This is a genomic window from Alteromonas sp. Cnat3-28 (genome assembly GCF_022348265.1).
Classification (GTDB): domain Bacteria; phylum Pseudomonadota; class Gammaproteobacteria; order Enterobacterales; family Alteromonadaceae; genus Alteromonas; species Alteromonas macleodii.
Window position 1 is genome coordinate 1 of the sequence record NZ_JAKREY010000025.1, and the last position, 48090, is coordinate 48090.

Sequence of the window (48090 nt, forward strand, 5' to 3'; positions counted from 1 at the left end):
TTTCGAAAGAAGATTTTCAGTCCCCTTCGTCTAGAGGCCTAGGACACCGCCCTTTCACGGCGGTAACAGGGGTTCGAATCCCCTAGGGGACGCCATTTTATCGCGTCACAGTCGATTAAAACTGTGAGATAGGCTGGAGTTGATTGTTCAACTTCTGACTGAAAGTTTCGGTAAGGTAAGGTCGCTCAGTTCCCTGACTCACTTTTCCTAACTGAAATCTCGAAAGCGTTGCTTTCGAAAGAAAATTTTCAGTCCCCTTCGTCTAGAGGCCTAGGACACCGCCCTTTCACGGCGGTAACAGGGGTTCGAATCCCCTAGGGGACGCCATATCGAAAAAACCAGCCATTCGGCTGGTTTTTTTGTTTCTGGCTTAAAACTTTGTGGGCAGACACTGCAATTAAATCTGTAAGCAAATAAATGCAAAGCCATCTTAAGAAAGCTTCAGTGGACAGACACTCTTCTTTCCCTCTTTAAACCATCTACCTAGACATACACCGATCATTTTCATCGGAATTTGCAATTCTTACAAAAGAGGCGTCAACACCTTCGCGCAAGTACTTTTCAGAGGTTCAATGCGTAAAGAACTCATGTCACAACCCTTTAAGAAACTTTTGTGTGATAGATACGTGAGCTTGTTGAACTGTTATGATCTAAAAAATACAAAAGAGGTGTTATATGCAGAATTATCCAATTGGAACTCCTGGTGAGCCGTGGGGCGAAGAAGAAAAAGCCCAATGGAAAGCACAGCAGACTGTGAAAAGAAGTTATCAGGAAGAAGTACTTAATAAACTCTTCAACATTATCCCTGAAGGCTTTGAGTTAAAGCAGTATGGCGCACTTCCTTATGATACAGCGCGTTACCCACTATATGCTGTAGTTCCCAAGAGTTTTGACGCTGAAAAGCCGTCTGCACTCGTTACAGGCGGTGTTCACGGCTACGAAACTAGTGGTGTGCAAGGAGCGCTTCAATTTATTGAAACAAAGTTGGCTCAGTACGCAGAGCAAGTAAATATAGTTGTGGTGCCATGTGTAAGTCCCTGGGGATACGAGTCGATAAATCGATGGAACCCAATGGCATTAGATCCGAATCGCTCGTTTTACAGTGATTCTCCTGCATCAGAGTCTGCTCAGCTTATGCAATTAGTATCTGATTTAGCGTTATCTCTTACGCTTCATATTGATTTGCACGAAACGACAGACACGGACAATAGTGAGTTTAGACCAGCACTGGCTGCGCGGGATGGGGTGACCCATGATAACTGGAACATTCCAGATGGTTTCTATACGGTTGCTAATACTCCAAGCCCCCAAATAGAGTTTCAAAAAGCAGTTATTGAGGCTGTGAAAAAAGTAACGCATATCGCACCGGCCGATGAAAACGGAAAGATTATAGGTGCAGATGTGGTGAGTGAAGGTGTAATTTGCTATGACAAGAAGTCGTTGTACCTTTGTGGAGGTATGACAGATGCTAAGTACGTCACAACTACAGAAGTCTATCCCGATAGCGATAATGCGACACCCGAAAATTGCAATGATGCTCAGGTGGCCGCAATTTGCGCTGCACTCGATTATTTAAATTAGACGCTTGAACGTTTAGACGTCTAGATGTATATTTTAGCCTCTTTTTTAGGAGGCTCTTTGTGTTTACTTATTCTGCGGTTATTTACGACGGTAAAAAGCAAAATTTAGTGAGGTATGACTGTGGGACAGACACTGAGTTTTCCTCATATCTTGAATCGCGTTTTGGTTGTCATGTTTGTTTGTGGTCCAATAAAGAGCTATCAGAAACTACAATGGCAGCTATCGCAGCTTCGCGAGTACAGAGTAAAAAAGACGGTCTGGATAAAACAGAAGCTTTATGAACTTAATTTCCCCATGTGTAGCCTTGTGCAAATTAACCGAAGAAGACATTTGCATTGGGTGTAAACGTACGATTGAAGAAATCATTAATTGGCGGACATACACCGATAATCAAAAGAAGGCCGTATTCACTCGCCTTGAAAATTTAGAAAAGGAAGCCGCTACCCAGTCACAGCCTCGTAAATAGGCTAAGTGCGGACTTCTACCAAGAACTTTCTACGTATGGACAGACACACAAGTTTTCTCCATTCGTACAAAATTAGAAACCAGCATCATTCTCACATGAATTAAAGTGTTCAGCGGACAGACACTTACTAAATTTAAACAGCTGCAATTTAAAACCACCTTAAATAGACAGCCACAGAAGTTGAAAAACTAAGCATCAAAGCCTGGCTGATATAAGTGTTTTTTGCTAAACTCCCGCGCCAATTTTATGTTCTATTAATCTGAGACGTTTGCAATGAAAGTAATGCTTGCCCCTATGGAGGGCGTTGTCGACCACTTAATGAGAGATATGCTCACTCGCGTGGGTGGTTTCGATCAGTGCGTTACTGAATTTGTAAGAGTGGTCGATCAAAAGATACCAAAGAAAACGTTTTATAGACTTTGCCCTGAGCTTCACAATGGCGGCAAAACTCCGGCAGGTGTGCCTGTCCGAGTTCAATTATTAGGACAACATCCACAGTGGCTTGCAGAGAATGCACAAACAGCGATAGAGCTGGGCTCTCCTGGTGTTGACCTAAATTTTGGTTGCCCTGCCAAAACAGTTAATAAAAGTAAGGGTGGGGCGGTTTTGTTGAAAGAAACCCAAACCCTTTATGACATTGTGAAAGCTGTAAGGGACGCTGTTCCTGCAGAAATCCCAGTTTCAGCCAAAATCAGACTAGGTTTTGAAGACAAATCTTTAGCTATCGAGAATGCTATAGCTATCACTGAAGCGGGCGCTTCTGAGCTCGTTGTTCATGCGCGGACCAAAACGGAGGGGTATAAACCACCGGCGTATTGGGACTGGATAGCGAAGATAAAACAACACACCGATATTCCACTTGTCGCAAATGGTGAAATTTGGAACGCTGAAGACGCTCAGCGTTGTCAGAGCCAATCAGAGTGTACCAACCTTATGATTGGACGAGGTGCATTGGCAATGCCTAATTTGGCGATGAGTATTAAAGAGGGTGTAGCACCTATGCCATGGTCTGAACTGGCTGCTTTGCTGATTCAGTACTCTGGCTACGAGATTTTTGGTGATAAGGGCAAATATTACCCCAACCGAATTAAGCAATGGTGCGGCTATCTGAAAAGACAATACCCTGAAGCTGAAGTTCTGTTCAACGACATAAGGCGCCTAACGAAATCTCAGGACATTGTTGATGTGCTTGCACGCCAAGCCGATATTTAGCCAAGTACTTTTGCAATGGTGTTAGAGGTTCACGACAGATACCTTTGAGCATTTGCAACGTTTGGGCGACATGCCCTTTGGCAGCATCTGGCGAAATTCTCCATCATCTCTGGGCAACCGACAGGCCCAGTAAAAAGTGTTTCAAAATTACTAGTTACTATCTGCCAGTTCTCTTTTGTCATTCCAAGCTTACTTAGCAAGTGGTTGGGAAGCTTTGGGACTTTGCAGGTATCGTTATTACTCTCTGCATTCATCGTATCAGTGATAAGCTGCAAATAATCGGTTAATGCGAAGGGCAACGGCACGGTGTTCTTGTGGTGACTATCGCTAAAGGGCATCAAAAACTTAGGCGTTTTATTCGAGCGTTTGGCATTCAACCGATATTGGATACTAGTATGGTGAGAGTTGCTTAGCGTCGTCGCTATTTTTGCTCGAATGGGATTTAAATCGACGTAAGCCATTACACTGGCCAGTGCTTTCTCATCGAGTATAGCTTGTGACCTAAACCTTCTTTCCCAGAAATAGCCCTTACATTCATCTTCTTTGTTAGCTCTTCGAGCAATATATTCATTGAGCATACGCATAAACCAGCTGATGCTTTGAAGTCGCTCTCGATATAAAACAGATAATGATTTCAATTCAGCAAGTTCTTCTGACGTTACAGAATCAAAGTTTTCTAAATATCGCTGCACTACGGGCGGGCATTTATAAAACATCCTCCACCGAAGCAAGACCTCATCCATCGTCCAGCCTTCAGCTCTGCCTTTTGCTATATGTAATACCACATGAATGTGATTGTGCATAACAGCGTAGGCGCATAGGTCGATGGCAAAAGCTTGAGAAAGCTTATGGAGCCTGTCTTGAATCCACTTTCTTCTATGCTCATAGTTTATGCCAGTGCGGGCATCGCGACCACAAAGGTAAGATTGCCTCACGCAGCGAGAAATGCAGTGGTAATAAGGTGTAACATCAGTATTTATTTGCTTGTAACGAGGTAGAGGCATATCCGTATCCCATAGTTATTTATTGACATTATGAGATTTACGGCGTCAATTTTAAGTGGTCTTTGGGACAGTTTTAGGGACGGTTATTTTTCATGAGTGCTCTTTCGATCAAATCTCAGAACTGGCAATCGTGGACAGACACTCGAATTTCATAACGGATAGACGTCAATCGTTAAGTCTATTTGACCCAAAAGAAAAAGGACAGACACCCTTATTCGCCGGGTTTCTGTCCTTTCTAATTTCCTTATTGCAAAGCCGCCTCTACTAGCAAGAGGACTAAGCAAAAGTACCAACGAGTGTCTGTCCCTAACAATTTAATTTAAAGGGCAAGTTATACAAACACGTCAACCCTAGAACCCACACGTCCATCGTTAGCGCTTGAGGTCTGCTGTGTGCTCTGGGGCTGAGTCTCGCGACTTTCTTGCACATTACGGGGCTCAACCTGTTGAGTAGGTCGCTGTGGCGATTCTAAGACAGTGGAAACAGGAGACGAATTAACAGAAGAAACGTCCATAAACAAACCTCGCATTTAAAAAATCACCTGATAAGATTAGCACAATTATTGAGCGCTAAGAATTAAACTTCTTAAGTGTCTGTCCATAAAATTAGCGATCAAAGGCTGTGCCTCAGCATTGGGATGAATACCATCGTTTTGCATTAAGTCCTTATTTAGCGCTATTTCTTCAAGGAAAAATGGAATTTTTTGAACGTCCTGAGCTTCCGCTACTTTATTGAAGTTTTGAGTAAACATCTGCGTATAGCGCTTGCCATAATTAGAAGGAATCTGCATTTCTTGCAGAAACACTACGGCATTACTCTCCTTCGCAACACTTACCAGCGAATCTAAATTATCCCTAATCTTACCGATATTATGGCCCTGAAGGCCGTCATTACCGCCCAGTTCAATCAATACATGGGTAGGGTTGTGTTGCTCTAATAAACGGGGAAATCGCGCTAAACCACCGTCAGTGGTCTCTCCGCTTACCGCAGCATTTACAATATCAATCGGAATGTTGTCGTCTTGCCACATTTTTTGTAACAAACTGACCCAACCCTCATGTTGCTGTAATCCATAAGCCGCGGATAAACTGTCACCTAAGATAAGTAAAACCGCATTTTCGCTTGTGTCGCTCTGCTCGGCTTGATCTGATAGCGCTTGAAAGGGTATTAAAAGAATAAGTAAAAAAGCGAACAAATAACGAAATTTAACAAACACGAATTGATGACCTCTTATGATAAAAGCTAATGCTGTAACCAAAGTAGTGGATACGAGTGAAGGTTCACTGCAGATCCTTCGTCCTATTTCTTTTGAAGTCAAGTCTGGTGAGTCCGTTGCCATTATTGGCGCGTCAGGCTCGGGTAAGTCAACCCTTTTGGGCTTGTTAGCTGGACTTGACCAAGTTACAGAAGGGGAAATTTTCTTAGATGGCGAAGCACTTCACAGCATGAATGAAGAAGAGCGCGCGATTTTAAGAGGAAATAAAGTAGGCTTCATTTTTCAAAGCTTTATGTTAGTTCAAAGCTTAACAGCCTTAGAAAACGTGATGCTACCGGCAGAAATTGCAGGACTTGATAACCCAAAGGCACTAGCTTTGGATATTCTAGAGCAAGTCGGATTGAAACATCGCGCACATCACTTCCCTAATCAGTTGTCGGGGGGCGAGCAACAGCGTGTTGCCATAGCGCGAGCATTTATTACCTCTCCCAAAATACTTTTCGCCGATGAGCCTACCGGCAACCTAGACGCCAAAAATAGTGAAAAAATCGAAGCGCTGTTGTTCGAGATGAATAGAGAAAAAGGCACAACTCTCGTACTCGTAACTCATGATAACGAGCTTGCGGAACATTGTGACAGGCAACTCACTATGAATGCTGGCGAATTAGTTGAAACAACTGGCGCGAACACAATGAATAAGAAAAAGGCGGTTTAGATGTCGACGTCTTTTAATTTAGCTTGGCGGCTTTTCAAGCATGAAGCTAGACGTGGTGAACTGACCATCATATTGCTGGCCATTGTGCTTTCTGTGGCAGCCGTATTGTCGTTGTCACTTTTTAGCGAGCGTTTACAGGGCGCACTAAAGTCTCGCTCTGCGGCTTTCATTGCAGCAGATGCGCAACTTCGTTCAGACGACCCTATAAACGAGGAATGGTTGGCTAGAGCCCGAGAAGAGGGCCTTGCGACGGCAAAGCAGGTAGCAACACGTTCAATGGTATTTAAAGGCGACGAGATGTCGCTTGTTGATTTACGAGCCGTGAATGACGCTTATCCACTGAAAGGGACGGTCAATATTACTGACCAGCCTTTTGGAGAAAAACGCAATACTGCAGAGTTGCCACAATCTGGCGAAGCATGGGTACAGTCTCGGCTTTTTCAGAGCTTGGGGCTTTCTATTGGCGATAGCATCGATATTGGTGATGGCACTTTTACCGTTACGCATGTATTGGTAGATATTCCCGATGCTGGTTTTAGCGTGTTTAATACTGACCCTATTGCGCTAATTAACTTAAACGACTTGGAAAAAACTGCGATAACCGGGCCAGGGAGTCGCGCTCGTTATGTGGGCTTTTTTGCCGGTGATGCGGGTGATATAGAAAACTTCAATACTTGGTTATTGCCCCAATTAAATGACGACTTACACTCGTGGCGGACAGTCGAAGATGACGAGTCAGCGATAGGGCGCTCTGTCGCAAGTGCTGAGCGCTATTTTCTGTTAGCGAGTTTGTTAGCAATAGTACTAGCGGCCGTTTCCATTGCCGTTGCTGCTCAGCGTTATGCTCAACGTCACTTTGATCCCGTAGCAATAATGAAGACCTTGGGTGCAACAAGCAGCACTATCCGAAAAGTCTATTTATTCCAAATTTTATTCATTACTGGGCTTGGTATATTTATCGGCCTTGTTATTGGTTTTATCGGTCAGCAAGTGGTGGTTTCACTTGTAGCGGACAGAGTGGATGTATCTCTTGACGTGTGGCATTGGCGACCACTTTTAATTGCCGTTGCTACAGGCGCTACGTGTGCATTGCTCTTTTCCTTATATCCGCTTTTGCAGCTATTTTCAGTTCCCCCGCTTCGCGTATTAAGAAAGGACATATCAGCGAATTTACGTTCCAGAAGCATTCAGTTCGTGGCATCAGGTGGTGCGATATTTTTATTGATGTGGATGTATAGCCGCGATTTAAAAATTAGCGCTATTCTTTTCGTTTCCGGCGCTGCGTTGGTGCTTGGACTGCTTGGTGCTACGTATATCTTAATTGCAGTAGGTCGCAAGCTGGGCAGTGGAAGAATGGGGGCGTGGCAGTTGGCATGGGCACGTATTAAGCGACGTGCAATGGACAACAGCGTGCAGCTTATTAGCTTTTCCGTCACCATTATGTTGCTTTTAGTGGTGCTGGTAATGCGCAACGATATGGTTTCGCAATGGCGCTCGCAATTGCCAGAAGGTACACCGAATTACTTCTTAATTAACATTACGCCGGATATTCAACCCGAGTTGGACAGACACTTCGCTGACAATGGCGTAAAAATTGAAGAGTTTTATCCTGTCATTCGAGGCCGATTTGTTTCGGTAAATGGAGAAGGGGTAAACACCGAGGTTTCTAAAGAAGATGAGCCGAATCGAGAAGGCCGAAGAGGTTTAGGCAGAGAAGCAAACCTAACTTGGAGCAACGCGCTTCAAAAAGAAAACGAGGTCATTGACGGGAACTGGCATGGCGATGAGGATAAACAATACAGCGAAGGATGGTTCCCGGTTTCCGTTGAAGAAGGCGTTGCAGAAAGGTTGAACATTAAAATGGGCGATCGGCTTACTTTTAATGTGGGCAGCGAGATTGTCGAAACGAAAGTAACGAGTATTCGTACTGTGAATTGGCAGACTATGCAGCCTAACTTTTTCTTCGTTATTCACCCTGAGGCAATGGCCGCATTTAGCCCAACTTATATTACTAGTTTCTACCTTCCTACCGAGAGAAAGGCAGAGTTAACTAACCTACTTAAACCGTTTGCATCAATAACTATGTTCGACGTTGATGCTCGAATTAATCAGTTGCGAGAGATTGTGGATCAGGTGTCTGTTGCCGTTGAATTTATTTTGGTGCTGGTATTGTTAGCGGGCAGTCTGGTGTTGATTGCACAAGTACAGGCGAGTATGGATGAACGCAGACAAGAAATAGCCATACTTCGGACGCTCGGTGCAAAGGGGACGTTGATAAGAAAAAGTGTTATTTTTGAGTTTGTTATCATTGGTGTAGTAGCAGGCTTTATGGCAGCAATGGCCAATGAGTTGAGCCTTTATTTACTTCAAACCTCTGTATTCCAAATGGAAGCAAGCTTACACCCAGAATACTGGGCAATAGCGCCAAGCGTTGGCGCTGTCGTTGTAGGCATATTAGGTGCGTTTGGATGCTGGCGTTTGCTTACACTTAATACCAGTCAGATGCTGCGGAATATGGTTTAGGTATTGTTGCGTTAGTTTAAAATGCGCTTTAATACAAAACGGACAGACACTCGGTTAAGTGCCGTTTAGATTAAGGGCAGTGGACAATCACTCAATTCAAATGAGTGTCTGTCCACTGTGCATTTCACAGCAAAGTTCGCTAATTACGAAAGAATGGTTTTCGCGAAGAGTTTGAGAAGTGCTCTGGTTTGATAGTAAATAGATGTTTTTGAGGCCTGTGACTAAGCAAAGTGCCTCGCGATAATGTTGTGCAATAAATGTGGACACACACTTGCTTAGCAATTCAAGTGACTGTCCACAAGGCACGTAGCTAATTTCAGTAATTCATTTAAGCGCGATATATCTCTCTTAGCGCCTCGTCGATAGAACGGAAGTCAAAACTGAAGCCGGCGGTAGTAAGCTTTTGAGGAATGACTCTTTGCCCCTCAAGTATCATCGTCGACGATTCGCCCATTGCTACTTTCATAACAAAGCCCGGGACATTGAACAGGCAAGGCCGGTTAAGTGATTTTGCGAGCGCTTTAGAGAACATCTTGTTCGTGACAGGCTCCGGTGCCGTTAAGTTAAATGCACCAGAACATGCACTATTCTCGAGCAAGAACGAGATAGCACGCACCATATCTTGTAAGTGGATCCAGGCCAAATATTGACTACCACTACCAAGTGTACCTCCGGCCCCCAATTTAAACGGTAGTGCCATTTTCCCTAACGCTCCGCCTTTTTCGGTGAAAACTACACCAGTTCGAAGCGTTACGACACGTGTCTTAGCTTGATCTACACTTTGGGCAATAGTCTCCCATTTAGCGCACAGTTCATGGGTGAACTCGTTATGAGGAGGAGTTTCTTCAGTTACAAGCTTGTCTCCTTGATTGCCGTAGTAACCAATCGCGGAGCCCGATAAGAAAACAGACGGAGGTGCATCACAACTATTTATTTTTGAGACTAGCTCAGAAGTGATGTCCCAGCGGCTATTGCAAATTATTTTCTTTTGAGTGTCTGTCCAGCGCTTATCGGCGATAGGCTCACCAGCTAAATTAATTACTGCGTCGAAACTTTCAAAATTTTCTATCGAAGAAACGTTCTCGACGATTTTGACGTTATCCCCCAATTTGCTCTTTGCTTTTGTAAAGTCGCGAGAAATCACCGTAAATTCATGTTCTCGAGAATATTGACGAATAAATTCGCTTCCTATCAGCCCTGTTCCACCGGTCAAAAGAATGTTCACAATTAGCTCCTCGAGGTATGACCTTATCCCGTCTTATTGCAAGATAGTGTCAGGGACACGGAATCAGAAAATCTAAGGGCATGTGGCTTATCGACCTCAACCTCAGCGTAGCGCACCGAAGAATGTTCTGCGGCAATGCTTAGCACATCGGCGGTAAGTTTTTCCAGAAGAGAAAAACGGTTGTCTTCTACAAGCTTGATGATTGCCTTTGTAATCGTTTTATAGTTAAGCGCATCACTCATATCGTCGGTGTTCGTCGCTTTTTCAGCGTCGTAATCAATTTTCACGTTAACAACAACGTCCTGCTTGTTTTTTATTTCATCTTCATTGATGCCAATGTATGTGCGTAGTCTTAGGTTTTTAATTTTAATAGTGGCAAGATTAAAGTTCATTGAAGTCTCTTGTTTGTAGTTGTTTATAAGTCGTTGTAAAGTGTTGTCGTTTCAGTCAGGAATGTAGCACAAAATGTCAATGGAACTACGCTCGCCAACAGCAAAAATTTTAATCGTTTTAGCATGTTTAGTAGTGGTAATGGCTGGTATTAAAGCCGCCAGTACGATCATGGTACCGTTTTTTCTCTCTATTTTTATAGCGATCGCGTGTAGCCCAATAATACGTTGGACTTCGAAATTTGGCGTGCCTAAATGGCTCTCTATAACTTTTGTTATACTGCTTATCGTTGTTTTTGGTTTTCTTTTAGCTGGTTTAGTCGGCCAGTCTATGACCGAGTTTCGAGAAAATTTGCCTGAGTATAGAAGTAAGCTTGATACAGAGTTTGCCTGGATTGCGTCCAAATTGGCTGAATTTAATATTCACATCAATAGAGAGTTAATCGCTTCGCACCTTGACCCCGCAACGGCTATGTCTGTAGCAACAAATTTCATCAGCGGGATGGGCGGCGTACTTTCAAACCTTTTCCTTATTCTTCTTACTGTCATTTTCATGCTTTTTGAAGCAGACAGTATTCCACGCCGGTTGCATATTGCCCTTGCCGATCCTGGAATGAAACTAAAGCATATCGACAGATTTATTCGTTCTGTGAACAGTTACTTAGCGATAAAAACTGTGGTCAGTTTAGGAACAGGTCTGATTATTGGTATTTGGCTGTATGTGATGGGAGTAGATCATTTCATGCTTTGGGCTGTGTTGGCTTTCATGCTCAACTTTATTCCTAACATTGGCTCAATTATCGCTGCTGTGCCCGCAGTATTGATAGCCTTTGTTCAACTTGGCCCTGCCTCGGCAGGTTTCGCAGCGCTTGGCTTTGTGCTTGTTAATACCATCATGGGTAATATGGTGGAACCTCGATTGATGGGTAAGGGCATGGGGCTCTCTACGCTCGTAGTATTCCTTTCGTTAATATTTTGGGGGTGGCTGCTAGGCACAGTTGGAATGTTGCTATCAGTTCCGTTAACCATGGTGGTAAAAATAGCTCTAGAGTCTCGCGAGGAGAGCAAGTGGCTTGCAGTGCTGTTATCGAGTGAAGGTGAGAAGTCTGCGTCGTAACTTAGTGGAAGTAGAAAGTGGACAGACACTTGTTTGTGAAAGTCGATAGTGGACAGACACTCAATCGATTTAAAAAAATCTCTTATTGGTCTCTAGCTAAACAGTCAATTGAGAATGTGTCAGTCCCCCCAAACTTTTGTGTAAGATTAAGTGTCTGTCCACTTTCCATACGCACCAAATTTTTGTAGGAACTCAAGTGTCTGTTCACTCTCATATTTGAGCAATTGAAAGCTCAAGGGTTTAACGGTCATGCACAAACTTCGTTGTACTTTTTAAAGCACTATTCGTGATTGGGAAATTGAATAACGATACGAGCACCGCCAAGCGAACTGTCCTCGATGAGCATTCTACCTTCGTAGATTGAAACTAAATCGGCCGCCAACGCCATGCCTATTCCGTGGCCCTCGGTATAGGTATCAAGTCGAGTTCCTCGCTCTAACAAAAGCACCTTTTTGTCGTCAGGAATACCAGGGCCGTCGTCTTCTACTTTAATTGTTAGCCCACCATCACTTTTCGTCACTGATACGATAATTCTATTGTTCGCTGCCTTGCATGCATTGTCTAAAAGGTTGCCACAAAGTTCCATGAAGTCGGTCTCGTCCCCTTTAAACTGAGTGTCCTCATCCATTTCTAACTCAATGGTAAGGGCTTTATCTTGGTAGACCTTGTCCATTGCATCGGCAAGCTTGTGCAAAATGGGTAGTATATAGATAGCTTGTTGCCAGCTAGATTTTCCAGCACTCGCTCTTTTCAGCTGGCGTTTAATGATTCGGTCAATTTGCTGTAACGCTTCGTTTACCCCAGTAGGTAAATCGCTAGTGCCCGATGCTACTGCCAAAGGCGTTTTCAAACTATGTGCTAAGTCTCCTAAACTGTTTTTATATCTCGCCCTTTGGGCGGCCTCAGTTTGAAGCAAACCATTAATGGATTGTTTTAAGGAATCGAATTCAACGGGATAGCGTGATTCTAACTGGCGTTTATGTCCACTTGAGGCTTGTGAAATTTCGTCAATTAACTTCCTAACAGGAAGAAGTACTAGGCTAATCCCGATAATAATAAAAATTAGGAGCGCTATACAGAGCGTGAAAATCCACTGCCACGTCGTGTCTAAGAACGTATTCCGCTCTGCTTCAAAAAGTGCTTTATTGTTAAATATATAAAACCGAACAGGCTCGAAGTCTCTACTTGAAGCAAATTCTGCTGTGAAGGCATATACAAAAAACTGGGAATCTTCTTCAAACTTAGGTGTATGAGAATCCAGAAATAACTCGTTACCGACTGCAACGTCTATCTCAGGTGGTGAAAAGGTATATTCAAGAGCTGAGGCTGACTGCCAAATTACTTCGTCTCGAAACACAATCACGCCAAGATAACCTGATCCCGGAAGGTTTAACTGCTCTTCGTATAAAATTTCAGGCATATAGGGCAGGTCGCCATCTAACTCGAAAGCCGATAACAGACCTAAGTTCATCAACCTAAGCTCACTCATCTTGGCTTGCGTAAGGCTATCAGTATATGCCTCGTCTAAAATGACAACAGTAAACGGCGCAAATAACGCTAGAAGAACAATCGCTAGAAAGATACTCCGAAGACGTAGCGACAATTGCCTCATAAACTTCTATTTATCCTATAGCCTCTACCTCGAAGGGTTTCGATTGGCTTTAACTCACCGGTCGGGTCCAGCTTTTTCCGCAGTCTTCCAACGAAAACCTCTATGACATTACTATCTAAATCGAAATCTTGGTCATAAATGTGCTCGGTTAGCTCTGTTTTTGAGATGACCTTTTGCGGGTTAAGCATAAGGTACTCCATGACTTTGTATTCGTAAGCTGTTAGATCCAGAGCTTGACCGTTTAACGATAGTTCTTCACTAACGGTATCCAGTGAGATAGGGCCGAACTGAATGGTTGGGTTCGCTTGTCCTGAAGCTCGTCGAATTAGTGCTTTTGTTCGAGCAAGTAACTCTTCGTTATGAAAGGGTTTGGTGAGGTAGTCATCGGCTCCGGCATCAAGGCCTTCCACTTTCTCTTGCCACCTATCTCTAGCAGTTAAAATGAGTATAGGGCAGGAAATATCAGCTTGGCGGGCTTTTCGTATAACCTCAAATCCGTCTAGCTTTGGCATGCCGATGTCGACGATAGCCAGGTCATAGCTATATTCTTTAATGAGAAAAAGCGCGTGCTCACCATTATCTGCGAGGTCTACGCTATAGCCATTTTGCTGAAGGAGCGCATCAAGCTGGGTTAATAATCTGCTATCGTCTTCGGCTACGAGGATACGCATGTTAGTCCTTATCTTTATTTGTTTTTACCTTGCCTGAGCGTTTGTCTACATCTACTGATACTACTCGCCCTGACTTTTTAAGTACTTTTACCCGGTAGTTTTTTGAGGTCTGTTCAACTTTTAAGACGCGTCCATTTACAGCAACGCGAGCACGCTCAGCAGCTTCGCTTTTTGATATATCGCCGCCAGAGTCTTGAAACGCCAAAGCTGGCGCTGTGTTAGACAAAGCTAACACTAAACAAACTACTGCAACACGAAGCGATAATTTCATACAACCTCACAATTATTATCCCACTCAGGCCAAACTACAGATAAGTATAACTTGGTTAACTGAACCCATTCTGAACTAGGTTTAGTCTACCTTGCGGAGCAAAAGCTGTATATAAGCCTTAAGTAAATGGCATTTACGAATGAGCAATTATTGTGGACAGACACTTAATTGCTATGAGGCCACAAGTCAAAATGAGAGTGTCTGTCCACAACCCTATTTCTAAGCTTCAAAGTGACGTATATATTTAAGTGCTCTCGTTAGTAAGTCATATTGAGTAATCTTTACTCCTACTTTGAAAAAGTGTCTGTCCACTTTGTTGATTTGTTATTGAGGGAGATCAATGTTTATTGTGCAAACGAGTGACTGTCCACGGTTTTTGTAAAATAGTTCACAACGCTCATATGGATGTATGAGTGTGTGTCCAAAGCTGTACCTAACTAGTGTGTAGTGAAGAGCTTACGTTTCTCAATAACTCTTTTGGCAGCTGAGCGGGATGATATTGACTTTTTTGGCATGCCACGTGCGAGGCATAAGCTTCAGATGAATCAATAAAATGAAAATAAGGCGTTTAGTTCAACTGCTCCATTCAATAGTAACGTCGGACAGACACTTATTTTCAACAAGGAGGAGCTATGTCTAGCGATATTAAGAAAACAATGTGGAAAGTAATGTCAGATAGTCCAAAAGTAATGGTAAGTCTGGTAGGCGAGGATATGCATGCCGAGCCTATGTACGCCCAACTTGATAAAGACGCTGATAGCGAGTTTTGGTTTTACACTAGTCGAGACAACCGCATTGCTAAAGGTGGAAAAGCCATGGTTCATTTTGCATCCAAAGGTCATGATGTATTTGCTTGTATCCGAGGCAACCTCACTGTTGAATCACGTAAAGAGGTGATTGATAAATACTGGTCTAATCCAGTAGAAGCATGGTTCGAGAAAGGTAGAGATGATCCTTCTTTATTAATGCTTCGCTTCGAACTTATAGATGCAGAAGTGTGGGATGCTGACCCTTCACTCAAAGGCATGTTTAAAATGCTTACTGGTAAAACCGTAAAGCCAGAAGAGATGGGTGAACACGAAAAGGTCGATCTTTAAACGCAGTATAATGGGCCAATTTTATGACGAAGTTTTGAGGCGCTGGGACACTTACTCAGAGGAGCGAGTGTCTGTCCACAAGGGATTGCACAAGGGATTGTTTATTGCGATTGTTGGCTGATTATTAAGTGACTGTCCATTATCAACCAAATGAAGCTTGGCAAACAATTACGAGTGTGTGTCCTCATTAGTCTAGCAAGTGAGTGTCTGTCCACACTAGTTTAATAGATAAGTGTTAGCTTCATTACTGTTGAAGCAACAAAAAAGCCCCTTAAAACCGGAGCTATTCGGTCTCAAGGGGCTTTCGTTATTTATCGCAGTTTGCTACTTAGCGTTTAGCTAAAAACTAAGGCAAAACCCTTTTGTAAGGTTTAACAACAACACTTTCGTAAACACCTGCTTCGATGTACGGGTCAGCGTCTGCCCATGCTTGAGCAGCTTCTAGTGAATCAAACTCTGCGACTACTAGCGAACCAGTAAATCCGGCTGGACCAGGATCTGGGCTATCTACAGCAGGGAAGGGGCCTGCCATAACTAAACGGCCCGCATCTTTTAATGCATTCAAACGATCAAGGTGAGCAGGGCGCGCCGCCAAGCGTTTTTCTAGACTGTCCGCCACATCGGTTGCACAAATCATATATAGCATACGTTTATCCTTTTGCCGTAGCTGCTTTCATGTTTTCAACAAAGCTGCCGAGCTCGCTTAGCATTTTGTGACTGTCCGATAAATTGGCAGCGATAATATTCACTGTCGCCGAGCCTGAAATTGCGCCAGCGGCACCTGCGTCAATAGCAGATTTAACCTGTTCAGGTGTAGAAATACCAAAACCTAACAATGCTGGTGCTGCTTTGTGCTTATTCAAGCGCTCAATAAGCTCTGAAGCAGGCACGTTTGCGGCAGTTTCTGCGCCAGTAACGCCCGCACGACCCAGCAAATACGTGTAACCTTTCGAGTATTCCCCGATTTTTTCCATGGTTTCGTCAGTAGCATTAGGTGGTGCAATCAGAATTTGTGAAATGCCAGTGGCTTCGGCAGCTTTTTGGAAAGGTGCTGCTTCGCGAATAGGAACGTCAGCGACCAAAATTGAGTCAACGCCTGCCTCTTGCGCTTTATTGTAAAAATTTTCGATGCCTTGGGCCATTACTAAGTTGCTGTACAGTAGCAAGCCGATAGGCACATTAGGATATTTTGCGCGAACACGTGAAATAACACCCAAGCAATCTGCTACCGTTACCTTATTACTTAACGCGCGAATGGCAGAAGCTTGTATTGTGGGGCCATCAGCAATGGGGTCAGAGTAAGGTATACCTAACTCAAGTGCGTCAGCACCGCTTTCTACTAGCTGGCATATAATGGCTTCAGATTGCGCTAAATCGGGGTCACCAACCATTACGAAAGGTACGAAAGCGCCTTGGTTCTTTTCATCAAGGCCGGCAAACATTTGTGCATATCTATCCATTATAAATCGTCCCCTAAAATGTTGATAACGTGCGCTAAATCTTTGTCGCCACGACCTGATAAGTTAACTACGATGATGGTTTCTTCTTCCGCTTCATCTGCCATATTAAGTGCGTGCGCTAAGGCATGCGACGATTCAAGGGCAGGAATAATACCTTCTTTTCTTGCAAGCAATTGGAATGCGTTCAGCGCTTCTTCGTCGGTAGCGGCCACGTATTCCGCTCGGCCAATGTCGTGAAGATAGGCATGCTGAGGGCCAACAGCAGGGTAGTCGAGACCAGCAGATACTGAGTAGCTTTCTTCAATCTGGCCTTCTTTGTCTTGCATGATGAAGGTGTAAGCGCCGTGAAGAATACCTTTTGTACCCGTCACGATAGTTGCGCCGTGCTCTTTGGTGTGCACACCTTTACCCGCAGGCTCAACGCCAACTAGGCGTACAGATGGCTCATCAATAAAGTCTGCAAACATACCGATAGCATTTGAGCCTCCGCCCACACATGCTACTACGGCGTCAGGTAAGCGACCTTCTTTTTCCATAATTTGTGCACGAGTTTCTTCACCAATCATACGGTGATATTCACGAACAATAGTCGGGAACGGGTGTGGGCCCGCGGCTGTGCCTAACAAATAGTGGGCTTTATCATAGTTTGCCGACCAGTCGCGCATGGCTTCGTTTACGGCATCTTTAAGCGTACCAGAACCGGCATTTACAGGAATAACCTCTGCGCCCATAAGCTTCATACGGAACACGTTTGGCGCTTGACGCTCAACGTCTTTCGCACCCATATAAATACGTGCTTTAAGCCCCAATAATGCACATGCTAACGCGGTTGCAACACCGTGTTGGCCTGCGCCTGTTTCGGCAATAACTTCTTTTTTACCCATGCGCTTGGTAAGTAGCGCTTGGCCTAACACCTGGTTAGTTTTGTGAGCGCCACCGTGTAGTAAGTCTTCACGCTTTAGGTATAACTTCACCTTTGGGTTACTTACCAGGTTGCGAGTTAACGTCATTGACGTAGGGCGACCCGCATAGTCTTTTAACAGAGATAAAAACTCTTCGTTAAATGTCGGGTCGTCCTTAGCATCCAAAAATGCTTTTTCCAGTTGGTCTAGCGCTGGAATAAGTAATTCGGGCACGTACATGCCACCAAATTCACCAAATTTTGTATCTAACTGGTTCATTACGTTGTCCTGTATTTAAATTAGTAACGGCGGCAAATGGCAAAAAGCGCGTCGAGTTTTTCTTCGCTTTTCACGCCGGGTGCGGTTTCTACGCCTGAATTCACATCAATAGCACCACAGCCGGTTGCAATAGCTTCTGCAACATTCTGGGCGTTTATACCGCCAGCAAGCACTAACTTATGCTTCGCTTCGATATCGTTTAATAGCTGCCAATTGAACGCTTCGCCTGTACCGCCTTTGGCATCACCCACTTGGCAATCCAGAAGAACACGGCTTACAAGGCTATTATTTAAGTGTCTGTCCACTGCGTCTGGAAGTGCGTCAGAAGAGGTTGCTTTAACACCTTCGACTTTCCAAATTTCACAACCTTCTGGAAGCTTGGCAGCAAGCGCTGAAATGTAGGTGTCATCTTCGCTGCCGTGAAGCTGCACGGCAAAAAGGTTGAGCGAGGCGGCGAGTGATGCCACTTCATCAATGTCGTGATTAACGAACACACCAACAAAAGCACCGTCAATGCTCTGCGTTATAGTCAAAGCCTGTGCTTCGCTCACACAGCGTGGCGATTTTTCAGCGAAGATAAGCCCGCCAAAGCTAGCGCCTTTATCAAACGCCATTTGCGCTTGTTCGGGGGTGGTAAGCCCGCACACTTTAAATGCGCCATTCACTAACGTTTTCACAGCGCGCGGTAGGTCAGACTCTGCCATTAACGCACTGCCCACCAAAAAGCCTTGGGATACAGGCGCTAAACGAAGCACGTCTTGGTGTGTGTATATGCCCGACTCTGAAATAACCACGTAGTCGTGCGTGGCTTTTTCAAGCATGGGCACAAGGCGTTCGGTGGTCGCTAAATCGGTAGAAAGGTCGCGTAAGTTGCGATTATTGATACCAATGATGTTGGCTTCAAGGGCAATAGCGCGCTCCATTTCTTCTTCATTACTTACTTCGGTAAGAATGTCTAATGACAGAGCATTGGCAACGCTTGCCAACTCGCGATATTCGTCATCATTTAGCACACTAAGCATTAATAGCACTGCGTCGGCATTATAGTGACGGGCTAGATACACTTGATAGGTATCAACGAAGAAATCTTTGTTAAGCACAGGCTGAGTAACACGCTCAGTAACATAAGCTAAGTACTCAAATTTACCTTGGAAGTACTTCTCGTCTGTCAGCACAGAAATACCGGCAGCATAAGGCGTGTAAGCCGCTAAGATCTCGTCTAAATCGAAATGCTCTCGAATAAGGCCTTTTGAAGGCGATGCTTTTTTGCATTCAAAGATAAAGCCTGCGTTTGGCTCACTAAGTGCGGCAAATAAACTCTTTTCGGAAGGAACTAGATTCGCCTTGAAGCTTTCTAGCGGCAGTGCTTCTTTGCGTGCGGCCACTTCTTCTCGTTTGTCTGCAACAATTTTCTCAAGCACATTAGCCATTCGTGCTTACCTCCTGAGTAATTTTGGCAACCTTCGTTAATAACTGCATGGGTAACCCTTCGGCCATAGCGTTCATCGCCATTTCAGCCCCTTCTTTGAAGGTTGATGCTTTGCCGGTTACTTTCAACAGTGCCCCGCAGTTCATGGCGATAGCGGCACGGTGCGCCTCTTTACCTTCGCCGTTTAGCGCTGCTTCAACAAATTGTCTGTTTTCTTCAGGTTCACCGCCCTCAATCGCAGAAAGAGGATAATGAGGTAAACCGAAGTCTTTAGCGGTAACGGTAAGCTTGCGAATATCGCCATGCTCAAGGTCGTAAATCATTGATTCGCCGTGAAGCGCCAGTTCATCCAAGCCATCGCCATGCACTATCATTGCGCGGTGTTGGCCAAGCAGCATAAGGGTTTTTGCGTAAGGTTCAAGCAGTTCAGGAGAGTATACGCCGAAAACGCCATGAGTTGGACCCGCCGGGTTTGCCAGCGGCCCCAGTATATTAAATAAGGTTCTGGTCTTCATCGCAGCGCGCACGGGGGCTGCGTGGCGCATACCGGCGTGATAAACCGGTGCAAAAAGAAATGTGAAATTTGCTTCATCTAAGCACTTGCGGGATGTTTCTGGGCTAATTTCTAAATTAAGACCAAACTGGCGAAACAAATCAGCAGAGCCAGACTTACTCGATACACTGCGATTACCGTGTTTCGCCACCTTCACGCCACAAGATGCGGCAACTACACCGGCTGCACTGGAAATATTAATGGTGTTGTGGCCATCTCCGCCTGTACCAACGATATCTGCAAACTCATAAGACGGTGTGGGAAAGGGCAGTGCATTGGCAACCATGGCACTCGCGGCACCCGCAATTTCGCTGGGAGATTCTTTTTTCATCTTCAGCGCAGTCAGCACTGAAGCAATCATCACCTCGCTTTGCTCACCGTGCATGATGCTGTTAAACAAGCTGTATGCCTCGGTTTGCGACAGTGATTCTCGCAACATAATTTGTTCTAGTAGAGGGCCTGCGTTAAGCATGGTTCGCTCCCTGTAACGTTAAATAGTCAATACTTTGCTTTAACAGCAAACTGCCGTGGGCTGTTAAAATAGATTCTGGGTGAAATTGGAAACCCAACATGCGATCTTCGCTATTGTAAACTGCCATTACGGCCTCACTGCCGTCATCGTTTATTGTAGATGCGCAAACAGTAAGGTTTTCAGGCAATGAATGTGCCACTAAAGAGTGGTAGCGTGCTACATGTAAGGGTTGCTGTAAGCCTTTGAACATGGCGTCTTCAGAATGGGTAATAGCAGAAGACTTGCCGTGCATAACTTGGCTGGCGCGACCTACGGTGCCGCCGTAATGCTCAACAATAGCTTGATGGCCTAAACAAATACCAATTACGGGGAACACGCCGTGTACCTTTTTAAGTAGCTCAGGCATACAGCCGGCTTCACTTGGTGCGCCTGGACCTGGTGACAACATAAGAAGCACGGGGCCTTTCGTTGCTTGTTCCTGCATTTTCTCAAACAAAGCATCTGCTGAAACCGTGTTTCGATAGACTTTAATGTCTAGGTTTAAGGTGCGCAGTTCGTCCACAAGGTTGTAGGTAAATGAGTCTACATTGTCGAGCAAAAATAGGGTGGTCACTTGCTGATTCATGCGTTGCCTCCTTCATTTAATGCAACGTTGATACTTTCAGCTTCTTCTTGTAGCGCTGCTTTTACTGCACCAATTACCGCTTGTGCCTTAGCGCGGGTTTCATCAGCTTCAGCTTGTGGAACCGAGTCATATACTACACCTGCACCCGCTTGAATATAAGCCGTGCCGTTTTTCACAAACGCTGAGCGAATGACTATACAAGTGTCCATATCGCCTTGACCATTCAAGTAGCCAACCGCGCCGCCATAACTGCCGCGGCGTTTTTTCTCTACTTCGCGAATTAACGTCGCTGCGCTTACTTTTGGTGCGCCAACTAGAGTGCCCATATTCATGCAGGCTTGATAAGCGTGCAGTGGATCTAAGTCGTCACGTAGCTGGCCAACCACGCGTGACACCAAGTGCATCACGTGAGAGTAACGGTCAACTTTTAGCAAGTCTTTCACATAGCGCGTACCTGGGCGACTCACTTTTGCCACATCGTTTCGGGCAAGGTCAACCAGCATAATGTGCTCAGACTTTTCTTTGGTGTCTTCGCGAAGGTTAAGCTCAATGCGGCTGTCTAAATCTCTGTCGATACTGCCATCAGGGCGCTTGCCACGTGGACGGGTACCGGCAATCGGGTAGATCTCTACCTGATTACTTTCTCTTTCGTATTTAAGCGCTGATTCAGGAGAGGCGCCAAATATACTGAAAGCGGCATCTTGCATGCAAAACATGTAAGGGCTTGGGTTTGATTCTTTTAGTTTAGCGTAAGCAAGTAGCGGCGACGGGCAGGGGAGAGAGAATGTGCGCGAGGGCACAACCTGAAAAATGTCGCCAGCTAAAATGTGCTGTTTTAAGTCCAGCACATGGTTGCAGAACTGTTCATCACTTAAATCAACACTCACTTCAACGCTTGGGTCAAAAGAAGAAAGTGACTGTCCGTTTTCGGTTTCGTTTGAGTTTTCTGAGTCGGAAACGAGTGACTGTCCGCTTTGTGCTTCACTTTCTACATCAGCAATCTTTGCTGTATTTGCACCTACTAGCACTGGCTCAGCGGGCATATCGTGTAGCTGCTGATGAATTGCTTCTAAGCGCTGAGCAATGGCAAAGTATTGCTGGGCAACGTCTTGTCCACTAAAAACACTGCCAATTAAATGTGTCTCGCGGGTTTGGTGGTCAACGGTAATTAAGGTCTCTGCCAAGTAAAACACAAAGTCTGGACAGTCATTTTCACCTTCTGCAACATCGGGTAATTTTTCAAAGCCTGCTAGCATGTCGTAGGCAAATACACCGCCTAAGAAAATGGCGTGGGGATGTTGGCGGATTGGCGTAATCTTATTGATAACAATGCGAAGCGCGTCCATTACGCTTGCGGCCTTTAAGCGACTGTCTTCGTCGAGTTCACCGTCAGCCTCATCACACACCAACGTAATTGAAGTGTCTGTCCTTTCTTTGATGTGTAGGCCGTCAGGGGCGTGGTCAACAAATAATGGTAACACTGAAGCGCCGTTGCCTGTCAGTGCTTTCACTTCAACGCGGTTGTCCCGGCATTCCATGCGCAGTGCTGCGTCAACCATTAACAAGCTTTGTAAATCGTCTTTAGAATCAATTTCTGCCGACTCTAAAAGCAATGCGTTATTTTTATTGCCACAAAGGTGGGCAAACGCGGCAAGTGGATCATCGACATAGTGTCCCACCTGCTCAATTGTCTCTACCTTACCTGGAGAAATCCCCAGTTCCGCTAAACTCATTTTTGCTACTCTCCAACTGCAAAAAGACAAAAAAAAGGCCCGTATAAACGGGCCTTTATGTGTATTCATTCACGCACTACAGTGCACACCGCCCGTTAAGTTAGGGAGTGCCACCACCAAGCTGCAACTGTCATTGCTGTTGAAATATTGTATGAATGCATGAATTACTCGTTGTTTTTCCAAACTTCAATAGGATTTGAAGCGGTTAGTACGTATACTTTGTGTGTATAGAAGAAAACAAATTGCCGTTTGTGTCAACCTAAAATTTGCATAAGACATTGAAAATAGATCTACACAGTCATACAAAATTCTCTGATGGCCATCTAACGCCAGAAGAATTAATCCTTCGCGCGCACACCATGCAGGTGGATGCGCTTGCCGTTACCGACCACGATACCGTAGCCGGTTTGGAAGAAGCACATGCAACTCAATCGAAGCAAAAACGTGCATTAACCATTATTGATGGTGTTGAAATTTCCACCACTTGGCACAGTTTCGATATCCATATAGTTGGATTAAATGTGGACAGACACTGCCCAACGTTTCTTGAGCGGCTGCAAGGCCAGTCTCAAACCCGAGAAGCCCGAGCTGAAAAAATTGCTGATAAGCTCGAAAAGTGTGGGTTTGAAGGTGTTTTCGCGCGCGCAAAAATGCTAGCTGGCGTTGGCCAGGTGACACGGGCGCACTTTGCGCGCGTATTAGTAAACAACTACGGTGTGCCAAGTATGGACGCCGCGTTTAAGAAGTATCTTGGCAAAGGCAAACGAGCCGCAGTTAAAGCTGAGTGGCCAAGCATCGAAACGGCTATCGAGTGGATCCACGATGCAGGTGGTCAAGCTGTATTGGCTCATCCCGCCCATTACGACATGACAGCAAAATGGCTACGGCGCTTGGTGGCGCTGTTCGAACAAGCCGGTGGCGACGCCATTGAAACCGCATTTCCAGGTATTAATAAAACCAAACAAGAGCTTATTAATGAGCTTGCACAAACCCATCAGTTGTTAGCATCGGCGGGCTCTGATTTTCACTTTCCGTCTCGTTGGACTGAGCTGGGTAAGAACCTCGGCATTAGCAGTAAGCTCACACCCGTATGGCATAATTGGAAACAATTTGAAGGGCAGATGGCCGAGAGCTAGGAAATCTAATTTGCAACGCTCTCGGTATAAATGGGCAAGGTAAGGCAAATGGTTCACGTACGGTTGATGAGCGCTAAAGCTAATTAAAATGCCGAGATTTGGTTAGTAAAAAGCCCAAAAGCTAATTTAACCAGCGAGTTTTACCCACGAGCTTAACCAGCAAGCTTTACGAGTGGACAGACACTTGCCTCGTTGGCAAAGTAGTATCGTACTGCGCGTTTAAGAAAAGGAAGTAATTATGAGTCAATTTTTCTATGTGCACCCCGACAACCCGCAAAAGCGCCTAATTAGTCAGGCTTGTGAGTTAATTCGAGAGGGGGCAGTGGTGGTGTATCCGACAGACTCAGGCTACGCCATAGGTTGCCAAATGGAAGACAAAAAGGCGCTTGAGCAGTTGTGTCGTATTCGTCAAATCGATAAAGATCACAACTTTACCTTAATGTGTCGAGACATGTCTGAGCTATCAATTTACGCAAAGGTAGACAACACGGCGTTCAGGCAAATTAAGAACAATACACCAGGGCGTTACACCTTCGTGTTGAAAGCGACCCGCGAAGTACCAAAGCGTTTGCAAAATCCTAAACGTAAAACCATAGGTATTCGCGTGCCCGATAACGCCATTGCACTTGCATTATTAGAAGAGCTGGGCGAACCATTGATGTCTACGTCTTTGATTTTGCCAGGTAACACCATGGCCGAATCAGACCCGGATGTCATTCGCGACAACTTAGAAAAGCAAGTAGGGCTTATTATTCACGGTGGTTACATTGGAGAGCAGCCCACTACAGTGGTTGATTTGTCGGAAGACACGCCGGTAATTGTGCGACATGGCACGGGCGATCCGTCTCCCTTCGAGTAACTTTCGTTTTACTGTTTTTTTGAACAGGTTGTTGTAAATAGCCTATTTTAACTAGCTTCTTTTGCTTGTTGTGAGTGAAAGTTACAGTAGGAAACCGTAAACTATGTTGCGAGGGCCTGTAGTGCTTCGATGTACAGCGAAGCGCTGCAAGTTCTCGCGTGAACGCGTAAATAATAATATCAATAATCGCCGCTTTGTTAGCGCGTAAAAACGGTTGTGGAACTGTGTCAGAGCTTGTTGAAGACAATAATAACGATAATGAGGCCTCTGTTGAGAAGGGGCTTTCGACACCTGTTCAGCAGCCGTTGCCACTTGCGTTTATTAATGGCGAAGCGCTAATTGAAAAGCCTGAAGATCTCTTCATTCCCCCCGATGCCCTAGAGGTCATATTAGAAACCTTCGAAGGGCCGCTCGACTTACTACTTTATCTGATTAGAAAACAAAAGTTTGATATCACCACACTGCCCATCGCAGATGTTACCAAGCAGTATATGGAGTATGTAGATGCCATGATGTCGCTAAAATTAGAGCTGGCAGCAGAGTACTTGCTGATGGCAGCCATATTGGCAGAAATTAAGTCCAGGCTTCTACTACCTAAACGCAGTGACGATTCCGACGAAGAAGAAGATCCTCGAGCAGAGCTTATTCGCCGATTAAAAGAATACGAGTTAGTAAAGCAAGCGGCAGAAGATTTAGATATTCAGCCTAGACTTGAACGGGATATTTTCACCACTCACGTTGAACTAAGTGAGAATGTGGCGCCAATTCGCATTGAGCCCGATGTGTCTTTAGCTGAAATTGTATTGGCGTTCAGTGCGGCCATGAAGCGCGCTGAAGCGTTTGAACACCATACCATTGCACGGGAAGCACTGAGCACGCGAGAGCGCATGTCGCTCATCTTGTCGTTACTCACAACAACTGAATATACGCCACTTGAACGCCTATTTACGGTTGAAGAAGGTAAAGCTGGGGTAGTGGTTTGCTTCTTAGCAATTTTAGAATTAGTAAAAGAACAGCTAATTTTATGCATTCAGGCAGGTCCTTATGCAAAAATTCATGTAAAATTAGGTGCCCATGAAGAAAATTAACACGGCGCAGCTTAAACAATTGGTAGAGGCAGCAATATTTGTTGCTGATAAGCCTATTTCAAAGCAGCATTTAAAAGAAACGGTACTCAATGAATTTACCGTCGCTGATAGAACCTTGAGTAAGGTGATTAACGAACTAAAGTTAGACTATCAGCCAAGAGGCATTCAATTGGTGGAAGTAGCAAGTGGCTATCGCTTTCAGTCGTTAGATGCGTTAAGCCCGTGGTTAAGCAAATTGTGGCAGGAAAATGCGCCAAAGTATTCTAGAGCAATGCTCGAAACCTTGGCACTCATTGCCTATCGTCAACCTATAACCCGCGGAGAAATAGAGCAGGTCAGGGGCGTGGCGGTAAGCAGTAATATTATAAAGACACTCACAGAACGAGACTGGGTTAAGGTAGTAGGTCACAAAGAAGTGCCTGGGCGACCAGCGCTTTATGCAACTACCAAAGGCTTCTTAGACTATTTTTCGATGACGTCGTTGAGCGATTTGCCCAATGCTGATGCTTTCGAAAACATGGCTGAAAGCGTTGCGTCAGACTCGCCGCTTAAGGTGTTAAATGAGGCACCGTCCGAATAGACCGTGCGACCGTAAACAAGCAATTAAAGAGTGAAAACCCATGACTGAAAAGTTGCAAAAAGTACTGGCTAACCAAGGGCTAGGCTCGCGACGAGAAATGGAACGTTGGATTGAAGAAGGCCGAGTATCGGTCGATGGCACCAAAGCAACATTAGGAGATAGAGTCGACCACACCGCACAAATCCGTGTTGATGGTCATTTGCTATCTCGTCAAACAGAACAGCCAATTTGCCGTGTGTTGATGTACAACAAACCCGAAGGTGAATTGTGTAGCCGTCACGACCCTGAAGGTCGCGATACGGTATTTGACCGCCTTCCCGCCATTCGATTAGGGCGCTGGATCACCGTTGGTCGTCTAGACATGAACACCAGTGGCCTGCTGTTATTCACCAACGATGGTGAACTAGCCAACCGCCTGATGCACCCGAAATGTGAAGTAGAACGCGAATACGCAGTACGTGTATTCGGTGAGGTAACAGGCAAAACACTACATACCCTTCAAAAAGGTGTAGAGCTGGAAGACGGCGAAGCAAAGTTCCTGACAATTTCAGGTGCGCCTACGCCGCAGCATGCTGAAGATGAAAGCATGAACCGTTGGTACAACGTAACGTTGAAAGAAGGGCGTAACCGCGAAGTGCGTCGTCTTTGGGAGTCGCAGGGCGTGCAAGTTAGCCGCTTGATCCGCGTTAAATATGGCCCAATTGAACTGCAGAAGCGTCTACCGCAAGGTGCGTGGGTAGAACTAGGATTAGAAGACGTGAACGCGCTTCGTAGCCATGTTCAACTGCCGGATGAAACGCAAACTATGGTTAATGTACGCCAGGGCAAACTTGACCACGCGCGTTTAAGTCGCATGCGTCGCTCGGTTAAAAAGCATAAAGTGCGTAAGCAACAAGGCTTAAATAAACGAGCTGGGCGCCCCGCCAAACGTAAGTAATAGTTAATTTATTCTTGACGTGTAAGTGATTACTCAAAGCCGCAAGCGTTCGCTAGCGGCTTTTTTATTTCGGTGACGTGCATTCTTCAACTTAATCACTAAGTTTGTCTCCCATTTAATTCTGATTTCAGTCACGATGATTACGATCTTCTTTCTAAGCGATGGCGTAGCAAAGTGTGAAGCTGCTACGTCAAGTAGGGTAAGACCAAAACGGAAAAGGAGAGAGTAATGAAAGATATGCCTCAGTTAGGAATGGGAACGTTTCGGTTGAAAGGTGACGAGGCCCGTGAGTCAGTCAGTAAAGCGCTAGAGGTTGGTTTCAGACACATTGATACCGCACAATTTTATGACAACGAAGCACAAGTTGGTGATGCCATAAAAACCAGCGGCCTTGATAGAAGCGAACTGTTTGTCACCACCAAGGTGTGGCACGAGTCATTGGGCGATGCTCATTTTATTCCAAGTGTTCACGAAAGCTTAGAAAAGCTGAAGCTAGAATATGTTGATTTGCTTCTTATCCATTGGCCATATCCTGGTAATGATATTTCACTCGAAAGTTACTTAGGCAATCTTGCGAAGGCGAAAGAGCAAGGGCTTACTCGTCATATTGGGGTGTCTAATTTCACTATTGATTTGTTAGATAAGGCCGAAAAGGTTCTTGGTAAAGGCGAGATTTACACCAACCAAATTGAAATCCATCCTTTCATGCAAAATAAGAAAGTTGTTGAAGCGTGTAAGGAAAAAGGCATAAAAGCGACTGCATATATGCCATTTGCGGTAGGAAAAGTAATGAAGGACGAAACGTTATTGCGAATAGCGCAAAACCACGATGCGACGCCTGCGCAAGTTGTTCTGGCGTGGATGGAGAAACGTCACATTTACGCAATCCCTTCATCAACCAGTAAAGTACACTTGGCAGAGAATTTAGCTTACGGTGGTGTACATTTAACTGATTCAGAGCTCGCGCTTATTGATGATCTTGATAACGGCGACCGAATTGTAAACCCAGATTTTGCTCCAGACTGGGATTAACGATTTATAGAGCGCGTTTGTCTTTAGACTACTAACGGGATAGCGTTTAATTTTACCTAGCTCTGTATACTGGGCTAAAATCAGGGGCCGCCTTTGAGGTACTAATGGCGGCCCCTGAAGAGTCTTTGAATTACCGGTTCAGATTAAATCGATAGATGTGACTTGGTATGGACTCGTGTAAAGGTGTTTTTTAAGGCATGTGATACCGAAAACATCACATGCTCTATTCGGCTTGCTCTATTTCTTTGATGACTTTGGCAGGGTTACCACCTATGACCACATTGTCGCCAAAAGACTTAGTTACCACCGCGCCAGAGGCCACAACCACATTGTCTCCCAACGTTACGCCAGGGTTTATGACCGCCATACCACCAATCCAGCAATTATCGCCAATAGTAATGGGCTTGGCGAACTCGATGCCGGTTGCCCTTTGTACCGGATCTAATGGGTGCGTAGCGGTGTAGAAACCGACTTGAGGCGCAATCATGCAGTTATCACCTATCGTGACCTTCGCTGCATCTAAAATCACACAATTGAAGTTAGCGAAAAAATTTTCGCCTACGTGAATATTTTCGCCGTAATCACATTTGAATGAAGACTCAATGTAAAGCCTTTTTCCAGTACTACCAAACAGCGCTTTTAGTAGTCTTGTACGCTTTTTGTGGTCACTTTGACAAGTTGTGTTGAGCTCGTCTAATTGCATACGGCATTGCTTGCGCAATGCCGATAATGTTTTGTCTGACGGAAAGTATAAATCGCCAGCAAGCATCTTTTCTTGTTCAGTCATGCATTTCCAGAATGTTAGCTTAAATGATTAAGCTGATAAGTTACTGCGCACCACTGTAACTTACAATGACTTTTTGCTTAAGTTCGTCGCTTTCAATATCTAAGTTAACTGGACGGTGCAAAACAATGTTGCCGTCCACAGTAACCGATGCACTAATCGATAGGGTAGGTTTGTTGTCTGATTTCTTACCCCAAGCGCTTTCACTTTCCTTATATACGATATCGCCTAAAACGTGAGAAGAGCCAGACAAAGTAATATCGCCGTTGAGTGTTTTGATGTGTTTTTCAATGGTTGTATCAACTGCTGTTATGTCTCCATTCACTGTTTCAACGCTACCGCCAATTGTACTTTGCGTAGGAAGCGTAACATTTCCATTCACGGTCTCTACACCCTTAAGCACATTGAGGTGTGAAGCTGCACTTACATCGCCATTTACAATATCGATATTTCGGACAGACACATGGCTACCCATTTCAAGATTTCCGTTAACGATGCTGACTTCATCCGCGCCACCATGATCGCTAATTTCCACATTGCCATTAACAGAAGAAATATCGCCAGCGTGCTTCCCTTCAGCTATGTCAATATTGCCTAGAATAGAACTGAAATCGCTGCCTTCTAATGCACTAGCGTCGCCAACATGGATAACGCAGCCAGTAAGCAAAGAGGCTGAAAGCAACATAGCTGCACTAGCAATAATAGACTTTTTCATATTCTTATATCCTTGATTATTTTATAAATACTTAATAACACGCTTTAACGGTATTAATATCAAACACAAATTTTATTGTGTATTTATAAAATACATTTCACGTATCATGCCACTCTTAAAAAGTATTTTAAATCAAAAGGTTAGTTTAATATGCCAAAGGGGGAGGCTGCCTTAATAGTGTAATGGCTAATTTTATAGTTTCATCTGCTATCGGATGGCGAATTTGACCATTCTGCACCACATGGCCCTAAGCTCAGAAGGGAGCTCAGAAGGGGACAGACACTCGCTTGAAGAAATTATTTAAAGAAATGGACAGACACTCAATGTGAATACATCTTTTTGGTTACAAGCTGCTTTTTTGAGTGTGTGTCCGAGAAGTACAGGTAGCTATTTGAGTGTGTGTCCAACGAGTACGGGCAAGGTTTTAGCCTATGTGAGTGTCTGTCCTCGAATTTTAATAGTATGTTGGTATATGTGGTTTTTACTTTTTAGTGAGGTTAGGTGGCGATGATAAAGATTTATCACAACCCAGAGTGCGGCACGTCTAGGAATGTACTGGCGGTGATCAAGGCCGCTGGGTATGAGGTGCAGGTTATTGAGTATTTACGTGTTGGGTGGGAACGTGAACAACTAACTTATTTGTTGAATGCAGCTAACCTTAACCCTCGACAAGCGCTTCGCACAACAAAGTCTCCTGCTGCTGAATTAGGGTTACTTGATGAAACAGTGAGTAACGAAATCATCTTTGAATTGATGCTGGAACATCCTGTTTTAGTGAATAGGCCTATTGTTTGCATTCCCGAAGGTGAACACGAAAAAGCAGTTTCTTTACCTCTTGGGAGAGTTGAAGGTAATTCCTATTCGAATAAGCAAAAGAAACAGTGAAATTATGCCGGCCAAGTGAAGCTGTACTGGATATTTTGCCTGTATGGCCACAAGGCCCTTTTGCTAAAGAAGACGGCACACCACTTATAGACCAAGATGGTAAACGAGTAATTTAAACGGAGTAGTTTATGCAGGACAAGTACACGCAATTAAATAAGGCTAAAAGGCTTGCATTGGCCTGTTTGATTTTTGCCGCAAGTGTATTTGTTTTAACGGTTTTACTTCCCAAGTTTTATCCAACCTTGCAAGGAGCATGGTGGTTGGGGCTTATTAAGATGGCCAGTGAGGCGGCGCTCATCGGTGGTCTAGCTGACTGGTTTGCAGTGACAGCATTATTTAAGCCAATTCCAGCGAAGTACCCCATTCCGCACACCAATATCGTGGCTAGTAACAAGTCTGTTATTGCTAATAACCTGTCATTGTTCGTTAAGGAAAAGTTCTTTCATCCTGAAGCAATAGAGAAGCTAATTCGGGACAGCGACCCTGCAAAGGGCGCGGGAAGGTGGTTGTCACAAGATAGAAACGCTACCCGTTTAAGTCGCTTTCTATGCGATGCTTTTGCAGGCGTTCTTCGCGTGCTCGATGACAAACCTGTGAAAGCGTTTATCGCTAAAACCGCACAGAAGGGCATTAACCAACTTGATCTTAGGCAATTGATGGCAACCTCGTTAAGCGCCGTTACGAAAGAGCGCCAGCATCAGGTAGTGCTTGATAGGGTGTTAGGGAAATTGGCCTCACTGCTTGCAGAGCCAGAAACCCAAATCTACATAGCAGATACGTTAGTAGTCTGGCTAAAAACCGAATACAGTCGTATTGAAAAGCTATTGCCGTCTAGTTGGCTAAGCGAGCAGGGGGCACTCATAGCTGTTAAAGCGGTTTCAAGTATTTTGGAAGATGTATACGAAGATGAGCATCACCCCATTCGCCATGCGTTCGATGAGCAAGTACACGAATTTCTTTACGAACTACAGCACAGCCCGTTAATGGAGAAAAAGGTAAACAGCTATCGGGAAAAAATTATTAATGACCCAGCGTTAAACGCGTATGTTCAGCAATCATGGGCCAAGTTTCATCAATGGCTTTTAACGTCTCTTGAACAGCCAAATGGTAAAGCAGAAACAAAGGTGTCGAGCCTTTTAAACGATTTGGGTACCACGTTAACGCAAGACAGTGAGCTAGCAAAAGCGTTCAATAAGCACATTGGAGAAGCGGCTAAATATATGGCGCCTGAGTTGGCTGAATTTCTAACCCGTCACATTCGCGACACCATCAATAGTTGGGATGAGCGTGAAATGGCTGAGCAGGTAGAGTTGAATATTGGCCGCGATCTTCAAAAAGTTCGCATAAACGGCACGATCGTAGGCGGGTTGATAGGTGCAATATTGTTTGGTGTAGAGACGCTGCTGGGCCTCTGATACCTACGGATACTAAATGAATTGGATTTATTCTTAAAGGTGTCGAAATTATTTACAGTTCAAAAAGCAGATAACATTGTGAAAGTTATAGTTGTATGAAAAATATACGCTATTTAATGTGGGTATGGTTTATGCTACCAAGGCGAAACGCTAAATAATCAATATTGGTGCGTGGTGCAGTAGGTATTACGTTTAGTTGTCGCAAGCCCTTCCACGGCGAAAATTGATAGTTGTTTTAGTTACATTCAAAGTAATTAAAAAAGGCTATCTTCAAGGATGAACATATTTTATAAGGAAGTAACGCAACGTTGTCCTCATGACATTGTTGTATTCGAAATATTTCTCAGCTTACTCTTTTTTATTCTTAACTCCCTTCGCGCGCTCACTCATTGTGAGCTGAGCCGTTCAGAAAATCATTCAATCAAAACAATATTCAAACCTGCTCGTTGTTGGTGGTGGGTTACTAATCAAATTACACGTCATTTCAATATTTAAGGACAAAAGTTATGGCAACTCCTATCAGCAACGAACGTTTAGTCAACTCTATTATCAACAACAGTATAGGTGCCAATCATTCCGCAGCGTTTGCTGACGGCAGCTATATTACCGTCTGGCATTCAACACGAGATGTCGGAAATTCATATGGTATTTATGCCCAGCGGTTTAACGCAAATGGCACACCAATAGGGCATGAGTTTCAAGTGAATGTTCCGTCTAACTCATATAGTAATCAGCAAAATCCCAAGGTGACTATACTGGCTGATGGTAGTTTTGTGGTGACTTGGCATGGCGCTGGTGAGGGGGACGGAGCTGGAATTTTTGCTCGACATTTTAATGCATCCGGAGAGCCTACTACAGCTAACGTACTGATAAATGCAGATACATCTTCTACACAAGATTATCCAGATATCGCAACCTTAGACAACGGAAATATAGTCATCGGATGGCGTAGTGACAGCAGTAATAATGCTGAGCTTGTCTTTCGAGCATTCGATAACTCACTAACTGCAGTCTCAACAGAACAGGCAATTACTGTACAGGGCGACACAACTAATTATTATTTAGATATAAGTGCCCATGCTGGAGGGTTCGCAGCTACTTGGTATCCAAGTAGCAATAACGGAGTGGTTCGATTCCAGCAATTCAATAATGAATTAAGTGCCGAAGGTCCGACAGTTCAGGTTGGAGTTCAAACTGGTGGGGACCAAGACACCCCCAAAATTGAATATTTCAGCAATGGTGATTTTGTCGTTGTCTGGGAAGAAAATTCTGGCTTTGATGGTTCAGGTGACGGAGTTTACGCACAACTTTTTAATGCTGATGGAACCAACGCATCGGGCGTTTTTCTAGTAAATACCACAACAAGTAGTTCGCAGAACAGGCCCGATGTCGCTGTGCTCGATGACGATACTTTCGTAGTGGCTTGGGACGGTCGAACTACCTTAGACGGCAGTTTTGTATCGGGTGTCGTATATCAACAGTTTGCGCAAGATGGCACGCCTATTGGTATTGAAACGCTTGCAACCACAGCGTCGAATTCTAATGGAAGCCAATACACCCCCGATATCACCGCACTTTCAAACGGTGAATTTGTTATTACATGGGACTCAGACAGTTTTGCCACTGATGATGGTGCACAAGCCGGTATTGTGCAGCGTGTTTTCTCTACAACGAATACTTCTGTTTTAAATATCCCACCAGAAATTGTTGGTATGGTTGATCAAATTGTTTTCGATGAGAACGTAGTGAATGCAGCCCCACAAATTATTGATATTGCGGTTGCAGTGGTAGACACAGACACCGCAAACTATGATGGAGGCGAACTTTCTATTGCTTATGTGGTGGGAGGTAGCAGCGAAGATTCACTTTCGATACGCAATCAGGGGACTGGCTCTTCGCAGATTGGTGTGTCTGGTAATCAGATCACCTATGAAGGAAATGTGATAGGTACCATCGTTGAGAATGGCGACAGCGGCAGCAACCTACTTGTCAATTTAACCAGCAATGCAAATGTAGAGTCGATAGAAGCACTGCTGGAAAACGTTCAATACGCCAACAGTTCACAAAGCCCTCAAGCAACGCGTACGATCTCTATTCGACTCGACGATGGTACGGGCAACTCAAGTAGCAATGTAGTAACAGAAATTATCGTTGAACAAACCAATGATTCAATTGCGTCAGTTGGCACAACAGAAAGGGTAAACACTTATACAAACTCAGTACAGTCAGGTCCTTCTATCAGCGAGTTTGACGATGGCAGTTTCATCGTTGTTTGGGATAGCTATTCACAAAACGATACTAATAATTATGGAATACACGCTCAGCGCTTTAGTGCTAGTGGGGAGCCTGTAGGGTTAGAGCTAAAAATAAACCAGTCCGACTTTTTGCCCAGTGACTCAGCGCAGCAGCATGCTGATGTCACCACTTTTTCTGACGGTAGCTTTATGGTCACGTGGGATGGCGCTGGAGAAGTTGGGGAAGACGGTTCAGGCATTTACGGAAGAATCTTCAACGCTGACGGCACTCCAGCCACCGATGATTTCCAGGTAAACCAATATACGTCAAGCACGCAATCTGACAGTCAGATTACCCGCCTGTCAAACGGCAATGTCGCGGTAACTTGGCAAAGTGCGGGTGCCGACGGTAGTGGGTGGTCCATCGTAACAAGAATTTTCGATTCCAATGGGGCTCCCGTTACAGATGAAATTGTCGTTAATAGCACTACTACTAGCACCCAATATGAACCTTCTGTCGATTCGTACGATGGTGGATATATTGTGGGCTGGTACTCAAGTACACAGGCTGGCGGAAGTTCGAGTGATGTCGTTGCTCGTGCGGTAAACAATGATGGTACCTTTGCCAGTGCAGAACTTGATATTACGTTGGGTCAGGCTGGAGATCAGCTCAGCGTCGAAGTGAATGCATCAGCCGATGGAAGCTATGTACTTACGTGGGTAGACCTATCTGGGAACGCAGACGGCAGTGGATATGGTATTGTCGCTCAAAAATTTGATGCCTCTCATAGTGCACTTACGGCACAAATCGTTATTAATGAAAATAACTCAAGCACTCAATACCGCCCTGACATCGCTCAACTTGATAATGGCAATTACGTATTCACGTGGCACGATGCGAATTTAGGCAGCATTATGCGCCGCGAGTTTACTTCTGATTTAGTGCCTATAGACAGTGAGTTACGGGTTGAATCAAATATAAATACATCGGTTGATAATCCTGTTGTCATTGGTTCGGGCAACAACTACTTCATCGCATTTGAACAAAGCGGCACCGGATTCAATAGCACTGATATCAGCCTTAATCGTTTTGGCTCTTTTGCCGACGCAATCGGGCCAGAGATAACGGGCTTCGCTTCTAGCTATAACTTTGATGAGGCACTGGTTAATGCGGGGCTTGTGCCTTTGGAGCTTGGTGTATCAGTAGCTGATGTGTCAGATGTAGGCTTTGACGGCGGGACACTCACCGTAGGTTATAATGTTGGAAGTTCTAGCGACGATCAGTTGGGACTACTTAACCAAGGGAATGCTGCAGGACAAGTGAGCGTTTCAGGAAGCTCTGTATTTTATGAGGGCACTCAGATTGGTTCGCTCGTTAGTGATGGGCAAAATGGTAGTCAACTAGTCATTGTTTTCAATGTCAATGCGACAACAGAAGCCGTTGAGGGCGTACTGGAAGCAACCGGGTACCGAAATACCTCTAATAGCCCCGATGAATCACGCAGCATTAGCCTGCGGCTTACCGACGCAAATGGTGCATCGAGCGAAAATATTAACTTTACTGTCAATATTAGCGCTGAAATTGACTCGACAGTCACTGCTTTTACCTCCTCGCTAGTCAATACATTCACCGATGGAGTTCAGTACAACTCGGATATTGCTGCTTTTGATGACGGCAGTTATGTCGTGGTGTGGCAAAGTGAAGGGCAAGAAAATAACAATGGTGTTTACAGTATTCACGGTCAGCGCTTTAGTGCCGACGGCAATGCTTTAGGGACAGAATTTCTTGTTAGTCAAGAATCAGCCGTAACCGCAGGTCAATCAGATAATGACCCTAAAGTCACCACCTTTGCTGATGGTTCATATGTGGTAGTTTGGCAGGGGCATGGAACAAACGATAGTGTCGACATTAAAGCCAGGCTCTTCGACGCAAATGGCTTGGCGTTGGGTGATGAGTTTCAAGTTAATGACTTTGCATCTAGCTCACAAGAGTATCCTGACGTGGTACGACTGTCTGACGGTAACTTTGCTGTAACGTGGCCCTCGTCTGGTGGCGACGGCAGCTCATGGGGAATATCGTATCGAATATTTCAAAGTGATGGGACTGCCGTAACCAACGAATTAATTGCAAATACTACGACCACTGGCACTCAGTATTCCTCCAGTATTGATGCGTCATCTACAGGATTTGCAATTACTTGGTATTCCGATAATCACAATGGCAGTACGTCAAACGAAATTATTGTTCAGCAATTTGCTAACGACGGCGCACCGTTAGGCTCAGAAATTGAGGTAACCAGTTTGTCGGCGGGCAATCAGGCTACGCCAAAGGTTTCTTATGCCGCTGATGGCGGCTTCGTTGTGGCATGGGAGGATACGACAAACCTGTCGGATGGCAGTGGTAGTGCAATATTAGCGCAACGTTATGACGCTTCGGGTAGTTCGCTGGGTCAAACCTTCGTTGTAAATGAAAATCCAGCTTCTGGTCAAAACAGCCCAAGCATTGATCATCTGCCTAACGGCAATTTTGTCATCACTTGGTATTCAGCTAATAGTGCTGACATATTTCGGCGTGAATTTTCATCCGATGGGCAGCCCTTAGATGGTGACCAACTCGTCAATATAGGGCAACAGTCAGGGATGCAAACCCGCCCCAGCGTTACCTCGTTGGGTAACGGCGATTATGTCATCACTTACCACGATCAAAATAGCGTCGATGGCAGTAGTTATGGCATTTTCCAGTCGTTTTTTGGAAGCCAATCGACCAATCAGAATCCTACGCTTTCAGGTTTCGCCAATGAAGTAACATTCGCTGAAAACGCTGTAAATAATGCACCTCAAATTTTAGACGCTGCTGTGTCCCTTCAAGACGGCGACTCGACCGATTTTGACGGTGGTGTTGTTACCCTTGGGTATATCCAGTTTGGTGGAGAAGAAGATCAATTAGGCGTTAATAATCAGGGCAACGGGCCAAGTCAAATTGGAGTGTCTGGTTTAACGATATCCTATAGCGGAACGGTGATTGGTACTATCGTTAACGGTGGCCAAAATGGCACTCAGCTGCGCATAGAATTAAATAGCAATGCATCAGCCGAAGCTATCGAGGCGCTCGTCCAAAACTTGACGTATGCCAACACATCAGAAGCGCCTAACGCACAGCGAACCCTTTCTCTTAATGTGGAAGATGGTGATGGAGGCAGTACAGGCAATCAAACTATTATCGTAAATGTTTCACCCGACACCGATGGCTCTGGATCTGTCTTTGGGCCAGATTTAGTCAATACATTTACAGCTGGGGGGCAATTTACGCCAGATGTTTCGAGTTTTGCCGATGGTAGTTACGTGGTTACCTGGGTTTCGTCTAACCAAGATGACAGTAGTTGGGGCGTCTACGCTCAGCGCTTTGATGCCAATGGGCTATCTGTAGGTAACGAATTCTTAGTCAATACAACCACAGCCAGCGCTCAATCAGCTCCGGCTGTAACCGTTCTAAGCGATAACTCTTTCGTAATAACCTGGGAAGGGAATGGTATTTCAGATGGCAGCGGCGTGTTTGCACAGCGTTATGCGTCTGATGGGACACCTGTGGGCTCAGAGTTTTTGTTGCGAGATGGCTCAGACAACACGGAGTCATTGGTGGACGTGGTCGCGTTGTCAGATGGAAAGTTTGCAACAACTTGGTCTGACAGCGGCGGCGATGCTTCCGGCTGGGGTATATCAGTGCGTATTTTTAATGCAGATGGTACGCCCGCAGGCGCATCATTTACGGCCAACACTACGAGTTCAAGTACACAATACAACTCGTCTATTAGCAGCTTTAGCGGTGGCTTTGTTGTCTCTTGGTATTCTACTACGCAAGCCGGAGGAGACAGTAGCGACATAGTAATGCAGCGTTTTGATAACAATGGCAGTGCGATTGGTAGCGAAATAGACTTGTTGATAGACGGTTCACAACAAAATAATCAGGTTGCAGCGTTCTCAGATGGCAGTTTTGTCGTTGTATTTCAAAGTACAGATGGCAGTAACGATGGTGTTTTTGCCCAGCGTTACAATGCGGACGGAACCGCTAACGGCGATCTCATTCAGGTAAATGAAACGCTGACAGGAAATCAAACAGAGCCTAGCGTCGCGACTTTACCCAATGGTAACTTTGTCGTTGGCTGGACGGGTAATGGTGTAGGGGATAACGACGGCGCATTTATTCGCGAGTTTGACAGTAATGGTGTTCCCATTGATGGCGAGGTGATAGCAAGCAGTACCTCAGGGTCCAGTGTTGATAAAATTTCTCTCACTGGCCTAGGGTCGTCAAACAACTTCATTGCAGTTTGGGCTGACTTCTCTTTAGAACCAGATGATAGCAGTTGGGGCGTATTTCAAAACATTTTTGGTAACCCCAGCGATTTCAACCGTTCTACGCCACCTAGTCTGGATGATGTTACTGATACGCGGCAAATTTTAAATTCAGTGGCATCAACGCCTGTGAGAATTGATGCGGACGTGGATTTCACTCACATCACCGATGATTTTAACGGCGGTATGTTAGAGGTTTTCTACCTTACCCAAAGCGATGCTGATGACCTGCTTGCCATAGAGACAACCGGAACGGGTCTCGGCCAAATCTCTGTTAGCGGAGTTGATGTTAGTTTTGAAGGCACAGTGATCGGCCAAATTTCGAGTGGTGAAAATGGCACAAATGGCAGTGGATTATCTGTCACTTTCAACGCTAATGCCACAACATTAGCAATTGATGCACTGATAGAACACCTTACCTATGCCTCTCAAAATAACGTAGAAAATGATGAAACAATCTCAATTCGCGTGACCGACGGCAGTGGTGCAACTACCCAAGGAAATGCCATTCTTATTGATATACGTTCATCGGTGTCAACTCCTGCCTTTTTAATGGAAGACTTTGACAGAGATGTAACTTTCAACGAGTCGGACGTAGTAGGTCAGCTGGCTCTATTAGACAGCAACATCAATTTTGAATACACCGGTTCAAATAGCCTAGACGGTGGGTATTTGACTTTGCGTTATATTTCAAGCAACGAGACATTCGAAGATACCTTAGGCGTGGCTAACATAGGAACGGGTAATGGCCAAATAAGTGTGAGCGGCTCTACTATTTCGTATGAAGGGACTGCGTTTGCCTCAATTGATTCTTCTGACAATGGAGAAGCGGGCAGTGACCTGCGTATTGATTTTACGACTGGCGTTACCGATGAAGCAGTTGAAGCTTTAATTGAAGCATTGGGCTATAGCAGCGATTCAGGCGCACTTAACCCTAGAAGCGTAAGACTTTATGTATATGACAGTGCGAACAGCACCTCAACGAATATAGACTATAGTCTTAATTTTGAGCAGTCTGCAAATGACTTTGACCTAGTTGGTGAGTCGACTCTAATTAACCAAGTGACTGCTGGTAACCAGACTATACCGTCTGCCAGCGAGTTATCCGGTGGGGGATATGTGGTTACCTGGACTGGCGAAAACAGTCTTGATGGCAGTTCCAATGGAATATTTGCACAAATCTTTGATGAAAATGGACAAGCAGTTGGTAACCAGTTCGTGGTTAACACGGAAAACTTCGGTAATCAAACCAACGCTGACGTTGCAGGCCTTAGTGATGGTTCTTTTGTCGTGGTTTGGGAGGGCGTTACCAGCGAGTCCAACAGCGATATAAATGTTTATGCGCAGCGCTTTGACGCTTCTGGCCAAGCTCTTGGCAATCAATTTATTGTTAATGAAAACCTGTCCAGTATACAAGGTACACCTTCTGTTTCTGCGCTTGCTGATGGTGGCTTCGTCGTAGCGTTCGATACTTACGATAGTGCCACAGGCGATACAAGCGGGATTGGTATCGCTATGCGCTTTTTTGATAATGCTGGTGTTGCAACAACTGCTGAATTATTAGCGAACACGTCAACTTCGGGTTCTCAAAGCAATGCCGACATAGCAGCCTCAGCAAGCGCTGTGGTAGCAACGTGGAAGAGCAGCTCGGGTGACGACGTATTTGCGCGTATTTTTAATCCTGTAGATGGAACAGAGTTAGTTTCTGAATTCAAAGTAAATACGTCAGAAGGGAATATATGGAACCAACCTGCAGTGACCGCGCTTGATGATGGCACTTTTGTACTCGCTTGGGGGCACTACATTGATGAATTTGCGCAAAATTTTTGGGGGTTCCGCGGTCAACGCATCGATGCAAACGGCAACTTTATCGGCGATGAGTTTATTGTTAACACCAGCGAAACAACCTGGAATTCAAACGATGGTATTCAAATAGCCTCATTGAATAATGGTAATTTTGCCGTTACTTGGGGGGCAAATGCGGGCGTGTACGTCCAAGAATTTGAAGCTTCAGGTACTACCCCTACAAAAGTGGATGGGCCAGTTTTAGCTGGCTCAGGGCCGAGTACAGACCACCAATCTACCATTGTGAGCGTTGGAAATCAGAGCGCTGCAGTTATTTGGTCTGGATATAATCTTACATCACCTGCTAATAGCACTTATGAAATAGGTCAACAGCTAGTTGGCATTGCTAGTGATTTCAGTAGTAGCGATGGCCCAGAGATTGAAAATATTCCAGCAGAAATCACAATTACTGAAAGTACCAATACTGAGTTTATTTTCAGCAATGTTGATGTTCTTGATAGCGATTCGGCAGATTTTGATGGCGGCCTTTTAACAATCGATATTGTGGGTGGGTATCGGGATATCGTAAATACAAATCAAGAGTTTGCTGATGACAACTTTACTATCGATAATCAAGGTGTTGGACAGGGACAGATTGGGGTTTCAGGAAGTACGGTGAGCTATGCGGGCGCCGCAATAGGCACCATTACACAAAATGGGCAAGCGGGGAATGGTTTACACATCGCTTTAAATGCAAATGCAACGTTAGAAGCGGTAAACGCGTTAATGCAGTCAATCGGTTATTCCAACCTTTCTACCTCTCCACAGGCCAGTCGAGAAATTGCGATGCGTCTGACTGACGGTGATGGAGGTTCTAGCGCACATCAGGTCGTTACGCTAAACATTACGGAAGTAGCTAACGGTTCTACACCACAGACTGGCGACATTCAGGCAAACAGTTTTGAGTTGGGCTATCAAACTACGCCAGCACTTGCTGAGTTGGCAAGTGGCGGGTTTGTAATGGCCTGGGCATCTGATGCCAACCAAGATGGAAATGGCCAAGGTATCTTCGCTCAAAGGTATAGTGAAAATGGTGCGCCTATTGGCAATGAAATCGCTATCAATACCAGCACGTTAAATTCACAGTCATTGCCATCAGTCGCGGCTAACGGCAATGGGTTTGTGGTAGCTTGGCTAGACACTGGCGGTGTTGATGGTAGCGGTTACGGTATTGTCGCACAGCGGTTTGATGAGTTTGGCGAACCAGTTGGTGGTGAATTTGTAATTAACGAAACCACAAGTTCCACTCAAAACGACCCGCAAATAATCCAACTGAGCAGCGGTGGATTCGCAGCAGTTTGGGAAGGTAATGGTGTCGGCGACAGCAGCGGGGTATTTGGCCGCTTATTTAATGAAGATGGTACACCGTTAAGCACTGAGTTCTTAATCAATGAATCTACGAGTGGGTCACAGTTTGATCCTTCGATCACAGAATTGGTTAGCGGGCAACTTGCCGTCACTTACGAAAGCAGTAATCAAATAACCCTTCGTTTAGTCAATGTTGATGGCACTATTACAGCGCCAGAAATTGTTATTGATCGCCCTGCAACTACAGAGAGTGAGCCCGATATCACAGCATTGGCTGATGGAAACTTTGTCGTTTCTTATACGGTGAACAGTGACGGCAGCGGTTCAGGTGTATTTGCACAGCTATTTGACTCGAGTGGCAATGTAATTGGCGATGAAATTCGGGTGAACGAAGGAACGTTGGGCAGTCAATATCAATCTAAAGTGGATGCGCTGGCCACAGGTGGGTTTGTTGTAAGTTACTATTCAGGTGCCTCACCTGATGGCATTTTTACCCAGGAATTTGATGCTGCCGGAAATGCTATTGACGGTAACAATCAGGTCAACATTAATAACGTCAGCACCGAGTGGGAGCCTGTTGTGTTGGGCTTGTCCAGCGGTGGCTACATTACTGCTTGGAGCGGTTATAACGTTGAAGCTGGGGTAAACAATTCCTATGGAGTATTCTGGCGAGGGTTTGGCAGTGACGGTCAATTTTCTGATGGTGCAGGTCAAATTGAAATTGCTGGTTTGCCTAACGAAATTATCTTGACCGAATCTGATACCCCTGAAGCATTTATTTCTAGTGCTGATTTATTCGGCGCTGAATCTAATGACTTTAACGGTGGTAGCCTAACCGTTACTGTGATTACTGGTTATGGTGCACAAGGTCAATTTGTCAGTGCTAATGAACAGGATAATTTCTCTGTATTAAGTTCGGGGAACGGATTAGGGGAGATCAGTGTATCTGGAAGTACTATTTCTTATGAAGGTACCGCTTTTGCTAGCATTACCAAAGATGGTGCTAACGGCAATGAACTTCATATTGATTTTAATGCAAATGCTAATCAAGCCAGCATAAACGCTTTACTTCAGGCGTTAAGCTACCTCAACTCTTCAAATGGCCCTACGCTTCAACGAACCATATCTCTGCGCTTGACAGATGGCGAAGGCAACAGCACATCAAATAATGCGATTAACTTTGTGGTTGAGCCCGTTGCTGATGGTGCGTCGCCCCAGGGGGACGAAATTCAGGTCAATACTTTCCAAGAAAACAACCAGCAGTATTCAGAAGTGACAGAATTGGAAGATGGCTCGCTAGTGGTCGTTTGGCAATCGCAGAATCAGGATGGTTGGGGTAGTGGTATTGTGGGGCAGCGCTTTGATGCCAATGGCTCACCAATAGGTAACGAGTTTATTGTTAATGAATACACCCCACAAGAACAAACATACCCGAGTGTAACAGCGGTGGCTGGTGGGTTTGTGGTTGCCTGGCAGGGTCGTGGGGAAGATGATAGCTCAGGTATATTTGGTCGCCTATTCGACTTAAATGGCGTGCAGCAAAGCGACGATTTTATTATCAACGATACGCTGTCTAGCACCCAGTCACAGGTGCGCTTGACTTCAATGGCTGGCGGTGGGTTCGCTGCCATTTTCAGCGGCAACGGTGTAGGCGACAACAGCGGTACCTTTTTAACCACGTTTGACGCTAATGGAAACCGCGTTATAAACGAAACTCTTGCCAACGCCATAACCTCTGGTACTCAGAGCGAGCCGGATATTGCTGAGTTAGCCAACGGAAAGCTGGTCGTTACCTATCGAACAGGCTCTGATATAGAAGCTAAAATTTTTAACAACGATGGTAGTCCGTTCTCAGGTGCAATTACAGTGGCCGATACCAGTGATGGCGAGTATCAGCCGAAAGTGGCAGCGCTAGACAACGGTGGTTTTGTTGTGACGTATACTGACAGCAACGATACCAGTAACGCTGGCGTTTTTGCTCAGCTATTTGATGCAAACGGTCAAGCTGTTGGAGAATTGCTGCGCGTAAACGAGCAGACGAGTGGCGCGCAGTACGAGCCTGATGTTACCGCATTAGTCGGAGGTGGTTTTGCCGTAAGCTACTTAGATTCTAACAACCCTTACAGTATTTTTGTTCAGCAGTTTGACAATGATGGCAGGATTGTTGATGGACCAAAACGAGCAGAAACAAATAATGTCAATGGAAACTATGAACCTAGCATTACTGCACTGAATAACGGTGGCTTCGCAGTCACTTGGACGGGCTATAACACTGAGCCGGACCAAGCGAACAGCTATGGCATCCTTTTGCGCATGTTTGGCAGTGATGGCCAGTTTGAAACTAGTCAAGCGCCTGTCGTTGAAATAGCATCTAACTCCATTGAGTTCAGTGAATCCAGTCTCAACTTTGCTCCCCAGCTATTGTTTATCGGTGCCGGTGTCGCAGATATCGATACGACTGATTTTACAAATGGACAGCTAGAGATTGCACGTATCTCTTCTTATGGGCAAGGCGACCAGCTTGGACGTCAGTCCTTCTTCCCTCAGGATAATTTGGGAATTCAAAATCAAGGTTCTGGTGCAAACGAAATTGCTGTGTCTGGCAGCGACGTTTTGTATGAAGGCACGGTTATCGGTACTCTGGACTCTAGCGGAACCAATGACACCGCACTAGTGGTTACGTTTAATGCTAGTGCGAGTGCACAGGCCATAGAGTCCCTGCTCGAAGCCGTCACTTACAGAAATATTTCAGATGCACCAGAGTCGACGCGTACCTATAGCGTACGCTTAACTGATGGCGCAGGTGGTTCAAGCTTAGCGCAATCTATTGTTGTCAATATTTCTCAAAACTTGGATGGCAATTTACCGACGCTACAACCAGAAAGAGCCGTAAACACAGATGCCACGGGAGGACAGTCAGCATCCCAGTCATCGGCACTTTATGACAGCAACGGAGATCTCGATGGCTATGTCGTTTCTTGGCAGGACAACCAAAGCGGCGATGTACATTTCCAACTTTATGACAATGAAAACAATCCAGTTGGCTCTAATCAGGTAGCGAACACAACACTCACGAGTACGCAAAACGAAATTACCGTGCAGTCACTCAACAACGGTACATTTGTGATGACTTGGACTTCTACTGATTCATCGCAAGATGGTTCAGGGTCCTCAATCATTGGGCGTATTTTCAACAACGACGGCACGCCGTTCAACCAAGCTCCGCACAATGGCGCTGAGTTTGTCGTGAATACCAAGGTGTCTAACACACAGAGTTCTTCACAGGTTGCAGTTTTACCAAACGGTGAGTTTGCTGTGGTATGGCAGACATTTGATTCGGACACAGGTGATAACAGCGGGTGGGGTGTTGCCATGCAGCGCTTCGCAGCCACAGGTCAACCCTTAGACATTGAATTGCTAGTAAACACTACGGTTTCGAGTAATCAAGACACTGCTGATATAAGTACATTAGCGAGTTCGACGGCATTGCCAAATGGTGGCTATGTCGTATCGTGGCAAAGCCCTGATGCTAACAGTACTGGTATTTTTGCTCAAGTATTCGACGCCAACGGAAATGCAGTCGGAAGCGAATTCCAAGTCAATACATCGGTAAGCGGAAGCCAGACGCAAAGTGCAGTTGCTGGGCTGGCTAACGGAGACTTTGTCATCACCTGGACTGATAATACGGCCGACCTATATAGCAATGGCGTCTACGCCCAACGCTTTACGTTTAACGCTGCAGGAGAATCCGTTGCTGTAGGCGAAGAGTTTAGGGTCAATCAAGATTATTTATATTCACAGCATGATCCAAGCATTATTGCGCTTGCAGGTGGTGGTTTTGCCATTGCCTTTACCGGCAATGACGGTAGTAGTGAAGGCGTGTTTGTGCAAGAGTTTGACCAAGCTGGGCGCCTTATAGATCTCCCGCAGTTGATAAATCAAAATACTAGTAGTTCACAGTATGAACCAAGCTTAGCAGCATTAAGCGATGGCGGGTTTATCGCGTCATGGACATCGTGGATGGGGGGAACCGACGGCTATGATGTCTTCATGCAGCGTTTCGGTAATCAAATACCTCAAACCACGGATTTTGTCGTTCAAGGAAACGAAGACGAAAGTATTGTTATAGATATTAACGAGTTTTTAAATGCATTTGTTGACCCTGAAGGGGAGCCACTTCAAGAAGTTGCGTTTATCACACTTCCCATCAGCGGTGTACTTGCACTCAATGGTGTGGCTATAGCGCCAGGACAGACTTTCGATGTAAATGCGCTACAAGCTGGTGTATTAACTTATCTGGGTGATCAAGATTTTAATGGGCTGGATAGCTTTACTTGGGCGGGCAGTGATGGGGCAAACTTTGCTGAGCCCGCTACAACGAATATTACTGTATTACCTGTAAATGACGCACCAGGGATGAGCGTAGGTGCCGACGATACGGGAACTGAGTCGTATGGAATTGGTTTTAGTCACACAATAAACTTCACCGATCCTGATGGTGATACGCTTCTGGTAAACGTAGACTGGGGAGACGGTGGATCCTCTCAATATACAACCAATTCAGGCACGCTTAATACGGGCCATCGTTATCTTGACGATGGAGTTTACACCGTTACGGTTACAGTAGACGACCAATCAGGTACAGCCGAAGCAATAGAGACACAAACCTATCAAGCAACTATTAGCAATGTTGCCCCATCAATAGGTTTGTTTGGAAATAATGATGTCGAACAAGACCAGGTATATACCCTAAGATTAGGTAACCCGAGCGACCCTGGCGATGACACAGTGACAGATTTCATTGTCGATTGGGGAGACGGCACCGTTGAAACCTTTAACAGTCCTGGTGATGTTACCCATGTTTATGCCACTCCAGGCGATTACGAAATATCTATAGACCTTGTCGACGAAGATGGCACATACGAAGGTGTTTCAACAAAAGACGTGCAAGTCAGTGTTCCTGCCGAAGTTTTGGATGTTCAGGCAATCTCTGATGCAACTGCGAATGAGGGCGCTACTTTCGTTCAGGGTATTTCGTTTACTGACCCTACAGATCAGAATAGTAATGGCTGGACCTACTCCATTGATTGGGGAGACGGGACTGTTCAGAATAACGTTTCCATATTCAGTCGAGACTTTAACATTGCTCATAATTTTGCCGATGACGGTGTTTATGATGTCACTGTTACCGTATCTGACGATGTGAACGGACAAACAGATACAGAAACGTTTACTGTGACTGTGGGCGATGTAGCACCTACCGTTAATCTTCATGGTGGAGGTTCGGTTAACGAAGGGGCTGTATATAGCCTTACCGCTAGTGTGTTTGAACCAGGTGATGATCCCATTCAGGAGTTCGTTATTGATTGGGGTGACGGGACAGTTGAAACCATCAGTGGTGATGAATTTGGCACGCAGACCCATGTCTACAGTGACGGCCCGTTCGGCTTTAATATTTCGGTCGATGTCGTCAATGATGACGGTACTTTTGAAAATGCGGGTACACAATTTGTTAATGTTCTTAACGTAGCGCCGTCTTCTATTATCACGGGCCCCACGTCCGTTAATGAAGGCAGCGAGGTGACCTACACCTTCGGTGATATCGTCGACCCAGGTGATGATACTATTGCCAATACCGTGATCGATTGGGGCGACGGCACAACCACAGCCTATACCGGGGCTGGAGATTACGATCATACATTTGCAGATGGAAATGCCACACGTAGTATTAGACTCTTAGTCACAGACGAAGATGCTGATCCTCATGTTGCGGCCACTCTTATCGTAGATATTGAAGATGTAGCCCCATCCATCACCGTAAGCGGCGCTAGTGAGACAGACGAAGGCAGTGTGTACACCCTCACGTTAGCAGACTTGGTAGAGCCCGGTGATGATCCTGTGTCCGAATACCTCATAGATTGGGGGGATGGTTCTACGGTGCAGTCGATTACTGAGCTAGGGGATGTAACCCACACCTTCGCAGATGGTAATGGCAGTGCCGCTATCAGTGTGCAGATCGTGAATGATGAAGGCACGTTTGACGCAGGTACCGTCGATGTCACCATCAACAATGTAGCGCCGACATTAGAACTCTCTGGTGCGTTGACCAGTATCCAAAACACCGCGTATACCCTGAACCTAGGGGCAATAATCGACCCGGGCGATGACACCATTGTTGCGAATGGCATTACCGTGAACTGGGGTGATGGCACAACAGCAACCTACAGCAGTGTGGGCGATGTATCGCATACCTATACCACAGTGGGTGACTTTACTATCAGCGTCAGTTTGGAAGATGAAGACGGTACGTTTAGCGATGTCGCAACACAGGCGGTCAGCGTAAGTGCGCCAGCGGATACGATTGATGTAG

The 48090-nt window shown here is 45.2% G+C and carries 33 protein-coding genes, 2 tRNA genes and 1 pseudogene; 19 read left to right on the top strand and 17 right to left on the bottom strand.

Features of this window, described 5'->3' with window-relative positions; genetic code table 11:
• Window positions 1–19 precede the first annotated feature (19 nt).
• The 6 genes from MHM87_RS18020 (at window position 20) to dusC (ending at window position 3259) form a co-directional block, all read left to right on the top strand.
• Window positions 20–95 (top strand) — tRNA-Glu (locus MHM87_RS18020).
• 156 nt (window positions 96–251) lie between these two features.
• Window positions 252–327: transfer RNA gene (locus MHM87_RS18025), tRNA-Glu, on the top strand.
• Window positions 328–675: 348 nt separating this feature from the next.
• Window positions 676–1581: a M14 family metallocarboxypeptidase gene (locus MHM87_RS18030; RefSeq protein ID WP_239260490.1), complete on the top strand. Its 906-nt coding sequence runs from the start codon at window positions 676–678 to the stop codon at window positions 1579–1581.
• A gap of 59 nt (window positions 1582–1640) precedes the next feature.
• Window positions 1641–1862 carry a hypothetical protein gene (locus MHM87_RS18035; RefSeq protein ID WP_014948926.1) on the top strand — a complete coding sequence of 74 codons (222 nt, stop codon included), beginning with the start codon at window positions 1641–1643 and terminating at the stop codon, window positions 1860–1862.
• A complete protein-coding gene (locus MHM87_RS18040) occupies window positions 1859–2047 on the top strand; it encodes a DUF1289 domain-containing protein (RefSeq protein ID WP_014948927.1) in 189 nt (62 codons plus the stop codon). Before MHM87_RS18035 ends, MHM87_RS18040 begins: the two co-directional genes overlap by 4 nt.
• A gap of 273 nt (window positions 2048–2320) precedes the next feature.
• The gene (dusC, locus tag MHM87_RS18045) at window positions 2321–3259 is read left to right on the top strand and encodes a tRNA dihydrouridine(16) synthase DusC (RefSeq protein WP_049586853.1); all 939 of its coding nucleotides are present in this window, start codon (window positions 2321–2323) and stop codon (window positions 3257–3259) included.
• A gap of 29 nt (window positions 3260–3288) precedes the next feature.
• Here the strand turns inward: dusC and MHM87_RS18050 are convergent, their stop codons facing one another.
• The 3 genes from MHM87_RS18050 to MHM87_RS18060 all read right to left on the bottom strand — a co-directional run bounded on the left by MHM87_RS18050 (window position 3289) and on the right by MHM87_RS18060 (window position 5479).
• Window positions 3289–4263, bottom strand: coding sequence for a transposase (locus tag MHM87_RS18050; protein ID WP_049586852.1), 975 nt, complete (start codon window positions 4261–4263; stop codon window positions 3289–3291).
• A 331-nt stretch (window positions 4264–4594) separates the two neighbouring features.
• Window positions 4595–4777, bottom strand: a complete 183-nt coding sequence (locus tag MHM87_RS18055; RefSeq protein WP_080589178.1) for a hypothetical protein — start codon at window positions 4775–4777, stop codon at window positions 4595–4597.
• Window positions 4778–4822: 45 nt separating this feature from the next.
• On the bottom strand, window positions 4823–5479 hold the full coding sequence (locus MHM87_RS18060) for an arylesterase (protein ID WP_049586851.1): 657 nt from the start codon (window positions 5477–5479) through the stop codon (window positions 4823–4825).
• Window positions 5480–5495: 16 nt separating this feature from the next.
• Here MHM87_RS18060 and MHM87_RS18065 point away from each other — a divergent pair, with 16 nt between their 5' ends.
• Both MHM87_RS18065 and MHM87_RS18070 read left to right on the top strand, forming a co-directional pair.
• Window positions 5496–6194 (top strand): ABC transporter ATP-binding protein, encoded by a 699-nt coding sequence (locus tag MHM87_RS18065; RefSeq protein ID WP_239260492.1) that lies wholly within the window; start codon window positions 5496–5498, stop codon window positions 6192–6194.
• Complete coding sequence (locus tag MHM87_RS18070; RefSeq protein ID WP_187446818.1) at window positions 6195–8717, top strand: FtsX-like permease family protein; 2523 nt, start codon at window positions 6195–6197, stop codon at window positions 8715–8717.
• Window positions 8718–9045: 328 nt separating this feature from the next.
• Here MHM87_RS18070 and MHM87_RS18075 read toward each other — a convergent pair whose 3' ends face one another.
• On the bottom strand, window positions 9046–9942 hold the full coding sequence (locus tag MHM87_RS18075) for a TIGR01777 family oxidoreductase (protein ID WP_239260494.1): 897 nt from the start codon (window positions 9940–9942) through the stop codon (window positions 9046–9048).
• A gap of 23 nt (window positions 9943–9965) precedes the next feature.
• The gene (gene folX / locus MHM87_RS18080) at window positions 9966–10334 is read right to left on the bottom strand and encodes a dihydroneopterin triphosphate 2'-epimerase (protein WP_012517852.1); all 369 of its coding nucleotides are present in this window, start codon (window positions 10332–10334) and stop codon (window positions 9966–9968) included.
• Window positions 10335–10407: 73 nt separating this feature from the next.
• Between folX and MHM87_RS18085 the strand changes: the two genes are divergently transcribed.
• Entirely contained in the window at window positions 10408–11448 is a 1041-nt protein-coding gene (locus MHM87_RS18085) for an AI-2E family transporter (RefSeq protein ID WP_239260496.1), read from the top strand.
• A 280-nt stretch (window positions 11449–11728) separates the two neighbouring features.
• Here the strand turns inward: MHM87_RS18085 and MHM87_RS18090 are convergent, their stop codons facing one another.
• From MHM87_RS18090 to MHM87_RS18100, 3 genes are read right to left on the bottom strand one after another with little or no spacing between them, the layout of a single operon-like run.
• Window positions 11729–13060 (bottom strand): ATP-binding protein, encoded by a 1332-nt coding sequence (locus MHM87_RS18090; protein WP_239260498.1) that lies wholly within the window; start codon window positions 13058–13060, stop codon window positions 11729–11731.
• Window positions 13057–13731, bottom strand: a complete 675-nt coding sequence (locus tag MHM87_RS18095; RefSeq protein ID WP_014948936.1) for a response regulator transcription factor — start codon at window positions 13729–13731, stop codon at window positions 13057–13059. The genes MHM87_RS18090 and MHM87_RS18095 overlap by 4 nt, the downstream gene beginning before the upstream one ends.
• A 1-nt stretch (window position 13732) precedes the next feature.
• Window positions 13733–14002 (bottom strand): PepSY domain-containing protein, encoded by a 270-nt coding sequence (locus tag MHM87_RS18100; protein WP_014948937.1) that lies wholly within the window; start codon window positions 14000–14002, stop codon window positions 13733–13735.
• A 632-nt stretch (window positions 14003–14634) separates the two neighbouring features.
• Between MHM87_RS18100 and MHM87_RS18105 the strand changes: the two genes are divergently transcribed.
• Window positions 14635–15099: a pyridoxamine 5'-phosphate oxidase family protein gene (locus tag MHM87_RS18105; protein ID WP_239260500.1), complete on the top strand. Its 465-nt coding sequence runs from the start codon at window positions 14635–14637 to the stop codon at window positions 15097–15099.
• 346 nt (window positions 15100–15445) lie between these two features.
• On the opposite strand, the gene MHM87_RS18110 is transcribed toward MHM87_RS18105, so the two are convergent.
• From MHM87_RS18110 to MHM87_RS18140, 7 genes are read right to left on the bottom strand one after another with little or no spacing between them, the layout of a single operon-like run.
• Window positions 15446–15745: a YciI family protein gene (locus tag MHM87_RS18110; protein WP_239260502.1), complete on the bottom strand. Its 300-nt coding sequence runs from the start codon at window positions 15743–15745 to the stop codon at window positions 15446–15448.
• 4 nt (window positions 15746–15749) lie between these two features.
• Entirely contained in the window at window positions 15750–16559 is an 810-nt protein-coding gene (gene trpA, locus MHM87_RS18115) for a tryptophan synthase subunit alpha (RefSeq protein WP_075176267.1), read from the bottom strand.
• Window positions 16559–17740 carry a tryptophan synthase subunit beta gene (gene trpB / locus MHM87_RS18120; protein ID WP_014976090.1) on the bottom strand — a complete coding sequence of 394 codons (1182 nt, stop codon included), beginning with the start codon at window positions 17738–17740 and terminating at the stop codon, window positions 16559–16561. Before trpB ends, trpA begins: the two co-directional genes overlap by 1 nt.
• Before the next feature lie 20 nt (window positions 17741–17760).
• Window positions 17761–19170, bottom strand: a complete 1410-nt coding sequence (gene trpCF, locus MHM87_RS18125; protein ID WP_239260504.1) for a bifunctional indole-3-glycerol-phosphate synthase TrpC/phosphoribosylanthranilate isomerase TrpF — start codon at window positions 19168–19170, stop codon at window positions 17761–17763.
• Window positions 19163–20194: an anthranilate phosphoribosyltransferase gene (trpD, locus tag MHM87_RS18130; protein WP_039216290.1), complete on the bottom strand. Its 1032-nt coding sequence runs from the start codon at window positions 20192–20194 to the stop codon at window positions 19163–19165. The genes trpCF and trpD overlap by 8 nt, the downstream gene beginning before the upstream one ends.
• Window positions 20187–20819 carry an aminodeoxychorismate/anthranilate synthase component II gene (locus tag MHM87_RS18135; protein ID WP_239260507.1) on the bottom strand — a complete coding sequence of 211 codons (633 nt, stop codon included), beginning with the start codon at window positions 20817–20819 and terminating at the stop codon, window positions 20187–20189. The genes trpD and MHM87_RS18135 overlap by 8 nt, the downstream gene beginning before the upstream one ends.
• Window positions 20816–22552 carry an anthranilate synthase component 1 gene (locus MHM87_RS18140; RefSeq protein WP_239260509.1) on the bottom strand — a complete coding sequence of 579 codons (1737 nt, stop codon included), beginning with the start codon at window positions 22550–22552 and terminating at the stop codon, window positions 20816–20818. The genes MHM87_RS18135 and MHM87_RS18140 overlap by 4 nt, the downstream gene beginning before the upstream one ends.
• A gap of 278 nt (window positions 22553–22830) precedes the next feature.
• Here MHM87_RS18140 and MHM87_RS18145 point away from each other — a divergent pair, with 278 nt between their 5' ends.
• The 6 genes from MHM87_RS18145 (at window position 22831) to dkgB (ending at window position 28184) form a co-directional block, all read left to right on the top strand.
• Window positions 22831–23688, top strand: coding sequence for a PHP domain-containing protein (locus MHM87_RS18145; RefSeq protein WP_049586825.1), 858 nt, complete (start codon window positions 22831–22833; stop codon window positions 23686–23688).
• Window positions 23689–23926: 238 nt separating this feature from the next.
• A complete protein-coding gene (locus tag MHM87_RS18150; protein WP_014948946.1) occupies window positions 23927–24547 on the top strand; it encodes an L-threonylcarbamoyladenylate synthase in 621 nt (206 codons plus the stop codon).
• Between the two features lie 224 nt (window positions 24548–24771).
• Complete coding sequence (locus MHM87_RS18155; RefSeq protein WP_168533234.1) at window positions 24772–25635, top strand: segregation/condensation protein A; 864 nt, start codon at window positions 24772–24774, stop codon at window positions 25633–25635.
• Window positions 25622–26215, top strand: coding sequence for an SMC-Scp complex subunit ScpB (gene scpB, locus MHM87_RS18160; RefSeq protein WP_014948948.1), 594 nt, complete (start codon window positions 25622–25624; stop codon window positions 26213–26215). Before MHM87_RS18155 ends, scpB begins: the two co-directional genes overlap by 14 nt.
• A 40-nt stretch (window positions 26216–26255) precedes the next feature.
• Window positions 26256–27152: a 23S rRNA pseudouridine(2605) synthase RluB gene (gene rluB, locus MHM87_RS18165; protein ID WP_014948949.1), complete on the top strand. Its 897-nt coding sequence runs from the start codon at window positions 26256–26258 to the stop codon at window positions 27150–27152.
• Between the two features lie 228 nt (window positions 27153–27380).
• Window positions 27381–28184, top strand: coding sequence for a 2,5-didehydrogluconate reductase DkgB (dkgB, locus tag MHM87_RS18170; RefSeq protein ID WP_039225720.1), 804 nt, complete (start codon window positions 27381–27383; stop codon window positions 28182–28184).
• 223 nt (window positions 28185–28407) lie between these two features.
• Here the strand turns inward: dkgB and MHM87_RS18175 are convergent, their stop codons facing one another.
• The gene (locus tag MHM87_RS18175) at window positions 28408–28971 is read right to left on the bottom strand and encodes a sugar O-acetyltransferase (RefSeq protein ID WP_239260511.1); all 564 of its coding nucleotides are present in this window, start codon (window positions 28969–28971) and stop codon (window positions 28408–28410) included.
• 40 nt (window positions 28972–29011) lie between these two features.
• Entirely contained in the window at window positions 29012–29683 is a 672-nt protein-coding gene (locus MHM87_RS18180) for a hypothetical protein (RefSeq protein ID WP_049586818.1), read from the bottom strand.
• A gap of 507 nt (window positions 29684–30190) precedes the next feature.
• Here MHM87_RS18180 and MHM87_RS18185 point away from each other — a divergent pair.
• The 3 genes and pseudogenes from MHM87_RS18185 to MHM87_RS18195 form a co-directional block, all read left to right on the top strand.
• Window positions 30191–30684, top strand: a pseudogene (locus MHM87_RS18185) (arsenate reductase family protein).
• Window positions 30685–30696: 12 nt separating this feature from the next.
• Window positions 30697–31983: a DUF445 family protein gene (locus MHM87_RS18190; protein WP_239260513.1), complete on the top strand. Its 1287-nt coding sequence runs from the start codon at window positions 30697–30699 to the stop codon at window positions 31981–31983.
• Window positions 31984–32489: 506 nt separating this feature from the next.
• A partial coding sequence (locus MHM87_RS18195; protein ID WP_239260515.1) for a PKD domain-containing protein occupies window positions 32490–48090 on the top strand: 15601 nt, incomplete at its 3' end.

What these genes read in the sequence shown, in the direction of transcription:
- MHM87_RS18140 (WP_239260509.1), bottom strand. Translation starts at nt 22,552, where the DNA reads ATGAGTTTAGCGGAACTGGGGATTTCTCCAGGTAAGGTAGAGACAATT.
- MHM87_RS18105 (WP_239260500.1), top strand. Translation starts at nt 14,635, where the DNA reads ATGTCTAGCGATATTAAGAAAACAATGTGGAAAGTAATGTCAGATAGT.
- MHM87_RS18100 (WP_014948937.1), bottom strand. Translation starts at nt 14,002, where the DNA reads ATGAAATTATCGCTTCGTGTTGCAGTAGTTTGTTTAGTGTTAGCTTTG.
- rluB (WP_014948949.1), top strand. Translation starts at nt 26,256, where the DNA reads ATGACTGAAAAGTTGCAAAAAGTACTGGCTAACCAAGGGCTAGGCTCG.
- MHM87_RS18190 (WP_239260513.1), top strand. Translation starts at nt 30,697, where the DNA reads ATGCAGGACAAGTACACGCAATTAAATAAGGCTAAAAGGCTTGCATTG.
- MHM87_RS18040 (WP_014948927.1), top strand. Translation starts at nt 1,859, where the DNA reads ATGAACTTAATTTCCCCATGTGTAGCCTTGTGCAAATTAACCGAAGAA.
- MHM87_RS18070 (WP_187446818.1), top strand. Translation starts at nt 6,195, where the DNA reads ATGTCGACGTCTTTTAATTTAGCTTGGCGGCTTTTCAAGCATGAAGCT.
- MHM87_RS18110 (WP_239260502.1), bottom strand. Translation starts at nt 15,745, where the DNA reads ATGCTATATATGATTTGTGCAACCGATGTGGCGGACAGTCTAGAAAAA.
- trpA (WP_075176267.1), bottom strand. Translation starts at nt 16,559, where the DNA reads ATGGATAGATATGCACAAATGTTTGCCGGCCTTGATGAAAAGAACCAA.
- scpB (WP_014948948.1), top strand. Translation starts at nt 25,622, where the DNA reads ATGAAGAAAATTAACACGGCGCAGCTTAAACAATTGGTAGAGGCAGCA.
- trpCF (WP_239260504.1), bottom strand. Translation starts at nt 19,170, where the DNA reads ATGGCTAATGTGCTTGAGAAAATTGTTGCAGACAAACGAGAAGAAGTG.
- MHM87_RS18085 (WP_239260496.1), top strand. Translation starts at nt 10,408, where the DNA reads ATGTCAATGGAACTACGCTCGCCAACAGCAAAAATTTTAATCGTTTTA.
- MHM87_RS18175 (WP_239260511.1), bottom strand. Translation starts at nt 28,971, where the DNA reads ATGACTGAACAAGAAAAGATGCTTGCTGGCGATTTATACTTTCCGTCA.
- dkgB (WP_039225720.1), top strand. Translation starts at nt 27,381, where the DNA reads ATGAAAGATATGCCTCAGTTAGGAATGGGAACGTTTCGGTTGAAAGGT.
- MHM87_RS18030 (WP_239260490.1), top strand. Translation starts at nt 676, where the DNA reads ATGCAGAATTATCCAATTGGAACTCCTGGTGAGCCGTGGGGCGAAGAA.
- MHM87_RS18050 (WP_049586852.1), bottom strand. Translation starts at nt 4,263, where the DNA reads ATGCCTCTACCTCGTTACAAGCAAATAAATACTGATGTTACACCTTAT.
- dusC (WP_049586853.1), top strand. Translation starts at nt 2,321, where the DNA reads ATGAAAGTAATGCTTGCCCCTATGGAGGGCGTTGTCGACCACTTAATG.
- trpB (WP_014976090.1), bottom strand. Translation starts at nt 17,740, where the DNA reads ATGAACCAGTTAGATACAAAATTTGGTGAATTTGGTGGCATGTACGTG.
- MHM87_RS18090 (WP_239260498.1), bottom strand. Translation starts at nt 13,060, where the DNA reads ATGAGGCAATTGTCGCTACGTCTTCGGAGTATCTTTCTAGCGATTGTT.
- MHM87_RS18095 (WP_014948936.1), bottom strand. Translation starts at nt 13,731, where the DNA reads ATGCGTATCCTCGTAGCCGAAGACGATAGCAGATTATTAACCCAGCTT.
- MHM87_RS18180 (WP_049586818.1), bottom strand. Translation starts at nt 29,683, where the DNA reads ATGAAAAAGTCTATTATTGCTAGTGCAGCTATGTTGCTTTCAGCCTCT.
- MHM87_RS18055 (WP_080589178.1), bottom strand. Translation starts at nt 4,777, where the DNA reads ATGGACGTTTCTTCTGTTAATTCGTCTCCTGTTTCCACTGTCTTAGAA.
- MHM87_RS18135 (WP_239260507.1), bottom strand. Translation starts at nt 20,819, where the DNA reads ATGAATCAGCAAGTGACCACCCTATTTTTGCTCGACAATGTAGACTCA.
- trpD (WP_039216290.1), bottom strand. Translation starts at nt 20,194, where the DNA reads ATGCTTAACGCAGGCCCTCTACTAGAACAAATTATGTTGCGAGAATCA.
- folX (WP_012517852.1), bottom strand. Translation starts at nt 10,334, where the DNA reads ATGAACTTTAATCTTGCCACTATTAAAATTAAAAACCTAAGACTACGC.
- MHM87_RS18065 (WP_239260492.1), top strand. Translation starts at nt 5,496, where the DNA reads ATGATAAAAGCTAATGCTGTAACCAAAGTAGTGGATACGAGTGAAGGT.
- MHM87_RS18150 (WP_014948946.1), top strand. Translation starts at nt 23,927, where the DNA reads ATGAGTCAATTTTTCTATGTGCACCCCGACAACCCGCAAAAGCGCCTA.